This window comes from Mycobacterium dioxanotrophicus (genome assembly GCF_002157835.1).
In the GTDB taxonomy this organism is placed as follows: Bacteria; Actinomycetota; Actinomycetes; order Mycobacteriales; family Mycobacteriaceae; genus Mycobacterium; species Mycobacterium dioxanotrophicus.
Genome location: NZ_CP020809.1, coordinates 5,249,706 through 5,305,315, shown reverse-complemented (window position 1 = coordinate 5,305,315; position 55,610 = coordinate 5,249,706). Strand labels below are relative to the sequence as shown.

At 66.8% G+C, this 55,610-nt stretch carries 57 protein-coding genes (2 of these 57 cut by a window edge); 23 read left to right on the top strand and 34 right to left on the bottom strand.

The window, feature by feature from the left end; all coding sequences use genetic code 11:
* A protein-coding gene (locus tag BTO20_RS25845) for a helix-turn-helix transcriptional regulator (protein WP_087082674.1) crosses the window boundary here: on the bottom strand, positions 1–147 show its beginning. The gene continues 2,508 nt to the left of window position 1, outside the view; 147 of the gene's 2,655 nt are visible here — the first part of the coding sequence; the start codon lies at positions 145–147; the stop codon falls past the left edge of the window.
* Between the two features lie 73 nt (positions 148–220).
* Between BTO20_RS25845 and BTO20_RS25840 the strand changes: the two genes are divergently transcribed.
* Positions 221–1,573, top strand: a complete 1,353-nt coding sequence (locus tag BTO20_RS25840; RefSeq protein ID WP_087078873.1) for a 3' terminal RNA ribose 2'-O-methyltransferase Hen1 — start codon at positions 221–223, stop codon at positions 1,571–1,573.
* Positions 1,570–4,065, top strand: coding sequence for a polynucleotide kinase-phosphatase (locus BTO20_RS25835; RefSeq protein WP_087078872.1), 2,496 nt, complete (start codon positions 1,570–1,572; stop codon positions 4,063–4,065). Before BTO20_RS25840 ends, BTO20_RS25835 begins: the two co-directional genes overlap by 4 nt.
* Before the next feature lie 36 nt (positions 4,066–4,101).
* On the opposite strand, the gene BTO20_RS25830 is transcribed toward BTO20_RS25835, so the two are convergent.
* Genes BTO20_RS25830 through BTO20_RS25820 form a run of 3 tightly spaced genes read right to left on the bottom strand, consistent with a single transcriptional unit; the run spans position 4,102 to position 5,667 of the window.
* On the bottom strand, positions 4,102–4,608 hold the full coding sequence (locus BTO20_RS25830) for a flavin reductase family protein (protein WP_087082672.1): 507 nt from the start codon (positions 4,606–4,608) through the stop codon (positions 4,102–4,104).
* A gap of 5 nt (positions 4,609–4,613) precedes the next feature.
* Entirely contained in the window at positions 4,614–5,033 is a 420-nt protein-coding gene (locus BTO20_RS25825; protein ID WP_157680325.1) for an ester cyclase, read from the bottom strand.
* Positions 5,026–5,667, bottom strand: coding sequence for a 3,4-dihydroxy-2-butanone-4-phosphate synthase (locus tag BTO20_RS25820; protein ID WP_087082670.1), 642 nt, complete (start codon positions 5,665–5,667; stop codon positions 5,026–5,028). The genes BTO20_RS25825 and BTO20_RS25820 overlap by 8 nt, the downstream gene beginning before the upstream one ends.
* A 256-nt stretch (positions 5,668–5,923) precedes the next feature.
* Here BTO20_RS25820 and BTO20_RS25815 point away from each other — a divergent pair, with 256 nt between their 5' ends.
* A complete protein-coding gene (locus tag BTO20_RS25815; RefSeq protein ID WP_087078870.1) occupies positions 5,924–7,417 on the top strand; it encodes an aldehyde dehydrogenase family protein in 1,494 nt (497 codons plus the stop codon).
* Here the strand turns inward: BTO20_RS25815 and BTO20_RS25810 are convergent.
* Positions 7,390–8,436 carry an Lrp/AsnC family transcriptional regulator gene (locus tag BTO20_RS25810; RefSeq protein ID WP_232490849.1) on the bottom strand — a complete coding sequence of 349 codons (1,047 nt, stop codon included), beginning with the start codon at positions 8,434–8,436 and terminating at the stop codon, positions 7,390–7,392. The two genes, BTO20_RS25815 and BTO20_RS25810, sit on opposite strands and share 28 nt — an antisense overlap.
* 69 nt (positions 8,437–8,505) lie before the next feature.
* Between BTO20_RS25810 and BTO20_RS25805 the strand changes: the two genes are divergently transcribed.
* From BTO20_RS25805 to BTO20_RS25790, 5 genes are read left to right on the top strand one after another with little or no spacing between them, the layout of a single operon-like run.
* The gene (locus tag BTO20_RS25805; RefSeq protein ID WP_087078869.1) at positions 8,506–9,576 is read left to right on the top strand and encodes an LLM class flavin-dependent oxidoreductase; all 1,071 of its coding nucleotides are present in this window, start codon (positions 8,506–8,508) and stop codon (positions 9,574–9,576) included.
* Between the two features lie 32 nt (positions 9,577–9,608).
* Complete coding sequence (locus tag BTO20_RS39505; RefSeq protein ID WP_157680324.1) at positions 9,609–9,767, top strand: hypothetical protein; 159 nt, start codon at positions 9,609–9,611, stop codon at positions 9,765–9,767.
* A complete protein-coding gene (locus BTO20_RS25800) occupies positions 9,764–11,245 on the top strand; it encodes a cytosine permease (protein WP_087078868.1) in 1,482 nt (493 codons plus the stop codon). Before BTO20_RS39505 ends, BTO20_RS25800 begins: the two co-directional genes overlap by 4 nt.
* A gap of 40 nt (positions 11,246–11,285) precedes the next feature.
* On the top strand, positions 11,286–11,579 hold the full coding sequence (locus BTO20_RS25795; protein ID WP_087078867.1) for an EthD family reductase: 294 nt from the start codon (positions 11,286–11,288) through the stop codon (positions 11,577–11,579).
* Positions 11,572–13,221, top strand: a complete 1,650-nt coding sequence (locus BTO20_RS25790; protein WP_087078866.1) for an amidohydrolase — start codon at positions 11,572–11,574, stop codon at positions 13,219–13,221. Before BTO20_RS25795 ends, BTO20_RS25790 begins: the two co-directional genes overlap by 8 nt.
* An 18-nt stretch (positions 13,222–13,239) precedes the next feature.
* On the opposite strand, the gene BTO20_RS25785 is transcribed toward BTO20_RS25790, so the two are convergent.
* From BTO20_RS25785 to BTO20_RS25760, 6 genes are all read right to left on the bottom strand, one after another.
* Positions 13,240–14,256 carry a zinc-dependent alcohol dehydrogenase family protein gene (locus tag BTO20_RS25785; protein WP_087078865.1) on the bottom strand — a complete coding sequence of 339 codons (1,017 nt, stop codon included), beginning with the start codon at positions 14,254–14,256 and terminating at the stop codon, positions 13,240–13,242.
* A gap of 32 nt (positions 14,257–14,288) precedes the next feature.
* Complete coding sequence (locus BTO20_RS25780) at positions 14,289–14,666, bottom strand: YchJ family protein (protein WP_087078864.1); 378 nt, start codon at positions 14,664–14,666, stop codon at positions 14,289–14,291.
* 7 nt (positions 14,667–14,673) lie between these two features.
* Positions 14,674–15,606 (bottom strand): LysR family transcriptional regulator, encoded by a 933-nt coding sequence (locus BTO20_RS25775; RefSeq protein ID WP_087078863.1) that lies wholly within the window; start codon positions 15,604–15,606, stop codon positions 14,674–14,676.
* A gap of 80 nt (positions 15,607–15,686) precedes the next feature.
* On the bottom strand, positions 15,687–18,074 hold the full coding sequence (locus BTO20_RS25770; RefSeq protein ID WP_087078862.1) for a CaiB/BaiF CoA-transferase family protein: 2,388 nt from the start codon (positions 18,072–18,074) through the stop codon (positions 15,687–15,689).
* Between the two features lie 5 nt (positions 18,075–18,079).
* Positions 18,080–19,267 (bottom strand): acyl-CoA dehydrogenase family protein, encoded by a 1,188-nt coding sequence (locus BTO20_RS25765; RefSeq protein ID WP_087078861.1) that lies wholly within the window; start codon positions 19,265–19,267, stop codon positions 18,080–18,082.
* A gap of 1 nt (position 19,268) precedes the next feature.
* Entirely contained in the window at positions 19,269–20,360 is a 1,092-nt protein-coding gene (locus BTO20_RS25760) for an acyl-CoA dehydrogenase family protein (protein ID WP_087078860.1), read from the bottom strand.
* Positions 20,361–20,536: 176 nt separating this feature from the next.
* Here BTO20_RS25760 and BTO20_RS25755 point away from each other — a divergent pair, with 176 nt between their 5' ends.
* Complete coding sequence (locus tag BTO20_RS25755; protein ID WP_087078859.1) at positions 20,537–21,703, top strand: thiolase family protein; 1,167 nt, start codon at positions 20,537–20,539, stop codon at positions 21,701–21,703.
* A 12-nt stretch (positions 21,704–21,715) separates the two neighbouring features.
* Entirely contained in the window at positions 21,716–22,099 is a 384-nt protein-coding gene (locus BTO20_RS25750; RefSeq protein ID WP_087078858.1) for a Zn-ribbon domain-containing OB-fold protein, read from the top strand.
* Between the two features lie 3 nt (positions 22,100–22,102).
* On the opposite strand, the gene benC is transcribed toward BTO20_RS25750, so the two are convergent.
* From benC to benA, 3 genes are read right to left on the bottom strand one after another with little or no spacing between them, the layout of a single operon-like run.
* Complete coding sequence (gene benC, locus BTO20_RS25745; protein ID WP_087078857.1) at positions 22,103–24,655, bottom strand: benzoate 1,2-dioxygenase electron transfer component BenC; 2,553 nt, start codon at positions 24,653–24,655, stop codon at positions 22,103–22,105.
* Positions 24,656–24,662: 7 nt separating this feature from the next.
* Complete coding sequence (benB, locus tag BTO20_RS25740; protein ID WP_029373624.1) at positions 24,663–25,178, bottom strand: benzoate 1,2-dioxygenase small subunit; 516 nt, start codon at positions 25,176–25,178, stop codon at positions 24,663–24,665.
* A gap of 1 nt (position 25,179) precedes the next feature.
* Positions 25,180–26,547 carry a benzoate 1,2-dioxygenase large subunit gene (gene benA, locus BTO20_RS25735; protein WP_087078856.1) on the bottom strand — a complete coding sequence of 456 codons (1,368 nt, stop codon included), beginning with the start codon at positions 26,545–26,547 and terminating at the stop codon, positions 25,180–25,182.
* Between the two features lie 213 nt (positions 26,548–26,760).
* Here benA and BTO20_RS25730 point away from each other — a divergent pair, with 213 nt between their 5' ends.
* The 4 genes from BTO20_RS25730 to catC all read left to right on the top strand — a co-directional run bounded on the left by BTO20_RS25730 (position 26,761) and on the right by catC (position 29,961).
* Entirely contained in the window at positions 26,761–27,663 is a 903-nt protein-coding gene (locus BTO20_RS25730) for a LysR substrate-binding domain-containing protein (RefSeq protein ID WP_087082666.1), read from the top strand.
* Positions 27,660–28,763 (top strand): mandelate racemase/muconate lactonizing enzyme family protein, encoded by a 1,104-nt coding sequence (locus tag BTO20_RS25725; RefSeq protein WP_087078855.1) that lies wholly within the window; start codon positions 27,660–27,662, stop codon positions 28,761–28,763. Before BTO20_RS25730 ends, BTO20_RS25725 begins: the two co-directional genes overlap by 4 nt.
* 65 nt (positions 28,764–28,828) lie before the next feature.
* Positions 28,829–29,683, top strand: a complete 855-nt coding sequence (gene catA / locus BTO20_RS25720) for a catechol 1,2-dioxygenase (RefSeq protein WP_087078854.1) — start codon at positions 28,829–28,831, stop codon at positions 29,681–29,683.
* Positions 29,683–29,961 carry a muconolactone Delta-isomerase gene (catC, locus tag BTO20_RS25715; protein ID WP_029373619.1) on the top strand — a complete coding sequence of 93 codons (279 nt, stop codon included), beginning with the start codon at positions 29,683–29,685 and terminating at the stop codon, positions 29,959–29,961. The genes catA and catC overlap by 1 nt, the downstream gene beginning before the upstream one ends.
* Here the strand turns inward: catC and ybaK are convergent.
* Entirely contained in the window at positions 29,958–30,443 is a 486-nt protein-coding gene (ybaK, locus tag BTO20_RS25710) for a Cys-tRNA(Pro) deacylase (RefSeq protein ID WP_087078853.1), read from the bottom strand. The two genes, catC and ybaK, sit on opposite strands and share 4 nt — an antisense overlap.
* A 226-nt stretch (positions 30,444–30,669) precedes the next feature.
* Between ybaK and BTO20_RS25705 the strand changes: the two genes are divergently transcribed.
* The gene (locus BTO20_RS25705; protein ID WP_095533704.1) at positions 30,670–31,308 is read left to right on the top strand and encodes a sigma-70 family RNA polymerase sigma factor; all 639 of its coding nucleotides are present in this window, start codon (positions 30,670–30,672) and stop codon (positions 31,306–31,308) included.
* Positions 31,305–31,607, top strand: coding sequence for a mycothiol system anti-sigma-R factor (gene rsrA, locus BTO20_RS25700; RefSeq protein WP_087078851.1), 303 nt, complete (start codon positions 31,305–31,307; stop codon positions 31,605–31,607). The genes BTO20_RS25705 and rsrA overlap by 4 nt, the downstream gene beginning before the upstream one ends.
* A 70-nt stretch (positions 31,608–31,677) precedes the next feature.
* Here rsrA and BTO20_RS41395 read toward each other — a convergent pair whose 3' ends face one another.
* The gene (locus tag BTO20_RS41395) at positions 31,678–31,770 is read right to left on the bottom strand and encodes a 50S ribosomal protein bL37 (RefSeq protein ID WP_087078850.1); all 93 of its coding nucleotides are present in this window, start codon (positions 31,768–31,770) and stop codon (positions 31,678–31,680) included.
* 128 nt (positions 31,771–31,898) lie between these two features.
* Between BTO20_RS41395 and BTO20_RS25690 the strand changes: the two genes are divergently transcribed.
* Both BTO20_RS25690 and BTO20_RS25685 read left to right on the top strand, forming a co-directional pair.
* Positions 31,899–32,114 (top strand): biotin/lipoyl-binding carrier protein, encoded by a 216-nt coding sequence (locus tag BTO20_RS25690; protein WP_029373615.1) that lies wholly within the window; start codon positions 31,899–31,901, stop codon positions 32,112–32,114.
* A gap of 43 nt (positions 32,115–32,157) precedes the next feature.
* Entirely contained in the window at positions 32,158–33,654 is a 1,497-nt protein-coding gene (locus BTO20_RS25685) for a sensor histidine kinase (RefSeq protein WP_087078849.1), read from the top strand.
* A gap of 146 nt (positions 33,655–33,800) precedes the next feature.
* Here the strand turns inward: BTO20_RS25685 and whiB1 are convergent, their stop codons facing one another.
* The 10 genes from whiB1 to BTO20_RS25635 form a co-directional block, all read right to left on the bottom strand.
* A complete protein-coding gene (whiB1, locus tag BTO20_RS25680) occupies positions 33,801–34,055 on the bottom strand; it encodes a transcriptional regulator WhiB1 (protein ID WP_029373613.1) in 255 nt (84 codons plus the stop codon).
* Positions 34,056–34,312: 257 nt separating this feature from the next.
* Positions 34,313–35,275 carry a diacylglycerol/lipid kinase family protein gene (locus tag BTO20_RS25675; protein WP_087078848.1) on the bottom strand — a complete coding sequence of 321 codons (963 nt, stop codon included), beginning with the start codon at positions 35,273–35,275 and terminating at the stop codon, positions 34,313–34,315.
* A 23-nt stretch (positions 35,276–35,298) separates the two neighbouring features.
* Positions 35,299–35,805 carry a M15 family metallopeptidase gene (locus BTO20_RS25670; protein WP_087078847.1) on the bottom strand — a complete coding sequence of 169 codons (507 nt, stop codon included), beginning with the start codon at positions 35,803–35,805 and terminating at the stop codon, positions 35,299–35,301.
* A 19-nt stretch (positions 35,806–35,824) separates the two neighbouring features.
* The gene (gene pcaC, locus BTO20_RS25665; RefSeq protein ID WP_087078846.1) at positions 35,825–36,199 is read right to left on the bottom strand and encodes a 4-carboxymuconolactone decarboxylase; all 375 of its coding nucleotides are present in this window, start codon (positions 36,197–36,199) and stop codon (positions 35,825–35,827) included.
* Entirely contained in the window at positions 36,196–37,392 is a 1,197-nt protein-coding gene (locus BTO20_RS25660; protein WP_087078845.1) for a lyase family protein, read from the bottom strand. Before BTO20_RS25660 ends, pcaC begins: the two co-directional genes overlap by 4 nt.
* Entirely contained in the window at positions 37,389–37,937 is a 549-nt protein-coding gene (pcaG, locus tag BTO20_RS25655; protein WP_087078844.1) for a protocatechuate 3,4-dioxygenase subunit alpha, read from the bottom strand. The genes BTO20_RS25660 and pcaG overlap by 4 nt, the downstream gene beginning before the upstream one ends.
* On the bottom strand, positions 37,934–38,653 hold the full coding sequence (pcaH, locus tag BTO20_RS25650; RefSeq protein WP_087082664.1) for a protocatechuate 3,4-dioxygenase subunit beta: 720 nt from the start codon (positions 38,651–38,653) through the stop codon (positions 37,934–37,936). Before pcaH ends, pcaG begins: the two co-directional genes overlap by 4 nt.
* Before the next feature lie 80 nt (positions 38,654–38,733).
* Positions 38,734–40,071 carry an MFS transporter gene (locus tag BTO20_RS25645; RefSeq protein WP_087078843.1) on the bottom strand — a complete coding sequence of 446 codons (1,338 nt, stop codon included), beginning with the start codon at positions 40,069–40,071 and terminating at the stop codon, positions 38,734–38,736.
* A gap of 40 nt (positions 40,072–40,111) precedes the next feature.
* Positions 40,112–40,972: a shikimate dehydrogenase gene (locus BTO20_RS25640; RefSeq protein WP_087078842.1), complete on the bottom strand. Its 861-nt coding sequence runs from the start codon at positions 40,970–40,972 to the stop codon at positions 40,112–40,114.
* A gap of 107 nt (positions 40,973–41,079) precedes the next feature.
* Positions 41,080–41,724 (bottom strand): TetR/AcrR family transcriptional regulator, encoded by a 645-nt coding sequence (locus BTO20_RS25635; protein ID WP_087078841.1) that lies wholly within the window; start codon positions 41,722–41,724, stop codon positions 41,080–41,082.
* 81 nt (positions 41,725–41,805) lie between these two features.
* On the opposite strand from BTO20_RS25635, the gene BTO20_RS25630 reads away from it, so the two are divergent.
* The 3 genes from BTO20_RS25630 to BTO20_RS25620 are packed head-to-tail and all read left to right on the top strand — an operon-like array spanning position 41,806 to position 44,494.
* Positions 41,806–43,671 (top strand): bifunctional sugar phosphate isomerase/epimerase/4-hydroxyphenylpyruvate dioxygenase family protein, encoded by a 1,866-nt coding sequence (locus BTO20_RS25630; RefSeq protein WP_087078840.1) that lies wholly within the window; start codon positions 41,806–41,808, stop codon positions 43,669–43,671.
* Entirely contained in the window at positions 43,668–44,108 is a 441-nt protein-coding gene (aroQ, locus tag BTO20_RS25625) for a type II 3-dehydroquinate dehydratase (RefSeq protein ID WP_087078839.1), read from the top strand. Before BTO20_RS25630 ends, aroQ begins: the two co-directional genes overlap by 4 nt.
* Positions 44,105–44,494, top strand: coding sequence for a hypothetical protein (locus tag BTO20_RS25620; RefSeq protein WP_087078838.1), 390 nt, complete (start codon positions 44,105–44,107; stop codon positions 44,492–44,494). Before aroQ ends, BTO20_RS25620 begins: the two co-directional genes overlap by 4 nt.
* 5 nt (positions 44,495–44,499) lie before the next feature.
* Here the strand turns inward: BTO20_RS25620 and BTO20_RS25615 are convergent, their stop codons facing one another.
* The gene (locus tag BTO20_RS25615) at positions 44,500–45,330 is read right to left on the bottom strand and encodes a helix-turn-helix transcriptional regulator (RefSeq protein ID WP_087078837.1); all 831 of its coding nucleotides are present in this window, start codon (positions 45,328–45,330) and stop codon (positions 44,500–44,502) included.
* An 83-nt stretch (positions 45,331–45,413) separates the two neighbouring features.
* Here BTO20_RS25615 and ilvD point away from each other — a divergent pair, with 83 nt between their 5' ends.
* A complete protein-coding gene (gene ilvD, locus BTO20_RS25610; RefSeq protein WP_087082662.1) occupies positions 45,414–47,324 on the top strand; it encodes a dihydroxy-acid dehydratase in 1,911 nt (636 codons plus the stop codon).
* Here ilvD and BTO20_RS25605 read toward each other — a convergent pair.
* Genes BTO20_RS25605 through BTO20_RS25590 form a run of 4 tightly spaced genes read right to left on the bottom strand, consistent with a single transcriptional unit; the run spans position 47,308 to position 51,984 of the window.
* On the bottom strand, positions 47,308–48,804 hold the full coding sequence (locus BTO20_RS25605; RefSeq protein ID WP_087078836.1) for an aldehyde dehydrogenase family protein: 1,497 nt from the start codon (positions 48,802–48,804) through the stop codon (positions 47,308–47,310). The two genes, ilvD and BTO20_RS25605, sit on opposite strands and share 17 nt — an antisense overlap.
* Before the next feature lie 33 nt (positions 48,805–48,837).
* The gene (locus BTO20_RS25600; RefSeq protein WP_087078835.1) at positions 48,838–50,142 is read right to left on the bottom strand and encodes an alanine racemase; all 1,305 of its coding nucleotides are present in this window, start codon (positions 50,140–50,142) and stop codon (positions 48,838–48,840) included.
* Between the two features lie 3 nt (positions 50,143–50,145).
* Positions 50,146–50,493, bottom strand: a complete 348-nt coding sequence (locus BTO20_RS25595; protein WP_087078834.1) for a hypothetical protein — start codon at positions 50,491–50,493, stop codon at positions 50,146–50,148.
* A 12-nt stretch (positions 50,494–50,505) separates the two neighbouring features.
* The gene (locus tag BTO20_RS25590) at positions 50,506–51,984 is read right to left on the bottom strand and encodes an APC family permease (RefSeq protein ID WP_087078833.1); all 1,479 of its coding nucleotides are present in this window, start codon (positions 51,982–51,984) and stop codon (positions 50,506–50,508) included.
* A 233-nt stretch (positions 51,985–52,217) separates the two neighbouring features.
* Between BTO20_RS25590 and BTO20_RS25585 the strand changes: the two genes are divergently transcribed.
* Positions 52,218–52,913, top strand: a complete 696-nt coding sequence (locus tag BTO20_RS25585; RefSeq protein ID WP_087078832.1) for a FadR/GntR family transcriptional regulator — start codon at positions 52,218–52,220, stop codon at positions 52,911–52,913.
* Positions 52,914–52,957: 44 nt separating this feature from the next.
* On the opposite strand, the gene BTO20_RS25580 is transcribed toward BTO20_RS25585, so the two are convergent.
* The 3 genes from BTO20_RS25580 to BTO20_RS25570 form a co-directional block, all read right to left on the bottom strand.
* Positions 52,958–54,394 carry an amidase gene (locus BTO20_RS25580; protein WP_087078831.1) on the bottom strand — a complete coding sequence of 479 codons (1,437 nt, stop codon included), beginning with the start codon at positions 54,392–54,394 and terminating at the stop codon, positions 52,958–52,960.
* A gap of 117 nt (positions 54,395–54,511) precedes the next feature.
* Positions 54,512–54,997, bottom strand: a complete 486-nt coding sequence (locus BTO20_RS25575; RefSeq protein WP_087078830.1) for a GNAT family N-acetyltransferase — start codon at positions 54,995–54,997, stop codon at positions 54,512–54,514.
* Positions 54,994–55,610, bottom strand: the 3' portion of a protein-coding gene (locus BTO20_RS25570; RefSeq protein ID WP_198344065.1) for an isochorismate synthase. 487 nt of this gene lie beyond the right edge of the window; only the last 617 of its 1,104 coding nucleotides appear in the window; the start codon falls outside the window, past its right edge; the stop codon is at positions 54,994–54,996. Before BTO20_RS25570 ends, BTO20_RS25575 begins: the two co-directional genes overlap by 4 nt.

The following is a 55,610-nucleotide window of genomic DNA, read 5'->3' as shown; positions in this document are numbered from 1 at the left end:
TTCCCGAAGCAACGCCGTTTTGCCGATGCCCGGCGGCCCGAGCACCGCGACGACCGCGGCGCCGCGGGCGACGGTCGATGCGAGCCGGCCCGACAGGTCGGCGAGATCCCCGTCCCGGCCGACGAAGCCGGTGGACCCTGCAGGCATCGTCACATGGTAGGTCGGTGCTTGTCGGAAATTCGAGCGACAAGCGCCAGGACGCCGCGTTTACTGTCGAACCGTGTACCTGACCGTGTCGACCACCCACCGTCCCGCCACCGACCTGGGCTATCTGCTGCACAAGCATCCCGACCGGGCCCAGCGGTTCGAGGTTGCGGGCGGTGTCGCGCACGTGTTCTACCCGCAGGCCACCGACGAGCGGTGTACCGCAGCGCTGTTCTGCGATATCGACCCGATCAACCTGGTTCGGGGCAAGCACAACACCGCGTTCACCCTGGGCCAGTACGTCAACGACCGGCCGTACGCCGCAGGGTCATTGCTCGCGGTGGCAATGGGCACCGTGTTCAGGTCCGCGATGAAGGGGATCAGCGCCAAGCAGGACCTGGCCGATGCGGCCATCCCGCTGGAGATCGGCGTGCCCGCGCTGCCCGGCGGCGCGGCCCTGGTGCGCGATCTCTTCACCCCGCTCGGTTGGCAGGTCGAGGCACAAACCCCGCCGCTCGACGCCGCGTTTCCCGAGTGGGGCGACTCGCCGTACGCCGACGTGCGCCTGACCGGCACGCTGCGGCTCTCCGATGCGCTCAAACACCTCTACGTGCTGCTGCCGGTGCTCGACGATGCCAAGCACTACTGGGTCGGCGACGCCGAGGTCGACAAGCTGCTGCACGCGGGGGAGGGCTGGCTGGACACCCACCCGTTGCGCGAGGTCATCAGCCGCCGCTATCTGAAGCACCGGCGGGAATACGTCGATGCCGCGCTGGCCCGGCTCAGCGACGACGCCTCCGCCGAACCCGCCACCGCTCGGGTGCCATCGGAATCCCTTGCCGCGCAGCGCCGTCGCCGCGTCATCGAGCTGCTCACCGAGCTCGGTGCCGCCCGGGTCGTCGATCTGGGCTGCGGGCCGGGGGCGTTGCTGCGTGAGTTGGTCACCCACGCCCAGTTCATCGACATCCTCGGCGTCGACGTGGCCTCCGCCGCCCTCGACGCCGCGGCCCGGTCCTTCGAACGTGCCGGTGACCGGGTCAGGGACCGGGTCACCCTGCGGCAGTCCGCGCTGACCTACGCCGACCCGAGCCTGGCCGGATACGACGCGGCGGTGCTCATGGAAGTCATCGAGCACGTCGACGAAAACCGGTTGCCCGCACTGCACTACGCGGTGTTCGGGGTGGCGCGTCCGCGTGCGGTCGTCGTCACCACCCCCAACGCCGAGTACAGCGTGCGGTTCGACGCGTTGCCGGCCGGGCAGTTCCGGCACGCCGATCACCGGTTCGAGTGGAACCGCGCCGAATTCAGTCGCTGGGCCGCCGAGGTGGCCGACCGGTACGGCTACACCGTGCGGTTCGAACCGATCGGGCCGCAGGATCCGGACTTGGGACCGCCGACGCAGGCCGCGGTGTTCGAGGTGACGGCATGAGGCTCGCGATCCCCGACATGTCCCTGGTGGTGCTGGTCGGTGCGTCCGGATCCGGCAAATCGACGTTCGCCGCCAAGCACTTCCGGCCCACCCAGGTGCTCTCCAGCGACACCTTCCGCGGCCTGGTGTGTGATGACGAGAACGACCAGTCGGCGTCGCAGGCGGCCTTCGATGCGCTGCACTATGTGGCAGCCAAGAGGCTGCAGGCCGGTCGCGTGACGGTCGTCGACGCCACCAACACCCAACGCAATCTGCGCAAGGAGCTCATCGAACTCGCCCGCGCCCACCACGTGCTGCCGGTGGCGATCGTCCTCGACGTACCGGAGTCGGTCTGCATCGAGCGGACGCGGGCCCGCGCCGACCGCGGTTTCGGCGACGGGGTGGTACGCCGTCAGCGCGACGAACTGCGCCGCAGCCTGCGCAACCTCGAAAAGGAAGGCTTCCGGCGCGTGCACGTGCTGTCCTCGGTGGACGAGGTGGACGCCGCCGAGATCACCATCGAACCACTGCTCAACGACAAGCGCAGCGAGACAGGGCCGTTCGACATCATCGGCGACGTGCACGGCTGTCGTGCCGAGCTCGTTGAGCTGCTCACGACGCTGGGCTACGTCGTCGGATCCGGCGGCGCGAATCATCCCGACGGACGACGCGCGGTATTCGTCGGAGATCTCGTGGATCGCGGCCCCGACACCGCTGGCGTGCTGACCCTGGTGATGGACATGGTCGACGCCGGAAATGCGTTGGCAGTGTGCGGCAATCACGAACAGAAGCTGCTGCGCGCGTTGCGTGGACGCAAAGTGACGGTGAGCCACGGCCTGGCCGAGACCCTGGAGCAGCTCGCGGCGCAACCCGACGAGTTCCGCGAACGGGTGCGGGACTTCTGTGATCGCCTGGTGGCCCACTATGTGCTCGACGGCGGCAAGCTCGTGGTAGCCCACGCCGGGCTGCCGCAGCACTATCACGGCCGGGCGTCCGGAGCAGTGCGCAGCTTCGCGCTGTACGGCGACACCACCGGCGAGACCGACGAATACGGCCTGCCCGTGCGTTATCCGTGGGCCGACGACTACCGCGGCTCGGCCACCGTGGTGTACGGGCACACCCCGACGCCGGTCGCCGAATGGATCAACAACACCATCTGCCTGGACACCGGGTGTGTGTTCGGCGGCCGGCTCAGCGCGCTGCGCTATCCGGAACGCGAGGTGGTTTCGGTTGCAGCCCAACGCACCTGGTATGAGCCGGTGAAACCGCTGCAGCCCGCCATCACCGAAGCTGCCGCCCTCACCCTCGCCGACGTGACCGGGCGGCGCGTGATCGAGACGGGCCAGTTGGGGCGCATCACCGTGCATCCCGAACAGTCCGCCGCCGCGCTGGAGGTGATGAGCCGCTTCGCCGTTGACCCGCGCTGGTTGCTCTACCTGCCGCCCACGATGAGCCCACCCGACACCAGCACCCGCGACGGTCTGCTCGAGCATCCCGACGAGGCGCTGCGGGCGTACCGCAATGCCGGTGTCGAGCAGGTGATGTGCCAGGAGAAGCACATGGGTTCGCGCGCCGTGATTTTGGTGTGTCGGGATTCGGGCAGGGAGCGTTTCGGCGTCGACGGGCCCGGCGTCGTCCACACCCGCACCGGGCGGGCGTTCTTCGACCCCGGGCTTACCGAGCCGTTCCTGGACCGGGTCCGGACCGCGGCCACTGCGCTGTTCGATGAGCTCGACACCGATTGGCTGTTGTTCGACGTCGAGATCATGCCGTGGACCGCCAAGGCGGCCGGCCTGGTCACCGGGCAGTACGCGCCGGTCGGGGCGGCCGCTGGCGCGGTGCTGGCGACTGCCGGCCAGGCGCTGGCCGCCGCCGCCGACCGGGGCGTCGACGTGGCAGAACTGCTGGAGCGCACCAGGTCACGCGCTGCCAATACCGACGGCTACCGTGCGGCGTACCGCCGCTACTGCCGGCCCACCAGCGGCCTGACCGGAGTCACCGTCGCACCGTTCGCGCTGCTGGCTGCCGAGGGCCGGTCATTCGCGACGCGTCCGCACGACTGGCACCTGGCGATGGCCGACCGCCTCGCCGCGGCCGACCCGGACCTGTTCGTCACCACGCGGCGGCTGACCGTGCACACCGGGGACGACGCCTCGGTCGCGCAGGCGTCCCGGTGGTGGGAGGAACTCACCGCGTCCGGTGCGGAGGGCATGGTGGTCAAGCCGGCAGCGAACCTGGTGCGAGGACGAAAAGGCCTGGTGCAACCCGGGATCAAGGTGCGCGGCCGGGAGTACCTGCGTATCATTTACGGCCCCGACTACACCGAAGACCGGCATCTGACACGGCTGCGGGAACGCAACCTCAACCGCAAACGGTCGCTGGCACTGCGGGAATACGCCATCGGCATCGAGGCACTGGACCGTGTCGCGGCGCGAGAACCGTTGTGGCGCATCCACGAATGCGTGTTCGCGGTGCTGGCGCTGGAATCCGACCCGGTAGACCCCAGGTTGTGATCACGGTTGCAGCAGCACCTTGATGGCGCGGCGGCGTCAGGTCGCCATGGGCTGCAGCCGAGCGCCGTCGAAGAACGCTGAACCGAGATAGACCAGTGGTGCCGCGTCGCTACTGCGGGCGTTGAGAACGCGTCCGAAAAAGACGGTGTGGGTCGAAGTTCGGACGCGCATGGTGATCTCGGCTTCCAGATGTGCGCAGCTGTCGTCGATGATCGGGCAGCCATGTTCACCGAAATGCCAAGCCAGTCCGGTGAACTTGTCCGGCGACTTGGTGGCAAATCGCCCGGCAACGTCGAGTTGGTCTCGGCTGAGCAGGTTTACCGCGAAGTGGTCGGCACCGAACAGCGCATCGTGGGTCGTGGATGATTTGGCGACGCAGACCAGGACCATGGCGGGCGTCACGGTGACGCTGGTGAAGGCGTTCAGTGCCAAGCCGCGCGGTTCTCCGCCGTCGCCAGTTGTCACGATGGTGACTCCGGTGACGAACTTCCGGTGGAAGGCCTTGATCTCGTCAGTCGTCGGTCCGGCGCCGCGGCAGCTCATCATGCCTACCAGAGGTTGACGACGCCGAGATCTTGGAACAGGTCTGCGCCGCACCATGATTCCCACTCTTCGGCGACTTTGCCGTTGAAGATCCGAGAGAATGTCATCCCGGTGATGATGACCTTCTTGCGGGTGATGGGCAGATCGTAGAAGGCGCCCTGGTGGGTGCCGACGGCCTTCCAGCGGGTGGCGACCGTATCGCCCTCTTGGAGCATGTGCCGAACTTCGGTGTGCAGGTCGGGAAAAGCGTTCCGGGACAGCGTGATTGTCGCTTTCATATGCTCCTTGTCGGTGCGTTCGTCACGGCCGTGCCGGACATAGTCGTCGGTGAGCACATCGTCGAGGATGTCGACGTCGCCGGTGTTCCACACCTCTTCGAGCACGCGGCGGACCAATGCCTTGGCCTCGATGTGGTGATCAGCCACGGCGGACTCCCACCGCGTGCAGGTAACGCCGCGGTACGGGTGGCTCACACACCGGTAAGCCATGCGTGGCGGCGAAGGCTTCGGCGCCGGCGGCATCCAGCGTCTCGCCGTCGTTGCCGATCAATCGGCACACCACCGCAACCGGAGGGTGCCCGGCCGCCGCAACGAGGTCGACGGCGAGTTCCCACGGTCGTTGCTGTGACACGAAGCCGTTGTCGGAACACCGGATCGGCATGACGTGGCCTGGGCGGACCACGTCGGCGGGAGTGGATGTCGGGTCGGCGAGGACCTGAAGCGTGCGGGCGCGGTCCCGGGCGCTGATGCCGGTTGTGATGCCCGCGGCGGCGTCGACGGCCACGGTGAATCCGCAGCCACTGTTTTCCGACGGTGATACCCACTGGTCCGGGATCTGCAGTTGATCCAGACGTGAGGCGGTCATCGCGGCATGGATCAAGCCGGACGAGTGTCTGATGGCGAAATGCAGTTGGTCGCTGGTCGCTGTGGCTGCCGCGAAGGCCAGGACAGCTCCACCTCTAGCGGGGAGAATCGCCGGCTTTCCGCGCGTGAGGGCGACACACACCGGATGCCAACGGTCGGGCAGAGCCGTCGAAGGAGGTTTCCAGGCGGTGAGCATTGCGAGTCCTATCGAGTGTGTGTGCAGTTCCGGCGGTGCAGATCGGTGGCCGTTCGGGGAGCGCCACTGGTGGCGAGCCGGGGTGATGTTGTATCAAGATAGCGCTTTACGGTCATGTGCGGAACACTGATTGCGAAATCAGGTCTTGTTAGATGTCTATCGTGCGTATAACGTTCATCAGCGACTGAATGTTAGGTGGCTCACGTCGTTTCGTCGAAGTCGGCGGCGTCGCAGGCTGCAACCGGGAAGGAAGACGATGACAACGAGCACCACGGGATTCGCATCCCTGGTCAGCGCGGAGGCGCTTGCTTTCGCCACCGATGTGCACGGATGCTTCATCGACGGTCAGCGCATCGTCCCAGCAGGCGCCACGATCGATTCGATAGATCCCTCCACCGGGTCGGTCATTACGCAGATCGCCGACGCGGATCCGGTCACCGTCGACCGCGCGGTGACGTCCGCGGCCGCGGCATTCGCCGGTGACTGGGGTCGGCTGACGCCGGGGAAGCGGGAAGCCGCCTTACATCGGCTCGCGGATCTACTCGAGCAGCACTCCGCCGAACTCGCCGAATACGACGCGCTCGAGGGTGGCAAGCCCGTGAGCTACGTGGAAGCGGTCGACGTGCCGCTGGCGGTCGAGCAGTTTCGCTACTACGCGGGATGGCCGACAAAGCTCACCGGCGATGTGGTTCCGGTCGACACCCCAAGCGCTCACGTGTACAGCCGCAAGGTGCCGTTGGGTGTGGTCGGCGCGATCACACCATGGAATTTCCCGCTGTGTCAGGCGGCGATCAAGCTGGCGCCTGCGCTGGCTGCCGGTAACACTGTGGTGCTCAAACCGTCTGAACTGACGTCTCTTTCATCACTGCGGTTGGCCGAGCTCGCGATCGAGGCCGGCCTTCCGCCCGGCACCATCAACGTCGTCACCGGGCAGGGGTCGTCGACCGGCAACGCGCTGGTGACCCATCCGGGCATCGCGAAAATCTCATTCACGGGCTCCGAACGGGTGGGACGCGTCCTCGGCGCCGCGGCGGGTGGCTCCCTCAAGCACATCTCGCTCGAACTCGGGGGCAAGAACCCGAACATCATCTTTGCCGATGCCGATATCCCAGCGGCCGCGACCGCTGCGGCAACCACCGCCTACTTCTATTCGGGCCAAGTGTGTTTCAGTGGCTCCCGGTTGATGGTGGAACGGTCGGTGCTCGACGAGGTTCTGGAGATCGTGCAGCGCTACGCCCAAGCGCTGGTCATCGGACCGGGCCTGGACCGCGCCTCGACGTTGGGCCCGTTGGCGTCGGATCAGCACCGCGACAAGGTGGAGAAATACCTCGACTCGGTATCGGCGACGAAGGCGTCGATACCCTTCGGCGGCTCGCGTATCGCCGGCGACGGATACTTCCTGGAGCCCACCGCCGTTGTGGGTGCCGCCGACAGTGATGCGGTGATCACCGATGAGATATTCGGCCCGGTACTGAGCGTGCAGACCTTCGACTCGGTCGATGAGTTGATGATCCGGGTCAACAGTGCCAACTACGGACTCACCGCCGGAGTGTGGACCAACGATGTTCGCAAGGCGCACACGGTTGCCCAGAATCTGCAGTCCGGTCTGGTGTGGGTCAATACGTACGCCGACTACCACGCGGCGGCACCGTTCGGCGGCTTCAAGAACTCCGGCATCGGAAAAGACTGCGGCTTCGACGGCTTGGCGAAATACCTTGATACTCAGACCATCTGGATGTCGCTGGCATGACCGCAACCAGGCCCTGCGTTTCGCGGCCGAATCGGCTTGTAGTGCAGACCCAGGTAAAGCCACGACTGAGCCTCGATCACGCCTTCGATGGTGCGGATCTCTTCATCGAGAATCGACAGCAGCTGTTCGCCGGTGCGGGCCACCACCTCGGCGAGAACATCGCAGCGGCCCGCCGTGATCGCCACATACGACACCGACGTCAGGTGGGTGAGTGCCTCGGCGACGACCTGGGCGCGACCACTTCCGCCGACGCGCACCGCAACCCAGCTGGTGAATCGATGCCCCAGCCTCAGCGGGTTCGCGATGCACATCACGCGCACCGCGCCGGATTCGACCAATTTGGCGTAGCGGAATCGGATCTTGGCCTCCGAGACGCCCAGTGCGGTGGCGATGTCGCGCAGTGGAGCGCGCCCGTCGGCGGCCAGGTAGGACACGATCGCGCGGTCGGTGTCGTCGAGTGGCCGCGGCCGAACCCCCGAGGTGTCCTCACGCTGTGCGGAGAAGCGTGCCTGTTGGTAATGCAGTCGCAAATAGGGCAGCAGTTCCACCGACCGGACTCCGGGTACGGGTCGGATCTGGTTGGTGGCCACAGCATTGAGCTGCGCGATGTCGTCGCCTACCAATTCGACCTCCATCGCGAACGGCCCCGTGGTCACGCTCACGTAGTCCGCCTCGGGCAGGTTGGCGAGCTCGGCGGCGACTTCGCTCGCGGGCCGCTGCCCGTCCGTGGTCACCAGCGCGAGCGCCATGCCACCGAAGCCCAGCGAGGCCGGGTCCGTCACTGCCGCAATGGTGATGTACCGCTGTTCGACGAGCCGGGACACCCGGCGGCGCACCGTCTTTTCGGTGACGGCGAGCCGCCGGGCCACCTCGGCGAACGGAACCCGGCCATCGCGCTGGAGCTCATCGATGAGCGTCAGGTCCAAAGCGTCCAGATCGGTGCCGGCCTCATCGGCGCCACCCATGGAACCACCGTTGGCGTGACGTCCGGCCCACGACGAGGCCTCGGCTGCAGGCATGCCCGACACATTACTCGAAACCACTGACCGAATTTGCCCATCACGCCCACCAGTGAAAGGAAAAACTAAATGCGTGTAGGACTGCTACAAGAGGGCGATCTGACCGGCACCACCGCCGCTGACCGCTATCACCAGTTAATCGACGAGGTGGCACTGGCCGACCAATTGGGATTTTCGACCTGGGGTACTTCAGAACAGCACTTCAGCCCGCCGAGCTTTTCGATCGCGGCACCGGAGGTACTGTATTCTGCGATCGCCATGCGCACTGAACGCATCACATTGCGCACGATGGCGTCAGTGATGTTGAAGTGGAACCATCCAATTCTCGTTGCCGAACGATTGGCGACCCTCGACATCGTGTCCAAGGGGCGCGCCGAGGTGTGCACCGCTCGGTCCAACAACCTGACCACGCTGGCGGCCTTCGGTGTCGATCCCTCCGAGACCCGCGATCAGTGGGAAGACGGCATGGATGTACTGATGAAGGCCATGACGGCCGAGAAGCTCGAACACCACGGCCCGATCTGGCAGATCCCGGCGGTCGAGGTTGTCCCCAAGCCCTACACCAAGCCGCATCCCGCGGTTTCGGTGGCGGCTTCCAGCGTCCAGAGCCATGCCAATGCGGGTGCGCGCGGCATCGGGTCGATCACGTTCGACAACTACTTCGGGTTCGATTACTTGCAGGAATGTCTCGACGCTTACCGTGCCGCGTTCGATGAAACCGACCACTCGGCTGTGTTGGCGCCCAACGACTACCGCGGTCTGTATGTGGCGACTGCCTACTGCGCCAAAGACCGCGACCAGGCCCGGGCGATCGCACGCGACATCGCGATGGATTACTTCAAGTTCATCTTGAACCTCTACATCCCGCTGTCGAAGAACCCGGGATATACCTACCTGGACACCCTCGAACAGCTCATCGAACACCAGGAAGACCTCGACTGGCTGTGCGAATACACGCCGTCGGTCATGATTGGCACACCCGATGACTTCATCGAACGCATCAGGCGGCTGGAGATGATGGGAATCGACGAGGTGCTGCTGCGGATCGACGGCGTCGGCCACGAAAACATCAAGAAGTCGCTCGAATTGATCGGTCACGAGGTCATTCCCGCGGTCGATCCGACGGCAGCCAAGAAATAGCGACGCGGCTGACAACCGGAAACGAGAAGTCCATGTCTGAGCCCATCTCGGAGGAACTGCGGCAACGCTGCCAGCTAATTCTCGATCAAGAAGATCAAGGCGTCCCACTTGTCAAATCGGACTATGTATTGTTCGCCGTCGCCACGGTGATCATCCCGGTAATTCTGATCGCCATTGGAGTGCTGTTGTGACTATCGGTGACTACAAGCTGGCCGAGGAGAACGGCTGGCCGCTCATGCGCTCGGAACGCGGCTTCGGCAAGCTTGCGATCTTCCTGGCGGCATTTTCCGCGGCAATGGCCACCTGGTGTTTCACGATCGGGGGATTCGTCTCCAATTACCTCACCGCGACGCCTGGCACATTCGCACTGCTCGGTGGTTCGCTGCTGGGCATCCTTCTGGTCACTCTCGCGACCTTGCCGATGTGCTCGAAGTACGGCATCGACTCGGTGGTTGCCAGCCGGGCCCAGCTGGGCACCCGCGGGTCGTATGTGTCGCTGTTCCTGGTGTACGCCTCGACGATGGGCTGGAACGTCATCCTGTTCATCTATAAGGGCCGCGCCATCGCCGAACTGCTGGTCACGTTCGGGATCATGGACCGCAAATACTGGAACCTGTGCGTCGCCGTCGTGGGTGTACTGGCAGTGTTCGTGGTTCTCGACTTGATCCGCAAGGGGCCGGAATACGTGCGCAGCCGCGGGCCGATCATCGCGATCATCGTCGCGGTGATGAGCATGGTCGTACTCGGCCTGCTCGTCATGCGTGTCGGTGTCCACGGCGTCCTCGATGCCGTCGCCGTGGCCCCCTACGGCACCGCCGCAGGCAACTGGGCCAGCGCCCTGGAAGTTCTGATCGCCGTCAACCTGTCGTGGTGGCCCTACATCGGAACTATCGTGCGCACCAGTCCCAGTGCGCGGCAGTCGTTGTGGCCGGTCGTCGTCGGATTCGGCCTCGGTGTGGGGATCGGCTCACTCGTCGGCCTCTACACCGGCCTGGTGGTCAAAGACTCCGGTGGTGACCCGACCTCATTCCTGGTCGACCAGGGCGGTGTCATCATCGGAATGATCATGCTGGGTTTTCTGCTGATCGCCAACGTCGGTACCGCGATGATGGGCATCTACGCGTCAAGCCTCGCGGTGAGGCAACTTCCCAAGGCGGACAGGCTGTCGTGGAAGTGGACGATTTTCCTGGTGTCGCTGCCGGCGATGGTGGTGGTCGGTTTCTTCGCGGGCTCCGCGGAGTCGTTCTTCTCGATCTTCCTGGCATTCCTCGGTGTCGCGTTCGCGCCGCTGTGTGGCATCCAGATCGCTGACTGGTTTGTGCTGCGGCGCCAGCGGTTTGACGTGCTGTCTCTGTACCTGCCCGGCCGTTCATCGAAGTACTTCTACGTGGCGGGGCTCAACCCTGTCGGATTTGCCGCATTCGCCGCGGGTATCGGCACGTACATCTATCTGCTTGACCCGGTCACCTACGTGTACCGCACGCCGTTTCAGTACACGACAGCCTCGTTCCCCGCGGCGATCAGCGCCGGTGTGGTCTACATCCTGGGCACCCTGCTGTTTCTGGCGCCCCGCCGCTCGGGGGGCTACGGCAGCATGCGCTCGACGCGTGCGGTAGCCCCGCAGGCTGCGGACACGCCTGCACCTGCCACGTTGACCACCACGGAATGAATCCTGCGCAGTCACCCGCATTTCCTCGAAAGGCATTGCCATGCATGACGTTATCGTGCTCTACAATCGGCCGGCGGCCCCGGACGCGTTCGATGCGTACTACCGCGACACTCACATTCCACTCGTTCACAAGCTGCCCATGCTCCGCGAGTTCTCCTGGGGCAAGGTCACTGACCAGGATTCGCCGTTTTACGTCCTGGCCCGATTGAGCTATGCCTCCAGCGAGGACGCTGCGGCGTCCTTGACCTCGGTACCCGGTAAGGCGGCGGTCGACGATTTGGCCAATTTCGCCGACGCGGGCGTGACTGTTCTGAACGTCCCGCGGCATGTCTGAGGGCGCCGTGACGGCCATTCGCGCCGACAGGGTGATCACGTTGGGGCCCAAGGAGTTCGATGGGCCCGGTGTGGTGATGGTCAAGGACGGTCTCATCCACGACGTGGTGCCGGCCGCCGAGCTGGACAGGGCCGACTGGGACGAGGTGGTCGATCTCGGCGCCAAGGTGCTCATGCCTGGATTCGTCGACCCGCACGCCCACGCCGAGGTGGCCGCCAAGGCTGCCTACAGCATGGTCGACGTCCGTGCGCCGGGCTGCTCAACGGTGGCAGACGTGTTGGACACCTTGCGGGACAATCTGGACAAGACGCGCGACGGATGGCTGGTGGGGCAGGCGAATCTGTTCTTCGACCAGAAGCTGGCCGATCGTCGTTTCCCGACCCGACGCGAACTCGATTCAGTCAGCAGTGACATCGCGATCGCGATTCGCGCCGGCGGCCACTTGAGCATCTTGAACAGCCGCGCGCTACAGCTATCCGGCATCGATGCCGGATACGAGGCGGTGGACTACAGCATCACCGGAAAACCGGCGGTGCATCGCGACGTAAGTGGTGAGCCCACCGGTGTCGTCACCGAAATGGACAAGTTGTTGCCGTTCCCGGGCCTCGACCGCCAGCACGCCGAGCGGGCCGTGGAGACAGGTATCCGAGAGTTGTTCACCGTCAACGGTGTTACCACAATCGGCGAAATCTCCGACTCGCTGACACAGGGGCTGGAGCTATACGACGCCGGCATCTCGGCGGGGCGAATATCAGCCCGCATCCACATCTATCTGTGGACCCCGGGGACGGTGACGTTGGAACAGGCCTGTGATCACCGCCAGTGGGCCACCCTGGCAAGTGATCCCAGCCGTCTGCGGATCCAGGGAGTCAAGGCCTTCGCCGATGGTGGATATTCAGCGGCGCGCGCTGCGCTCTCGCGACCATATGCGCATGGCGACGGCCACAACTGCGGCGAAATCGCCCTGTCCACAGCGGAGATCGTCGAACTTGCGCAACGCACTCAGGACGCCGGGCTGCAGCTGGCCGTGCATGCAAACGGGGACCGGGCGCAGTTAGAGGTGTGCCAGGCGCTGGCCTCGGTGAAGCGGCGGGGTGACGGCCCGCGTATCCGCATCGAACATGCCGGCAACTTCGTACCCGACTACCCGGCGCTCACCTCGGCATGGAAGGCCGCTGGAATCGTGCCGGTGCCGCAACCGGTGTTCATCTACAACTTCGCCGAGTTCATCCCCGACTACGTCGGCGAGTACGCCCGTCAGCGGCAGTTCCCGCTGCGGCGATTGATCGACGACCGCTGGCCGGTGTCCGGGAGCTCCGATGTCTGGGTGGGTTCGGAGATCGGTCAGACCAACCCGTTCCTGTCGATTGCGAGTGCGGTGTCGCGGCGTACCTTTCACGGCCTGCAGCTCGATACGGCCCAGCAGGTCACTGTCTATGAGGCGCTGCAGATGCACACGCTCGGCGGCGCATACGCGCTCGGCGAGGAACACACGCGCGGCACACTCGAAGTCGGCAAATTCGCCGATCTCATCGCACTCGACCGAGACCCACGTCAGGTGCCCGCCGATGAGCTCTGCGAAGTCACCGTCACCGACGTATTCCTCGCCGGAGAACCCGTATTCAGCAGGAGCGAACAATGAGCATCGCGGCCGCAGCGATCACGGCTGCAGCAGCACCTTGATGGCGCGGCGTTCGTCCATGGCGCGGTAGGCCTCGGCGACGTCGTCGAGCGGCATCACGGTGTCGAACACCCGGCCCGGGTCGATGGTCCCGTTGAACACCAGCTCGATCAGGTGGGGCAGGAACCGGCGTACCGGTGCCAGGCCTCCGTTGACGCCGACCTGGCTGCGGAACAGCGTGGTGCCGTCGATGGTGACCCCGTGCGGCACCCCGACGAACCCGACGGTGGCGCCCGGGCGCGCCGAGGCGATCGCCTGGTCCATGGCGTCGCCGGTCCCGACGCATTCCAGCACGGCATCGGCCCCGATGCCGTCGGTCATGTCCTTGATCTTGGCCACGCCCTCCTCGCCGCGTTCCTCGACGATGTCGGTGGCGCCGAACGCGAGGGCCAGCTGTTGGCGCGGTGCGTGCCGGCTCATGGCGATCACCCGTTCCGCCCCGAGTTGCCGCGCCGCGATGACCCCGCACAACCCGACCGCACCGTCACCGACGACCGCCACGGTCATGCCCGGCGCCACCCGGGCGGCGTCGGCGGCGAACCAGCCGGTGCCCATCACGTCGGAGGACGCCAGCAGGCTGGGGATCAGGTCGGCCGACGGCTGTTCGGGGGTGGCGACCAGGCTGCCGTCGGCCCACGGCACCCGCACCGCTTCGGCCTGACAGCCGATCATCGGTTTCGCGTTCAGGCAGTAGGTCTGAAAACCGTTGCGGCAGTTGGGGCAGGTGCCATCAGAGGAGAAGAAGGAGCCGATCACGAAGTCGCCCGGTTTCACGGTGGTGACAGCGTCGCCGACCGCTTCGACGACCCCGCAGTACTCATGGCCGAACGGCCTGGGCTTCGGGGTCTCGTTGATGCCGCGATAGTTCCACAGGTCCGACCCGCACACGCAGGAAGCGGCGTTGCGCACGATCGCGTCCGTGGGTTCGACGATCGTCGGTTCCGGCAGTTGCTCCAGCCGGACGTCGCCCTTGCCGTACATGACCGCTCCGCGCATGATCGTTGTCTCCCTTACCTTGTCGGTGCCGATTACTTACCGTCGATGTAACGCCATGCGCCGCGGCGGTCCCGGTCGAACCGGCTGCGCTCATGCAGGATGTGGCGTTTGCCGTCGTGTTCGTACTGGGCGCGGAATTCCACCACGCCGGTCTCGTCGTCGGTGCCGCCCGCGTCGGTGTCGACGATCTGCAGCCGGCGCCACACGATGCCGTCGTCGAGGTCCAATCGCTTCGGCCTGGTCTCGGGATGCCAGGTGGCGATCAGATAGTCGGCGTCTCCGAGAGCGAACGCGCTGAAGCGCGACCGCATCAGTGCCAGCGCCGTGGCGGCGGTGCGTTCGCCGCGGTGCAGCGCGCCACAGCAATGCCCGTACTCCTCACCGGATCCACACGGGCACGCCTGTTGCATCGGCCGATTATCCCAACCCGTGGCGGACCGGTGCCACTGCTGCGGAAATCCGGTCCACCAGGGATTCCATCTGCGCGGGGTGCCGGAGCCGGTCGGGCACCCAGGCCAGCGCGATTTCTGCTGGCGGCCAAGTATTCTCGTCGATGGGGATGAGGTCGAACTCCGGCGGGGAGAATATCCTGCCGATCGCCGACGCCGGAGCGTAGCTGACGACGGCCACCAGGTGCCGGTTGAACACCTGGGTGGCCATCTCCAATTCCCCGCCGAGCTGACTCGTGGTGCGCACGATGCGGGTGACACCACGGGCGTTGAGCCGACGGGTCAGACCGGCCAGCACGACGGGATTCGGCCGGGCGAAGTCGATCACCACGTCGCGGTCGCGCAACGCCTCGATGCCGACCATCTCCTGACCGGCCAGCGGATCGTCGAAGCGTACGGCAATAGCACCTTGATAGGTGGCGACGATCTTGTGTCGCAGCCGCCGGTCGGACGAGGGGAGGTGGATCAGCCCCAGGTCGATGTGCCCGGAGACCAGCTTCGCGGTGACCTCCGCGGCCGAACCCGGCACGCTGAACTCGGTCGGTTCGGGCTGCCGGGCGACCGCGGTCTCCAACTGCGCGAGGAAATCCGACGGGGCATACGCGGTGGCTCCGACGCGAATGGGCGTGGTGCCCTTGGTGATTTGTTCGGCCGTCTCCTTGAGCTCGTCGACCTGACGGAGGATGTCGCGGGCCGGGCCCAGCAGTTGCGCGCCCAGCGTCGTCAGCCGCACCTCGTGGTAGGTGCGCTCGAACAGTTCGCCGCCGAGCTCCTTTTCCAGCAGCTTGATCTGCTTGCTCAGCGGCGGCGGCGTGATCATCAGCCGGTCCGCGGCGCGTTTGAAGTGCAGTTCCTCGGCGACCGCCACGAAGTAGCGCAGGCGGGTGAAGTCGATCTCCATCGCCGCTACGCCCGCCGATCCATTGGTGCTGTGATGTCCCGAATCCTACGAGACCGCCCTGCCGGGCCGGTCAACGTTGACTATCTCGACGTCGCTTCGCTCGCCCCACGGCGTATCTCCAGGACTCCGGCGGCGAGGAGGTCGTCGATCTCCGGGTCGGACAGGCCCAGCAATTCCGCGGCGATCTGGCGGGTCTGCTCACCCAGCAGCGGGGCCTGACCAAGCGGGGGATCGGCGACCCGCTCGGCATGGATCTGCGCGTTCTCCATGGTGAACGGTTCGGCGCCGTGCGGGTGGAGTTCCTCGCGAAACGCGCGGCGCTGTACGTAGTAGTCCCACTCCGGTACGTCGGCGGCGTGCAGCACAGCACCCGCCGGGACGCCGGCCGTCTGCAACCGCTCCATCACCTCTTTGGGGCACCGCGTCGTGGTCCAGGCACGCACCGCGTCGTCGATCCGCACGCGGTGCCGGTCGCGCCCGGCGCGGTCGGCCAACTGGGGGTCGGCGTGCAGGTCGGGACGCCCGACGGTCTGGCACAGCGCCGCCCAGTCGGCGTCGTCGCGCACCGTGACCGCCACCCACGCATCGGTCCCGGCGGCGGGGAACAAACCCCACGGCGCGTCGTGCTGCGGCCGGTCGCAACGCCGGTGTCCGCGCTGCTGCAGCACGTCGGCCGCGATGTCGGCGCCGAGATGGCTGAGCATCACCTCGGACTGGGCGACGCTCACCGACCCACCGGTGCCGGTGCGTTCGCGGCGCAGCAGCAGCGCCAGGGCGGCCAGCGTGCCGATGCGGGCGCATACGTGATCCGGGTAGACGGTGACGGTGTCGCAGAAGGTGTCGGGTTCGCCCGGGTACACCCACGCGGCGGTGAAACCGGCTGCGGCACGCACCAGCGGCCCGTAGCCGAGCCGTTTCGCCCACGGCCCCGTCGGGCCGAACGCCGAGCTGTCGACCACCACGATGCCCGGGTTGACGGTGCGCAGGGTCGCGTGGTCCATGCCGAGCGTCTCGGCGACGCCGGGTTTGAAGTTGGTCAGCACCACGTCGGACTGGGCGACCAGCCGGTGCGCCAGCGTGCGGCCGCGCCGGCTCCGCAGGTCGATGCCGATCGAGCGCTTGTTGCGGTGCCCCGCGGCGAAGCCCTGTGTCATGTAGGCGAGGTTGCCCCGCAGTCCGTCCGGGTACGCCGAGTTCTCGATCTTGACGACGTCGGCGCCGAGGTCGCCGAACAGCCGGCCGGTGTCACTGCCGACGACGATCACCCCGAGGTCGAGTACCCGCAGCCCTTCCAGCGGCAGCCCTTCGTCGCGCCGCGGCCGGCCGGTCAGCACCGGGGCGGATACGGGCCGTGCGGCACGGTCGGCTGCAGCGTTGAGTGCACTGGCCCGCACGCCGTCGATCTCGGTGACACCCACCGGGACCGGCGCCACCAGTCCGGGGGCGAGCTCGGCGTCGCGCAGGAAGCCGCGCTCGCGGACCTGCTCGGTGGCCAGGGCCTCGTCGAGGGTCAGCACCGCTGCGGTCGGCACACCGTGGCGCTGTCCGGCGGCCTCCAGCTCGGCTCGGGTCTTGTCGGCGCAGAACCGTTCGATGGCCGCGAGCAGCGTTGGCGAGGTGAATCGCTCGCGCAGGCTGTCGAACCGCGGATCGGCGAATTCGGTTGGGCTGCCCATCCATTCGAACATGCCACGCCATTGGCGTTTGGCCAGCAGGCAGATCCGGACGTGACCGTCCTTGCACGCGACGATGGGATAGCGTTGGCGTTCGGCGTTCCAGTCACGGCGTTGGGCACTGATCGGCACGCCGACCGACGCCGTCCCGGCGGTGCCGAACGGCGGGTCGAGGGCCGCCATGGCACCGTCGAGAATCGAGAAGTCGATGAGATCGCCCGCGCCCGTGCGTAACCGGTCGAGGTAGACGCTGAGGACCATCACCGCGGCCTGCGCGGCAGCGACCTGGTACGGCAGCCAGTCACCTGGCGGGACCAGCGGTTCGCGGCCCGGTATGCCCGAGCGCGACAGCTCACTGATCAGGGCATGCAGCACCGGGGTGGTCGCCTGCCAGCCGCTGAAGTCGGTGTCGCGGCCGAAGTCGCTGAGCGACAGGATGACGCATGCCGGGTGGTCGGCGTGAATCCGGTGTACGTCCAACGCCGTTTCTGCCGCCGAACCCGGTCGGGTGTCCTCGATGAGGATGTCGGCGTCGGCGAGCATCTTTGTCCATCGGTGCCGGCCGCCGGCTGTGGTGGGGTCGACAGCGAGGGACCTCATGCCGTGGCGGTCGATGGCCGACCCGAGCGCCACCGCGTCGACATGCGGTCCGATGGTGGCCTGCTCGGTCACCCCGCGCAGGTCGACCGGGGTCACCTCGGCGCCCAGATCGGCCAACAGCCGACCGATGGCGGTCATCGGCCCGGTCGCGAGATCGAGGATCCGGACGCCGGACAGCGGCGGGTCATACGTCATGCGACTCAGCTCCGTCGGGCCTGACGGAACGGGATGTCCCGGTCGACCTCGGGTTCTTTCGGCAGTCCCAGGACGCGTTCGCCGATGATGTTGCGCTGGATCTGGTCGGTGCCGCCACCGATCGAGGTGAAGTAGGCGTTGAGCGTCAGGAAGTTGATGTCGTCCGCCTCGGGGTTGTCGGCACCCGCCAAAAGCGCTTCGGCCCCGATGATCTCGGTCTTCAGCTTGGCCTCGGCGTGCAGGATGCGCGACATCGCGAGCTTGCCGAGCGACATGATCGAGCTCGATGTGCCCTGCGTCGCGGCGGCCTTGGCACGGGCGTTGTTGAGCGCGTTGAGTTCCCGCAACGACAGCACCGTGGCCAGCTCGTCGCGGATCACCGGGTCGTCGAGCCGGTGGTGTTCGCGGGCCAGTTCGATGAGGTTGTCGGCACGGGTGCGATTGCGCGACGCGCGGCCACCGTCACCCATGATGGAGCGTTCGTATGCCAGCGCGGTCTGCAGCACCCGCCAGCCGTTGCCCTCGCCGCCGATCAGGTGGGTGGCGGGCACCGACGCGTCGGTGATGAACACCTCGTTGAAATGGGATTCACCGGTGATCTGCACCAACGGCCGGACCTCGATGCCGGGTTGGCGCATGGGCATGATGAAGAAGCTCAGCCCTTTGTGTTTGGGCACATCCCAGTCGGTGCGGGCGATCAGCAGGCCGTACTCGGCGGTCTTGGCGCCCGACGTCCACACCTTCTGGCCGTTGACCACCCAGCGGTCGCCGTCGCGCACCGCGGTGGTGTGGACTGCGGCCAGATCCGAGCCCGCACCGGGCTCGCTGTAGAGCAGGCACATGCGGCTGCGTTCGGTCAGAAAGTCGTGCAGCAGCGTGCTTTTCAGCTCGTCGCTGCCGAACGCCAGCACGGTGTTGGCGGGGATGTTGTATTTGTCCTGCCGGGCCCCGGGAGCCTTGACGGCCCGGAACTCCTGCTCGATGACGGCGGCCAGGACGTTGGGGTAGCCACGGCCGAACCATTCAGTTGGGTAGGTGGGGGCCGCATAACCGGCGTCGAGCACCCGCTGCAGCCACGCGACGTGCTCTGGTGAACTCACCCAGGGGTCAGCCGTTTTCGGCAGGCCGCGCCAGTTTGCGGCCAGCCAGTCGCGGACCTCGGCGCGCAGCTGCTCGGGACTGGGAACCGTCATGTCAGGCGCCTTTCGAAGCGAGGTAGCGGTCGCGGTGCAGCCGTGGGCCACCGAGCAATGGGATGCCGGTGCGGGCTCGGCGCAGGTACAGGTGAGCCGGATGTTCCCAGGTGAATCCGATACCGCCGTGCATCTGGATGGCCTGCGCCGCAGTGTGCCGGTACGCCTCCGCGCAGGTGAAGCCTGCGAGTGCGATTGCGCCCGCGGCGTTTTCGCTGGCCGCGTCGTGCTGGGCGGCGGCGTGCTGGGCGGCGGAGGTGGCCGATTCCACGTCGAGCAGCAGATCGGCGGCCATGTGTTTGAGCGCTTGGAAACTGCCGATGGGACGGCCGAACTGGATGCGCGTCTTGAGGTATTCGACGGTGATGTCGAAGATGCGCCGGGCCCCGCCGACCTGCTCGCCGGCCAGGGCGATGGTCGCGAGATCGAGTGCGTGCTGCACGGCATGCCAGCCTGCGGTGCCGAGTCGTCGTGCGGGCGCCTGGTCAAAGGTATACGTCGAGAGCGGCACCGTCGGGTCGAAAACCGTTGCGGGGGTGCGGGTGAACCCATCGGCATCGGGCTCCACCTGGAAAATGCCCGGGCCGTCGGAAGTTTCGGCGACCACCAGGATGATGTCGGCGACCTGACCGAAGATGACGTAGTGGGCACTGCCGGTCAGGCTGCAGCCGTCGGCACGTACGGCGACGCCGTCGGCGGTCCAGGAACCCCGACTGCCGGTCACTGCCACGGTCCCGATTCGCGTGCCGTCGGCCAGGCCCGGCAGCAGGCGTCGCTTGTCCTCATCGGTGCCTGTCGCACCGATCAGCGCGGTGGCCAGCACCGCACTGGACACGAAGGGGGCGGGCAGCAGGGCGGCGCCGGTCTCCTCGGCGACCGCTTCGACGTCGAGCGCACCCAGCCCCACACCGCCGTAGGCTTGGTCGACGATCATGCCGGCGACGCCCTGATCGGCGAGCCGTCGCCACAGGTCGCGGTCGAAGCCGTCGTCCGTGACCATCACCCGGCGCACGTCCGCCTCGGTGCATCGACTCTGCAGCAGGTCGCGGACCGCAGCCCGCAACTCCGCGCGCTCGGCAACGCTGGTCGTCATACCGGACCCTCTCTTTCGGTGTCGTGCTCCATGCAACCGTGTCACCGCAGTGGTGTAAATCACGGATTGCGACACCGGCAGGTTTCCGTTCGCGACATGCCCCGGTGAGCGCGTCGGTCGTTTACAAGCGTCGATGTCACCGGCGAAAGTGGGTGGCAGCGAAGCAAGGAGCATCCATGACTGACATCACCGCTGCCATCGCGGGACTCGGCATCACCGAACAGGGCAAGGTGTACGGCCGCTCCGCGCGCCAGTTCGCCGCGCAGGCCGTCCGGCTGGCGGCGGCCGACGCAGGGCTGGAGCTGTCCGACATCGACCGTCTCATCGTCTCGGGTGGTATCAAGGCCGGGGTCGGCATCGACCTGCAGGGTGCGCTCGGCTTGGTGGACCTCAAACTACTCACCGCCATGCAGGGATTCGGGTCGACCGCAGGGCAGATGGTCCAGTACGCGTCGATGGCGGTGCAATCGGGCATGGCCGACACCATCGCGGTGGTGTGGGCCGACAATCCGCTCAAGGAATCCTCCAGCGCTTCGGCAGCATACGTCGCCGCCCGGTCGGTACCCCGCGGCTGGGGCGGCATCACCGCCTCCAACGGCATCACGTCGCCGACCACGATGTACGCGCTGGCCGCCCGCAGACACATGAAGAAGTACGGCACCACATCCGATCATTTGGGCCATATCGCGGTGGCGCAACGGGATTGGGCCCAACTCAATCCGGCCGCACATTTCTACGGCACCCCGCTGACACTGCCGGAGTACCACGCCAGCCGCTACATCGCCGAGCCGTTCCACCTGTACGACTGCTGCCTGGTGAGCAACGGCGGTGTGGCGATCATCGTCACGTCGCTGGACCGGGCCCGGGCGCTGCGGCAACCGCCCGTAAGGGTGCTGGGCTGGGCGCAAGCCCACCCGGGCCGCACCGGGGGCCGTAACGACGACTTCGGATTGGTCAGCGGCGCCGCACAATCCGGTCCCCGCGCGCTGGCGATGGCCGACACCACGCTCGACGAGATCGGCGTCGCGCAGATCTACGACTGCTACACGTTCACCGCGCTGGTCACGCTGGAGGACTACGGATTCTTCCCGAAGGGGGAGGGCGGCCCGGCGATGGCCGAGCCCGGGATGATCGGGCCCAACGGCAAACTCAAGTTCAACACCGGCGGTGGTGAACTCAGCGCGTTCTACATGTGGGGGATGACCCCGCTGCACGAGGCTGTGGTCCAGACCCGCGGCCACGGCGGGCAGCGGCAGGTCGCCGACCACGACCGGGTGCTGGTATCCGGCAACGGCGGCATCCTCGACTACCACTCCACGCTGGTCCTCGGCACCGACAACTAGAAGGGACTTCCCATGCCTGCCTTCGCCATTGCCCGTGACGACGCGACAGCCGCATTTCTCGACGCCACCAAGCGCGGTGAATTCCTGATCGTCAGGGACACCCGCACCGGTGAACTGCTCTCACCACAGTTCGACGTGACCGTCGAGCCGGGCCGCTACGAGTACGTGCCGGCCGCGGGCACCGGCACCGTCGTCAGCTGGGCAGTGGTGCATCAGCGCGGCGCGGGGCGCCTGCCGGTCGGCATCGTCGAGCTCGACGAGGGCCCGTGGTGGTGGACCTCGTTCCCCGAGGCGGACCCGGACGCAGACCTGTACGGCGCACGCGTCGCCGTGGCGTTCGACCTGCTGGGCGAAGGCGAAGCGGCAGAGGCGATTCCGTACTTCCGCGTCGTGTGAGACTCAGCCCAGATCACCGCCTGCCACGGGCAGTACCGTTCCGGTGATGTAGGACGCCTCGTCGGAGGCCAGAAAGCAGATCGCGGCGGCCTGCTCGTCGAGGGTTCCGTACCGGTGCATCAGTGACGAGCCGAGAGTCTGCTCGATGTGCGCGTCGAACCACGCCTGTTCGGTGTCGTTGACCGGAACGGGTGTGCCGCGGGAGATCCGGCGCGGCGGAGCCTGGGTGCCGCCCGGGGCGGTGGCGACGACGCGGATCCCGGCGTCGGCATACTCCATGGCCAGCGACGCGGTGATCGCGTTGATGCCGCCCTTGGCGGCCGAGTACGGGATGCGATGGATGCCCCGGGTGGCCGCGGAGGACACGTTGACGATGGTTCCCGTGCCGCGGGACACCATGCCCGGCAGCACCGCCCGGCAGGCGTACAGCGTGGTCATCAACGAGCGGTCGACCTCGGCACGGATCTCGGCGTCGCTGAACTCGGTGAACGGCTTGAAGTTGATGGCCCCACCGACGTTGTTGATCAGCACATCGATCCGCCCGAATGCCGAAATAGCCTGCTGGACAAGCGAATCAGCACCCTCCCAATGCTCGAGGTCGGCCGTCACCGCCACGGCGGTCAGCTCGTCGGCCAGTTCCTTGACCAGTTCCGAGCGGTCGGCCAGCACCAGCATGCCGCCCTCGGCGCTGATTCTGCGCGCAGTCTGTTCGCCGATGCCCTGCGCGGCGCCGGTGACCACCACCACCTTGCCGGCGAACCGTCCGGGTGTGATGAACTTCGGTTGCTTTGCCGTCCTGGATTTTTCGGCGTCGGCCATGGCGCGGCGCATGGTCTGCTTGGAGCGGTCGGCGTGCGCCACGATGAGGGCCCGGGCGGCGTCGCGGTCGCCCGCCTCGAATGCCGTGACGATGTCCACGTGATCCTGCGCGCACAGCGGGTGACACCACGTGGCGTTGCGCAGCACCTCGCCCATGCGACCCTTGACTCCAAGTGCCTGATAGGCGTGCAGCAGATGCTCGTTGCCGGTCAGGGTGAACAGGTAGTCGTGAAAGGCGGCGTTGGTCTCGGTGTACTGGGCGGCGTCGACGAAGTGGTCGCCGTCCACGTACGGCACGGTGGCGTCGGCAAGGAGGCGGTATCCCGCCAGTTGCCTGCTGGACAACCGGCCCAGGGTCAGTTCGAGAGCGCCGAGTTCCAGTGCCTGCCTGGCCTCGAACAGGGCGTCGGACTCATGTACCTCGGGATGCTCCTCGCCGATCTGGTACCCGTCGTCGGTGACGGGTTCTGTTGGGGTGGTGGGCGCTTCGACGGATGCGAAGATCTCTTGCCCGGCGATGCCTCGGGCGCCGCACGCGATGAGCTCGCCGGTATCGGGCAGGAGGTGTTGGCCGGGTGGGGCGCTCGACACGGCACGTCGGCCTGCCGCGATGTCGGCGGCAGGCAGGACCGTCTGGCCGGCGATCGCGCGGGCGTCGGGTGCGCTCAGCAGGATCTCGGTGGGGGACGCCGAGGGGATGTCGTGCGCAGGCACGGGTTTCTCACCGCGAGCGAGCGCAAACTTTTCGTAGAAGAATCCGCTCACATCGATCCCGAATCCGGTGATGTGTTCGCGCACCGAGTCGACCATTGCCGGTGGCCCGCACAGGTATACCGCGACATCGCCGTGGTAGAGCTGCTCCGGACGCATCAGCGTCATCACCCGGCCCTTGTTGACCGCGGTGCTGGCCGGGTCGGACACGCAGTGCTCCCATGAAAAGCCGGGTAACCCGTCCGCTATCGCGGTCAGCGCGGCGGTCTCGACCACATCGATGTCGGATTTGACGCCGTAGATCAGGTGGATCTTGCGGTGGCTGCCCGCCGCCGCGAGCGTCCGCAGCATCGACAGGATCGGCGCCAGGCCGGTGCCACCGGCCAGCATGAGCACCGGCCGGTCCGCCTCCCGCAGGAAGAACGATCCATGCGGCCCGGTGAATGTGATCTCGTCGCCGACGGCGGCACGTTGAACCAGGTAATCCGACATCAGCCCGCCCGGACTGAGTTTCACCAGGAACATCAAACGGTCATCGTGCGGGGCGTTGGCGAACGAATACGAGCGGGATTCACCGGTGCCAGGCACGTCAATGTTGACGTACTGGCCCGGTAGGAACGCCAACTCGGTGCGGTTCGGGATGTCGACCGAGAAGCGGATGGTGCTGTCGGACAACCGGTCCAGTGCCACCAGCGTGCCGGTGTAGCGCGCGGCCTGGGTCTTGGCGACATCTGAGGTGCTGGCGATCTGCAGCACCAGATCCGAGGTGGGTTTCATGCAGCAGGGCAGGACGTAACCGGCTGCCGCCTCGTCGTCGGAGAGGGCGTCGGTGAGGTAGCTGCCACCGTCGTAGCTGCCCGATTCGCACAGTGCCTTGCAGGTACCGCACGCCCCGTCGCGGCAGTCCAGCGGGATGTTGATGCGTTGCCGATAGGAGGCGTCGGCGACGGTCTGGTCGTCGCGACAGGTGATGAACCGCGTGACACCGTCCTCGAACGCCAGCGCGACCGAATGTGTTGAGGTCATGGCGATCCTAGAAGTGGTAGACATCCACCACGTGGTGGATGTAGTCGTTCTTGAGCACGACGGTCTTGCGCCGGATCAACGGCTGCGCACCCGAGAAGTCGATGGTGTAGAACGAGGTGCCGTAGTACGGGTCGACCGTCTTGTATCGGAAATACATGGTGTGCCAGTTGAATCGGACGTCGACCAGATCTCCGCGTCGCTCGATGACCTCGACGTTGCTGATGTTGTGGCTCGTGCGTGGTTCGGGCAGCGACGTCGCCGAGGACCGTTCGGTGCGGATGCGGAACACCCGGTCGGCCAGGCCGCCTTTGTTGGCGTAGTAGATCAGCGAGATGTCGCGTTGCGGGTCGGTCACGAGTTGGTCGTCATCCGTCCACGACGGCATCCAGTAGACGACGTCGTCGGCGTAGCAGTCCAGCCACTTCTCGAACTCGCGGTCGTCGAGGTAGCGCGCCTCGCGGTAGAGGAACTGTTCGATCGCGTTCTGAGTGATGAGTTTTGCGGCCTGTTCGGTGCTGGTCATGTCACTTCCCGCTGTCGTTCGCCACGGCCGCCCGCATGGTCTGCAGCCAGTACCCGTGCTGGACGGGGTACAGGCCCTCGTCCTCGTTCTTGACCCCGGCCGATACCACGCCGTGCATGCCCAGCGACTCGGCGAGCGGGTCGGGACCGGAAAGCCAGTGTTGCGCACCGCGACTCATGTCGTTCCACGGTGCGGCCGTCGCGCGGAACGTCAGCTGGCAGGACCGGAACTCCTCAAGGTCGTCGGGGGTGGCCATGCCGGAGGCGTTGAAGAAGTCCTCGTACTGCCGGATCCGTTGGGCTCGGGCGGTGTCGCTCTCGCCTTTGGGGGCGATGCAGTAGATGGTGACCTCGGTCTTGTCCGGCGCGATGGGGCGGAAATGCCGAATCTGGGTCGAAAACTGGTCCATCAGATAGAGATTCGGATACAGGCAGAGATTGCGTGAGCCTTTCACCATGAACTCGCCCTTGGCGTCGCCGTGCTGGGCCTTGAGCGCGTCGAGCTGATCCCACAGTGGGCGGTCCTGCGGGTTGGCCGCCCATGTCCACAGGCACAGGTGCCCGTGTGGGAATGACCAGTAGCCGCCACCGGACTTGCCCCACCCTCCGGCGTCGAGCACCTTGGCCTCGTTGGCGGATTCCCCGGTACCGCGCCGGCTGGTGGTGGCCGCGTAGTTCCAGTGCGTGGCGGTGACGTGATAGCCGTCGGCGCCGTTCTCCGCCTGCACTTTCCAGTTGCCGTCGTAGGTGTAGGTCGATGATCCGCGGAGCACCTCAAGGCCATCGGGGGACTGGTCGACGAGCATGTCGATCACCGTCCTCGCGTCGCCGAGGTGTTCGGTCAACGGCAACACATCGGGATTGAGGCTGCCGAACAGAAAGCCGCGATAGTTGTCGAATTTCGCGACCGCCGTCATGTTGTGCGAGCCGCCCTTGTCGAAAGTGTCCGGGTAGCCGGCCCCCTCGGGATCCTTGACCTTCAGCAGTGCGCCGTCGTTGCGGAACGTCCATCCGTGAAACGGGCACGTCAACGTCATCCGGTTGTCCGTCTTGCGCCGGCAGATCATCGCGCCGCGGTGTGCGCAGGCATTGATGAGGCAGTTGAGGTTTCCGTTTTTGTCGCGGGTGATGACCACGGGCTGGCGGCCGATGTAGGTGGTGAAGTAGTCGCCGGGGTTGGGCAGCTGGCTCTCGTGCGCCAGGTAGATCCAGTTGCCCTCGAAGATGTGCTTCATCTCCAGTTCGAAGATGTCCTCGTCGGTGAAGATCCGGCGGTTGGCGCGGAACATTCCGGCCTCGCGGTCGTCGATCACCGCGTCGGCCAACACGGTCTCGACGTGGTGCAGATGCTCGGTGGTCGATGCGCTCATGGGATGCCTCCAGCAGGTCGGATATTGGCACCTTCCCACCACGTGGCGCCCGTCACACCAGGCCTATTGCTAGTCCTGGCCCAGGGCTTGATTGATCAAAAAGATTGATTAATCGAGCGAATCTGTGTCCTTGTTATGTATGGATCCCGCTCCTAGCCTGGATTCAGTGTCGCCGGTCACACCGCGAGGGCGGCGGAAACCCAGGAGGTGGACATGGAGCTTCGGCACCTGCGCTACTTCGCAGCCGTCGCCGAGACGTGCCACTTCGGGCAGGCCGCCGACCAGCTGCACGTCGCGCAACCGGCGTTGTCCTACGCGATCCGGCAGCTGGAATCCGAACTCGACGTGACCCTGTTCAACCGCACCACCCGGCAGGTCGAGCTGACCGCGGCGGGGGAGTTCCTGCAGACCGAGGCCGCGCGCATCCTCGGCGGCGTCGACGACGCGGTGCGCGGCGTGCGGCGCATCGCGGCCGGCCGCAGCGGGCTGATCCGGCTCGGATTGACCGGGACAGCGGCGTTCTCGCATCTGCCGCGCATCGCCCGGGTCGTCAAGCGCGAGCTGCCTGATGTCGCACTGGAGATCCGGGCCGACATGCTCACCCCCGACCAGTGCGATGCGCTGCGGGCCGGAGCGCTCGACCTCGGCGTACTGCGTCCCCCCGCCGTCGGCGCGGACGTGCTGCTGCGCACCATCGAGGTCGAACCGCTCATCCTCGCGGTGTCGGTGGACCACCGGCTCGCGGTCGAGCCAGTGGTGTCCATGTCCGACCTACGCGACGAGCCGTTCGTCGTCTACGGCAGCCGGGACTCGGCCGTCAACGCGGCTGTGCTGCGCAGCTGCCGGGAGGCCGGCTACGCGCCGCATCAGGAGCACCGGGCGCCGGGTACCGCGGTTCTGCTCGCGCTGGTCGCGGCGGGGCTCGGCGTCGCGGTGGTGCCGCAGTCGGTGCGCGCGCTGCCGCTCGACGGACTGGTGTTCCGCGACCTGCTCGACGCCCAGCACGTGGAGCTGTCGCTGGCCTGGCGCACCGGCGAGGACAACCCGCTGCTGCAAGCCGTACTCGACCTGCTCACCACCGCTCTTCTCACCGATTCCGTTGGGAGACAACGATGAAGATCACCCAGATCGACGCCATACCGTTCGCCGTGCCGTATCGCAAACCGCTGAAGTTCGCCTCCGGAGAGGTGCATGCCGCCGAGCATGTGCTCGTGCGCGTGCACACCGACGACGGCATCGTCGGCATTGCCGAGGCACCGCCACGGCCCTTCACCTACGGCGAGACCCAGCGCGGCATCATCGCCGTGATCGACGGCATCTTCGCCCCGCAGCTCGTCGGCCTGGCCTTGACCGAGCGCGAAGTCGCCGCGGCCCGGATGGCCCGCACGGTCGGCAACCCGACCGCCAAGGCCGCCGTCGACATGGCGATGTGGGACGCGCTCGGGCGGACCCTCGGCCTTCCCGTCACCGAGCTGCTCGGCGGCTACACCGACCGGATGCGCGTGAGCCACATGCTCGGTTTCGACGAGCCGGCCCGCATGGTCGCCGAGGCCGAGCGGATGCGCGACCAGTACGGCATCAGCACTTTCAAGGTGAAGGTCGGCCGCAGGCCGGTCTCGCTGGACGTGGCCGTCGTGCGCGCGCTGCGCGAACGTTTCGCCGACACCGTCGAGCTGTACGTCGACGGCAACCGCGGCTGGTCGGCCGCCGAGTCGCTGCGTGCCATGAAGGCGATGGCCGATCTCGGGTTGCTGTTCGCCGAGGAGCTGTGCCCGGCCGACGACGTGCTCGGCAGGCGCTGGCTCGTCGGGCAGCTCGACGTGCCGTTCATCGCCGACGAATCCGTGCCGACCCCGGCCGACGTGACCCGTGAGGTGCTCGCCGGCTCGGCCACCGCGATCAGCATCAAGACCGCACGCACGGGCTTCACGGGCTCGGCCCGGGTGCTGCACCTCGCCGAGGGGCTCGGTGTGGAGGTGGTGATGGGCAACCAGATCGACGGTCAGATCGGCACCGCGTGTGCCGTGGCGTTCGGCGCAGCGTTCCCGCTGACCACCCGCTACGCCGGGGAGCTGTCCAACTTCCTCGACATGAGCGACGACCTGCTGACCGAGCCGTTGCAGATCAGCGACGGGTACCTGCACCGCCCGCCCGGAGTGGGCCTCGGCATCGACATCGACCCTGACAAGCTCGCCACCTACCGCACCGATCAGTGATCCGTCCAACCGCTCCGAGCCCGGCTACAACTCCACAAAACGCGACAAACAGAAGGGAATTGACCATGACCACCACCGAGAAGGCCTCCGCCGCCGCGTCCGGAGCATCGGCCACCGAGCGGTTCCACACCGACAAGTCACCGTTCGAGGCAGTGCGTGACGTCCCGGCGGAGCGCGTCGACATGCTGGCCCGAGAAGTCCTCGACGCCGTGCACGCGACCATCCGCCGCCACCGGGTCAGCTACGACGAATACAACGCATTGAAGGCGTGGCTCATCGGCGTCGGCCAGGACGGGGAGTGGCCACTGTTCCTCGACGTCTGGGTCGAACACGTCATCGAGGACGTCGCGACGTCGCACCGGCACGGCAACAAGGGCAGCATCGAGGGCCCGTACTACGTTCCCGACGCACCGGAACTGGGTGCCGACGCGACGTTGCCGATGCGCGACGGCGAGGCGGGCACGCCGCTGGTGTGGGAGGGCCAGATCACCTCGACCGACGGAAAACCGTTGGCGGGCAAGGTCGAACTGTGGCATGCCGACTCCGACGGGTTTTACTCGCAGTTCGCTCCGGGCATCCCGCAGTGGAATCTGCGCGGCAGCATCTCCACCGGTGCCGACGGTCGCTTCCGGATCACCACCATCCGGCCCGCGCCCTACCAGATCCCCACCGACGGCTCATGCGGCAAGCTCATCGCCGCGGCAGGCTGGCATGCCTGGCGGCCGGCCCATCTGCACGTCAAGGTCTCCGCGCCCGGGCACGAAATGCTGACCGCACAGCTGTATTTTCCGGGCGACCCGCACAACGGCGACGACATCGCCGACGCAGTCAAGCCCGAGCTCATGCTGGCCCCGGTCGCCCAGCCCGACGGCAGCGAGAACGTGCAGTACGGCTTCGTGCTCGACCCGGTGCGTGCCTGATGCTGTTCCACGTCCGCATGGACGTCCGCATTCCCCACGACATGGATCCCGACGTGGTCGCGCACACCGTCGCGCGGGAAAAGGCCTACTCGCAGCAGCTGCAGCGGTCGGGCAAGTGGCCGCACATCTGGCGGATCGTCGGTGAGTACTCGAACTTCTCGATCTTCGACGTCGAGTCCAACGACGAGCTACACACGCTGATCTCCGGGCTACCGCTGTTCCCGTATATGGACATCCACGTGACGCCGCTGGCGCATCACCCGTCCGACATCAACTAGGCGGTGATCTCGGCCGTCACCGCGTCGGTGGCGCGGATCAGATCCGCCGGGGCCAGCGCCACATCCCAGCCGCGCTTGCCTGCGCTGCACAGCACCCGCTCGAAATTCAACGCCGAGGCGTCCACGACGGTCGGCAGCGGCTTGCGCTGACCCAACGGAGAAATCCCGCCGAGCACATATCCCGACGAACGCTGCGCTGCGGCCGGGTCGGCCATCTCGGCCTTCGACACCCCCAGAGCTGCGGCCGCCGCCTTCAGCGACAGCTTGGCCGGCACCGGGACCACGGCCACCGCGAGGCCTGTGGGCAGGGCGATGACGAGGGTTTTGAACACCTGCTCGGCGATGATGCCTGCCGCCGCGAGTTCGGCGACGGCTTCGGCGCCGAACGATTCATTGCGCGGGTCGTGGTGGTATTGCACCACCTCATGGTCGATACCCGCTGCGACGAGAGCCGCGATGGCCGGGGTCGCTGCGCGTGCCACCGGGCCAGGTTAGCCCGAAAATGCCCCAAAACCGCCCGGGAACACAGCGCGCCCTGTGTGCTGTTGTTGCATGCAGCTTCGGTGGCCAGGGTGCTCACCGGAGCTACCTGTCGGTAGCACGCTCTAGGATCGGAAGGGGATTTTGGTGCCAACCGTGTGCCTTGAACGTCCGAATGACATCGGGCAGTTCGGCGGCGCCGCGACAGAAGGGACGGTGTTCCGCACCATGACTGACGTCGACGAGCGGGCTATGTCCGAGCCGCAGGAAACCGACGCGGAGCTCACCGCACGGTTCGAGCGGGATGCCATCCCGCTGCTGGACCAGCTGTACGGTGGTGCGCTGCGCATGACGCGCAACCCGGCCGACGCCGAGGACCTGCTGCAGGAAACCATGGTCAAGGCCTATGCCGGCTTCCGGTCGTTCCGCGAGGGCACAAACCTCAAGGCGTGGCTGTATCGCATCCTGACCAACACCTACATCAACAGCTACCGCAAGAAACAGCGGCAGCCGTCGGAGTATCCGACGGACGAGATCACCGACTGGCAGCTGGCGTCCAACGCCGAGCATTCCTCGACCGGCCTGCGCTCAGCGGAGGTCGAAGCACTGGAGGCGCTGCCCGACACGGAGATCAAGGCTGCGTTGCAGGCACTGCCCGAGGAGTTCAGGATGGCGGTGTACTACGCCGACGTCGAGGGATTCCCCTACAAGGAGATCGCCGAGATTATGGATACGCCGATCGGGACCGTGATGTCCCGGCTACATCGCGGACGCAAGCAACTGCGCGATCTGCTGGCCGACGTGGCCCGCGATCGGGGCTTCATCCGAGGTGAGCAGGTTGGCGCACCGGAGGGAGTGTCGTCATGAGCGACTTTGACGAAAACGAGCGCTGGACGCCTCCGGTCGGTCCCATCGACCCCGAACATCCCGAGTGTGCGGCGGTGATCGCCGAGGTATGGACGCTGCTCGACGGGGAATGCACGGCCGAAAGCCGAGACAAGCTCAAGCACCACCTCGAAGAATGCCCGGCCTGCCTGCGCCACTACGGCGTCGAGGAGCGGGTGAAGCGGCTGATCGCCAGCCGGTGCAGCGGTGAGAAAGCGCCGGACAGCCTGCGAGAGCGGCTGCGCATCGAGATCAGCCGCACCACGATCATCCGGGGCTGACTGACGCAAGGCCCACTAAATGCATGAAGGCCGGGCGGATGGCCCGGCCTTCAGATCGCGTTCGACGCGGTCAGCGCACTGACTTCGAACCGGCATTGGGACGCTTGCCGTGGTTCGCCTGTGAATGCTTACGATCGCGCTTCTTGCGGCCACGCTTGGCCATGATGTTCCTCCAGATGTTCGAGAGCTTGCTCCCCAGTGTCTCACGGCCCGGCTACAGCACCGTCCACCCGGTCTTGTGGTTCGATATAGCCCGGATGTAGACAGCAGCCAGAGTGAGTGGGGTGAAGAATGGCCGAGGACGTTCGCGCTGAGATCGTGGCCAGTGTGCTCGAGGTCGTGGTCCACGAGGGCGACCAGATCGGTGAGGGTGACACTCTGGTGCTGCTCGAGTCGATGAAGATGGAAATCCCCGTCCTCGCCGAGGTCGCGGGCACCGTGACGAAGGTGAACGTGGCCGAGGGCGACGTGATCCAAGCCGGCGATCTGATCGCGGTGATCGACTGACGCTCCAGGATGTGGATGCTCGTCGCCTGCGTGAAGTTGGCTGATGTCCACTCTCGGTGACTTGCTGGCCGAGCACACCATCCTGCCCGGAAGCGCGGTCGACCACCTGCACGCGGTGGTGGGTGAGTGGCAGCTGTTGGCGGACCTCTCATTCGCCGACTATCTGATGTGGGTGCGTCGCGACGACGGCGTGCTGGTGTGTGTCGCGCAGGTGCGGCCCAACACGGCGCCGACGGTACTGCTCGCCGACTCGGTCGGCACTCTCGCTGCTGCCGATGATCTTCCGGTGGTCACCACCGCCTTCGAGTCCGGTGCGATCGCGGCGGGCACTGACGCGCAGCAGCACCTTCAGGATGTGCCGGGGCTGAACGTCGAGGCGGTCCCGGTACGGCACCGCGACCAGGTGGTCGCCGTGCTGACCCATCAGACCGCGCTGGCCGCCCGCCGGCTCGCGAGCCCGTTGGAGGGCGCGTATCTGAACTGCGCGGGGGACTTGCTGCACATGCTGGCCGAGGGCACCTTTCCCAACGTGGGTGACCTGGCGATGTCACGGTCCAGCCCCCGGGCGGGCGACGGATTCATCCGGCTCGACGAAGTCGGTGACGTGGTCTACGCCAGCCCGAACGCCATCTCGGCCTATCACCGGATGGGTCTGGCCTCCGAACTCGACGGGCACAACCTCGTCGCCACCACCCGTCCGCTGATCTCCGATCCGTTCGAGGCCCAGGAACTGGCCAACCATGTGCGGGATTCGCTTGCCGGCGGCTCCAGCATGCGCATGGAGGTCGACGCGGGCGGCGCGGCGGTGCTGTTGCGCACGCTGCCGTTGGTGGTGCACGGGGCGGCCGTGGGAGCCGCTGTGCTGATCCGCGACGTCACCGAGGTGAAGCGCCGCGACCGCGCACTGCTGAGCAAGGACGCCACCATCCGGGAGATCCACCACCGGGTGAAGAACAACTTGCAGACCGTCGCGGCGCTGCTGAGATTGCAGGCGCGGCGCACCAACAACGTCGAGGCGCGGGAGGCGCTGATCGAATCCGTGCGCCGGGTGACGTCGATCGCGCTGGTGCACGACGCATTGTCGATGTCGGTCGACGAGGAGGTCAACCTCGACGAGGTGGTGGACCGGATCCTGCCGATCATGAACGACGTCGCATCGGTGGACACCCCGATCCGGATCAACCGGGTGGGAGATCTGGGCGTGCTGGACGCCGACCGGGCCACCGCGCTGGTCATGGTGATCACCGAACTGGTCCAGAACGCCATCGAGCACGCCTTCGACGTCAAGGCGCCGCACGGCTGTGTGACCATCCGCTCGGAGCGATCGGCCCGCTGGCTCGACGTGGTGGTGCACGACGACGGCCGCGGCCTGCCCGCGGGGTTCAGCCTGGAGAAGTCCGATCGGCTCGGGCTGCAGATCGTGCGGACGCTGGTCTCGGCGGAGCTCGACGGGTCACTGGGCATGCACGACGCGGCCGATGGCGGCACCGACGTGGTGCTGCGGGTGCCGATCGGTCGACGCGTGCGCGGCACTCAGTAAGCCGGTCGGCTCAGCCGAATGCACAGTTTCGATTCGATTCGCAATGTGATTGTCGTAACGCAATTTGCTATCGAATTCGTCAAAAAAGAGTTACGGCCCCGACGAATATCGTCGAGGCCGTAGCAACCTGTTGGGACAGGTGAGGATTACACGCTGGTGCGCGCCTTGGTGCGGGCGTTGCGACGCTTCAGGGCACGACGCTCGTCCTCGCTCATGCCACCCCAGACGCCGGCGTCCTGGCCGGATTCCAATGCCCAGCTGAGGCACTCGGTGGTCACCGGGCAACGGTTGCACACGAGCTTCGCGTCAGCGATCTGCGCGAGCGCCGGTCCGCTGTTTCCGACCGGGAAGAACAGCTCGGGATCCTCGTCGCGACAGACAGCCTTGTGGCGCCAATCCATTGGTCTAACTCCTTGTCAGATATGTATGTGTGCGCAGCGAAGCGCACGAGCTTTTTCTTCGGCTGTTAACGCGTGCATACGAAATGTTTCTGCACTGTTGCATCCGATGCTTTCACAGGCTGAACAGATGTCAATACTCGCGAGTTAACAAGTGCGCAATGTCACTTGCCCGACCTGTTACCAGAACCCTTACTCGGTTGTACTAGGCTCAACTCACCTGCGCCCTAAAACGACGGTAGCGGGTCGGTTATCGCAGGTCAAGGGGTTTTCGCTGCTGGCGCGACAACGCCGAGGGCCTCTGGGACAGCTGTGAACGTCATAGTTTCGCGCAGTCCGGCGAAATCACCGTCGATCTGGCACGCCACCGGCGTGTCGCTCGTCACTGTCACGCTCGTCACGTCGTCGTCACGGATCAGGTGCTTGCCGGCGATGCGTGGGTTGCGCGAGACCATCTGCCGCACAAGCTTCAGGTTGGCCCAGACATTCATGCTGGTCGTCGCGAACACACCCAGCCCGGTCTCGAACGTGGTGTCGGGGTTGGTCCACACCGGGCGGCTGTTGGCGTAGGTCCACGGGCTCGAGTTGGACACGAACACGAAATGCACCCCGGCGACGGGCTCGGCGCCGGGCAGGTGCAGCGTCAGCGTCGGCTCCCTGCGGGCACTGGCCAGCACTTCGCGTACCGCTACCCGGATGTAGCGCGACGCGGTGACCTTGCGGCCCTTGGCGCGCTGAGCCTCCACGGCGGCGACCACGGCCCCGTCGACTCCCATCCCGGCGGTGAAGACCGCCCAGCGTTCACCGCAGTCCATCAGCCCGATCCGGCGCCACTTGCCGCCCCGCCGGTAATCGCTGAGCAGGTCGACGAGCTGATTGGTGGCTTCGATCGGATCCGGGCTGATGCCCAGTGCGCGGGCGAAGACGTTGGCCGAGCCGCCCGGAACCACCGCGACCGCGGGCGCGACGTCGGCGTCGGGCCGGCCGCCGGAATGCCCCAGAATGCCGTTGACCACCTCGTTCACCGTGCCGTCGCCGCCGTGGACGATGAGCACGTCGACGCCGTCACGGGTGGCATCGCGCGCGATCTCGATGGCGTGGCCGCGGTGGTCGGTGTGGACGACGGTCAGTTTCACCCGGCTTTCCAGGGCGTGGGCCAGAAGGTCACGCCCGGCAGGAGTGGTCGACGTCGCGTTCGGGTTGACGATCAGCACGGCGCGCACGGGGCATGAGCCTATAGGTGTTGTCAGCCCGCCGCGTTGGGTAGCAACGGGGGACAGGTGCCGAACGGGTCGGCGGCGAGCTCGAAATGCCACAGCTCATTGGCATAGATCCGGCACAGGCCGAACCGCGCGCCGTTGGCGATGAGCCACTGATCCGCGCCTGGGCCGCCGACGTCGACCGCCTGGCCCGTGACGTGCTTGGACTGCTCAGGTGTCTGCACGTATTGGCGCGCGGCCGCCATGCTTCCGTAGGTCTGTACCGCCTGATCCAGCAACTGTTGTTGGAATTCGGGCGACCGCCATCCCGAGTTGATCGTCATGGTCACGCCGTCGGCCGCGGCGGCCGTGGTGGCGTGCTGGATGGCGGCCAGCAGCGGGGGATCGAGGCGCCCGATGGCGGGGTCCTGGGTGTCGAAGGCGGTCAGCACCTGGCCATCGGCCAGCGCGCCCTCGCTGTCGGCAGCCGCGGTCGGCGCCAGCGCCAACGTGGCGGCGGCAGCTACGACCCCGACGGTCATGGCGATGCGCATGCGGCTCACCCTACGTCGGTCAGATCTCTCCGTCCTCGGCCAGCACCCGGCTCGCGATCCGGAATGCGGTGTTGGCGTCGGGGACGCTGCAGTAGATCGCGGTTTGCAGCAGCAGCTCTTTGATCTCCTCGACAGTGACGCCGTTGCGGCGCGCGGCGCGGACATGCATGGCCAGTTCGTCGTGGTGGGCGCGGGCGACCATGGCGGTCAGCGTGATCAGCGAGCGGCTGCGCCGGTCCAAGCCGGGCCGGGTCCAGATCTCGCCCCAGGCGTAGCGGGTGATCAGATCCTGGAAGTCGGCGGTGAACTCGGTGGTGGCTGCGGTGGCGCAGTCGACGTGCGCGTCGCCGAGCACCGCGCGGCGCACCGCCATACCGTCGTCGTAGGTGCTCATGACGTCTCCTTCAGATACTGGTGTGCCCGCCGCACCGCGGCGTCGACGAGCGCCTCGGTGGCACCCAGATAGTCCGGCGCGGGCGGCTTCCCGACCAAGGTGCTCATGGTCTGCTGTTCGTCGTAAATACCTTGTGCTGCAGCTTGATTGGCGGTAGCGCGCGCAGAGTCGAACTGCAGACCGGTCAGCAGCTCGGTGGCCTGTGACGCGGCCACCACGGTGCGCCGGGCCAAGGTGGCCAGCGTGGCCCATTCGGCATGCCAGCCGCCGTCGGCGCGTTCGTCGACGCTGGCCGCCGACGCGGCATGCAGGGTGGCGGCCAACGGTGGCGCGGCCAGCGCGGCACGGCGCAACAGCACCGTCAGCACCGGATTGTTCTTGTGCGGCATGGTCGATGACCCACCCCCGGTGCCCTCGGCCAGCTCGCCGGTGCGCACCCCGGCAGCGACGTCGTTGGCGATGTGACCCCAGGCGTCGCAGCACCCAACGAAAGCATCACCGGTCCGGGTAATCGGTGAGCGGGTGGTGTGCCACGGTGTCGCCGGCGCCAATCCCAGTGCCGCCGCCCACTGTTCGGTCAACGCGATCGCGGCCTGTGGTGAACCGGTGAGCTCGGTCGTCGCGGCCAGGGTGCCCGCCGCGCCGCCGGCCGACACCGCCTGCGGCGGCAGCGCATCGAGCGTGTCGGCCGCATCGAGGACGGCGGTGAGCCAGATCGCGAACTTGCCGCCCGCGGTGCCGGGCAAGGCAGGCTGGGTCAGGGTATGAGTGAGCATCGGTGCGGCACCGCGAGTTTCGATCAACGCCACCAGGCGGTGCACCTGGGCGATCACATCACCGCGCACCTTGGCCACGGCATCGCGCAGGCACAGCATCAGGGCGGTGTCGAGCACATCCTGGCTGGTCAGTCCGCGATGCAGCCACCGAGCCGCGTCGCCGCCGGCCCGGGATCGCAGCATTGCCACCAGGCCGGTGACGGGGTTGCCGTCGCGTTCGGCGCCTGCGGCGATCTCGTCCAGGTCCGCCCGCTCGACCAGAGCGCCGAGATCTGCGGCCGCGGTCGACGGTGCCACCCCGGCCGCGACAAGGGTTGCCAGCCACGCATTCTCGGCGGCCAGCAGGGCCTCGAAGAACGCCGCCTCGCTCATCGCGGACCCGGCTCGGTGATCGCCGGGCCAGAACAGGCCGCTCACTGCCCCGGGAAGCGCAGGAACACGGTCTCTTCCGCGCCCTGTAGCCGGATGTCGAAGCGCAGGCCCTGCGCGTCGCGCTGCGCGATCAACGTCTGCCTGCGATCATCGGGCAGGCTGTCCAGCAAGGTGTCCGGGCCGGGGTCCGGCACATAGGCCCGGGTGAACAGGCGGTTGAGCAACCCGCGGCCGAACACCGTGACCGCGATGAACGGTGCTCGGCCCGGCTCGGTGGCGCCCGGTTCGACCGTGGTGAAGCTGAAATGGCCTTCGTCGTCGGTGGACACCCGGCCGAATCCGGTGAACGTCCAGCCGTCGCGGTGCAACGAACCGGCGGTGTGGGCGATCGCGCCCTCGGCATCGGCCTGCCAGATCTCCAGCATCACATCGGGCACCGGTCTGCCGGCACCGTCGGTGACCGTGCCGTGCAACCGGATCGCGCTCGGGAAGCCCGGGGGGACAAGCTCATTGCCGCGTTCGAACGGCAGCGCGTAACCGTAGAACGGGCCGATGGTCTGGCCCGGGGTGGCCGTCAGCAGTGTGCTCACTGGTGGTCCTCCTCGAAATGCGTGCGCTGTGAGCCGGTCAGCACGATGTCCCAGCGGTAGCCGGTGCACCACTCGTGCGTGGTGATGTCGTGGTCGTAGGTGGCGATGAGCCGGTCGCGGGCCTTGGCGTCGGTGATCGACTGATAGATCGGGTCGAGTGCGAACAGCGGGTCGCCGGGGAAGTACATCTGGGTGATCATCCGCTGCGTGAAATCCGTTCCGAACAGCGAGAAGTGGATGTGCGCGGGCCTCCAGGCGTTGTGGTGGTTCTTCCACGGGTACGGGCCGGGTTTGACAGTGGTGAACCGATAGCTGCCGTCGTCATCGGTCAGGCAGCGGCCGACGCCGCTGAAGTTGGGGTCCAGCGGCGCGCGGTGCTGGTCGCGCTGGTGGATGTAGCGGCCCGCCGCGTTGGCCTGCCAGATCTCCACCAACTGGCGGCGCACCGGCCGGCCCTCGCCGTCGACGACGCGTCCGGTCACCACGATGCGTTCGCCGATCGGATCACCACTGTGCGCGATCGTGAGGTCGGATTCCAGCCGGTGCACGTCACGCTCACCGAACACCGGAGCGTGCAGCTCCAGCGTCTCGGGGTCGGCGTGGTGCAGATCCTTGGTGGGGTGACGCAACAGGCTGCTGCGGTACGGGGCGTAGTCCAGCCGCGGCTGGGTTTCCTCGATACCGGTCTGGAGGTAACCGGTTTCGATGGCGGCCATCTCGGCGTTGATCTCGGCCTGGCTCGCCGAGGCGCTGTCGGGGTTGGTGTCGATGATCTTCACGGCGGGTTCTCTCAATCTCACTGCGCGGCAGTCTTGTTGGTGGACTCGCGGACTCCCAGCAGCTCTGTGGGCACCCCTCGGGTCTCCCGGGCGGTCATGGCGGCGCCGGCGGCGATCAGGCAGATCACCGCGGTGAAGACGCTGATCACCATCCAGCCACCGTCTCGGACGCCGCCCAATGCGGTGACGATCGACGGCGCGAAACCCGCCACCAGGAACCCCAATTGGGTGCCGATCGCGACGCCGGAGAAGCGGACCTGAGTGGAGAACATCTCGCCGTAGAAGGACGGCCAGACGGCGTTGGCCGCGGCGTAGCCGAAGGAGAAGGTCGCCACCGCCAGAGCGAACGTCAGCACCTGGTTGCCGCCGCTCATCGAGAGCATGTAGAAGGGCATCATCACCGCGGAAGACAGGGCGCCGTAGATGAACACCGGTTTGCGTCCGATCCGGTCGGCCAGCTTGCCGAAGAGGGGCTGGGTGCCCAGCGCGACCACGTTGGCCGCCACCACAAGCCACAGCGTGATGTCGGCGGGCAGGCCCACCTCCTTGCCGTAGGCGATGGCCAGGTTGCCGAACACGGTCGATACCGCGGCGATGAACGCGCAGAAGATGACGCGCAGCACGTCGGCCCAGTGGTTGCGCAGCAACGGGATCAGCGGCATCCGGGCGATGGTGCCCGCGGCCTTCGCCTCGGTGAACTGTGGTGTTTCGTGCAGCCGGCGGCGGATGAAGTAGGCGACCACGACCACCATGGCGCTGAGCCAGAACGGCACCCGCCAGCCCCAGCTGTACTTGGCCTCGTCGGGCAGGGAGACGAACGGGATGAGGATCAGCGAGGCCAGGATGAGTCCGCCCTGGGTTCCGGTGAGAGTCCACGACGTGTAATAGGCGCGCTGGTCGTCGGGGGAGTGCTCGAGCGTCAGTGAGCTGGCTCCGGCTTGCTCGCCGGCTGCCGAAAACCCTTGCATCAGACGGCAGATCACCAGCAGCGCCGGCGCGGCCCAGCCGATGGTGTCGAAGGTCGGCAGGCAGCCGATCAGGAAGGTCGACAGGCCCATCAGCACGAGGGTGAACATCAGGACCCGCTGGCGGCCGACCCGGTCACCGAAGTGACCCAGCACGAATGCGCCGATCGGGCGGGCGATGTAGGCGAACCCGAAGGTGGCAAACGACATCACCAGTGCCGCCTCGTCGCCGGACGGGAAGAACACGTGCGGGAAGATCAACGCTGCCGCCGAGCCGAACAGGAAGAAGTCGTAGTACTCGACGGCGCTGCCCATGAAGCTGGCCAGCGCGGCGCGCCGTGGGGTACGCCCGGTCGAGGCGTCCGGAGGGTGCGGGGCGGTAGTGGTCATGGTGTGCTCCTCAAGTCGAATTGTGCTGGGCCGAGACGGTTTACGAGACAAGATCGCGGAAATGGGCGGACATCCGGGCGGCGTCCGGGGTGATGCCGGTGATCAGCGCGAACGCATCGACGGCCTGGTAGACGGCCATGTGGCCGCCGTCGAGCGTCGGGCAGCCGGCCGCGCGCGCGGCCTTGAGCAGGGCGGTGTCCAGCGGGCGGTACACGATGTCGGCGACCCACATCCCGGGATGCAGCAGCGCGGTGTCGAAGGCCACGCCGGGGTGTTCGGCCATGCCGGTCGGGGTGGCGTGGACGAGGCCGTCGGTGCCGGGCAGCAGGACCGAGAGCTTGTCGAACTCCGAGGCCTCGATGTGCGCGTCCGGGTGGCGGTCGGTGAGTTCGTGGGCGAGCGCCGAGGCCCGGTCGACGTCGAGATCGACGAGGGTCAAGTGGTTGGTGCCCAGGCGCAACAGTGCGTCGGCCACCGCGGTGCCCGCACCGCCGGCACCCAGGAGGACCACCGATCCGGTGCCGGCCCCGGGCAACCCTTCGGCGAAACCGTGTGCGAAGCCCGTGGTGTCGGTGTTGTATCCGACCGCTCGGCCGTCGCGGAACACGACGGTGTTCACCGCACCGAGGGTGCGGGCGGTGTCATCGATGTCGTCGAGGTGCCCGACGACGAGTTGCTTGCAGGGGTTGGTGATGTTGAGGCCGTTGTAGCCGAGCCGGCGGGTCCAGGTGAGCATCTCGCCGACCTGCGCGGGGGACAGCCCGAGCGCGTTGAGATCCAAGGTGCGGTAGACGTATTCGAGCCCCTGGGCCCGGCCCTCCGCCATGTGCAGCGCGGGCGTCAGCGAGGGGCCGACGCCGGCGCCGATGAGCCCCGCCAAGTAGGGCTGCCGCTGTGTCATGCTCCCTCGTTCCTTAATGTACTAACTGGTTCGTACGGAAAGTAGAGCACTGTGACGCCGGTCGCGTCAAGGGTGCGGTGTGAGGTGGCTCTCGGATGCGGAGCGGATCAGGCCTGGCTGGTGAGCCAGCCGACCACCACATCGCCGAGCATGCGGCGCAGGTGGGCGCGCCGCGACGTCTCGGTCAGGTCGGTGCCGAACAGGTAGCCGAATGTGTAGCGGTTGGCCACCTGGAATACGCAGTAGGAGCTGATCACCAGGTGCACGTCGAGAGCGTCGACGTCATCGCGGAACGCGCCGGTGGCGCGGCCGTCGCGCAGGATCTCGTCGAGCAGGGAGGTGGCGGGTGCGGAGAGTTCGGGCAGCTCACGGAGTTGCCGAATGAACTCACCGCGGTGGATGTTCTCGATCGACACCAGGCGGATGAAGGCGTCGTGGGCGATGTGGTGGTCGAACGTCACCTCGGCCAGCCTGCGGATCGCCACCACCGGATTGTCGTGATCGACCCGCAGCTTCTGTTCGGCGTCGCGGATCCCGCGGTAGGCGTTCTCCAGAACGGCCAGGTAGAGCTGCTCTTTGCCGCCGAAGTAGTAGTAGATCATCCGCTTGGTGGTGCGGGTGCGCTCGGCGATCTCGTCGACGCGGGCGCCCGAGTAGCCGGACTCGGCGAACACCTCGGTGGCCACCTCGAGCAGCTCCGCGCGCGTGCGTTCGGCATCGCGTTGCAGCTCGGCTTTGGGCTTGGCGGCCATGACCGGTGAGCTTACTGGGCAGCCCGACTCTTCCCGACGCACTCTTCCCCTCTAATGAACTAATTGGTACATTACGTCGTCATGAGGATGTCGATCGCCACCGTCTCGCTGTCCGGCTCACTGGTCGAGAAGCTGCATGCCTGCGCCGCCGCGGGCTTCGACGGCGTCGAGATCTTCGAACCCGATCTGATCGCCAGTGACCACTCGCCCGAGGAGATCAGCCACCTGGCCCGGCGGCTGGGGTTGAGCCTGGATCTCTACCAACCCCTGCGTGACCTCGAAGGTGTCGACGAAGCGACGTTCACCGACAACCTGCGCCGTGCCGCCGCGACGTTCGCCACCGCGCAGCGGCTCGGCATCGACACCGTCCTGGTCTGCAGCAACGTCGCGACCGCCACCGTCGACTCCGACGAGGTCTCCGCCGATCAGCTGCGTCGCATCGGCGATGTCGCGGCCGGGTACGGCATCCGCATCGCGTTCGAGGCGCTGGCCTGGGGGCGGTTCGTCGACGACTACCGGCGCGCATGGCGCATCGTGCAACTCGCCGACCATCCGAATGTCGGTGTGTGCCTGGACAGTTTCCATGTGCTCTCCCGCGGCCACGACCCGTCGGCCATCGAGGACATCGACGGGCGCAAGATCTTCTACCTGCAGTTGGCCGACGCCCCCGCGCTCACCATGGACGTCTTGTCGTGGAGTCGGCATCACCGGCTGTTCCCCGGCGAGGGCGCCTTCGACCTTTCGGCCTTCGTCCGGCACACCCTGGCTGCCGGGTACACCGGGCCGCTGTCGCTGGAGGTCTTCAACGACACCTTCAGGCAGACCGACCCGGGCCACACCGCCGTACATGCCCTGCGGTCGCTGCTGTGGCTCGCCGATCACGTCGCGCACGCGAGGAGCACAAATGGTCTGGCGCACGCGAGGAGCACAAATGGTCTGGCGCACGCGAGGAGCACAAATCGGCCTGCGCACGGGCTGACCGAGGCCAAGCCGCCCACGGGTTTCGACTTCGTCGAGATCAAGGCCGAGGACACCAGCGAGGTCGAGGTGATGCTGGGCCAGCTCGGTTTCACCCCGCGCGGCCGGCACCGCAGCAAGCCGGTATCGCTGTGGTCCGCGGGGCAGGCGCGCGTCGTGCTCAACGAGCAGCAGGCCCGCGATCAGGTGCCGCATGTCGCCGCGGTCGGGCTGCAGGTGCCCGACGCCGGCGCGACCACCTCCCGCGCTGCCGAACTGATGGCGCCCGTCGCGTACCGGCGTACGTACGCCACCGAACAACCGCTGGGCGCCGCGGTGGCCCCCGACGGCACCGCGTTCTTCTGGACCTCCTCCGGCACTGCGGAGCCGGCCTGGGCGGCCGAGTTCGATGGCGGCATCGACCAGGTGACGACGCCCATTCGGGCGATCGACCACATCAATCTCTCTCAGCCGTGGCAGACCGCCGAAGACGCCGTGCTGTTTCTCAAGAGCGTGTTCGGCCTGTCCGCCGACGCCCCTGCCGAGGTTCCCGGTCCGAGCGGGCTGGTCCGCAGTCAGGTCATGCGCAACGCCGACAGCTCGGTGCGGCTGCCGCTCAATGTCGCCCCGCACATCCTCGACGGGGCGGACCTACCTCAGCACGTCGCATTCGCCTGCACCGATGTCGTCGCGCTGGCCCGCGCCGCAGCCGCAGGAGGATTGCCCTTCCTGCGGGTCCCGGACAACTACTACGACTATCTGTCCGGGCGGTTCGGCCTCGACGACGCTGTGGTCGCCGAACTGCGCGAGCTGAACCTGCTCTACGACCGGGCCGCTACGGGCAGCTTCGTCCACTTCTACACCCGGACCGTCGGCACGGTGTTCTTCGAGTTCGTGCAGCGGATCGACGGTTATGACGGGTACGGCACCGACAACGCGCCGGTGCGCCTTGCCGCCCAACGCGGTGGCGTCGGTACCGTACTGACGTGACCGCTCGCCGACTGCTGCTGCTCAACGGCCCCAACCTCAACCTGCTGGGCACCCGCCAGCCCGAGGTGTACGGCGCCACCACCCTGCCCGAGATCGAGGCATCGGTGACCGCGCTGGCCGCCGAACTCGGCTTCGAGGTACGCGCCGTGCAGAGCAACCACGAAGGCGTGCTGATCGACGCCATCCACGAAGCCCGGGGCGACTGCGCGGGCATCATCATCAACCCGGGCGCCTACAGCCACACCTCGGTGGCCATCCCCGACGCTCTCACCTCGGTCGAATTGCCGGTCGCCGAAGTACATTTGAGCAACATCCACCGCCGCGAACCGTTCCGGCACCACTCCTACGTGTCGGCAGTCGCCGAGATGGTGATCGCCGGGGCGGGCCCCGCCGGATACGAGTACGCCGTCCGTTACCTGGCCGGCAAACTGCCATGACGCAACCGCCTCTGCAGCCTCCCATCGTCCGCTATGCCGGCTACCTCGTCGCGGCAGAAGGGGTGCTCGGACTGATCGCCGCGGTGGTCCTGGTCGTGCGCGGGCTGGCGGGCGCCGATCAGCACATCGTCAGCGGGTACGGCACCGCGCTCTGGTTCGTCCTGGTCGGTGGCGGCGTGCTGGCGGGCGGTTGGGCTTTGATCACCGGTCGCCGCTGGGGCCGTGGCATCGGCGTGTTCGCCAACCTGCTGCTGCTCGGCGTGGCCTGGTACGTGTTCACGTCGCACCAGGTCGGGTACGGCATCGCCGTCGGGGTGCTGGCACTCGTCACGTTGGGCATGCTGCTCAGCCCGTCGGCCGTGCACTGGTCTTCGGGCCGGCGGTAGGCCGCCTACGTCACCGACCCCTCGCCGACGAGTCGGTCGAGCTGGGCCGCCGCGGTGTCGGTGGCCGGGGTGTAGACGACGATGTTGAGGTCGGGCTGGTCGGCCGGCGTGAGTCGGTGGTACTCCAACTCGATCTCACCGGTCAGTGCGTGATCAAAACGCCGGATCCGGGTCTGAAAGCCCTCGATGGTGTGGTCGTCCCAAATGCGGTCGAATTCGGGGCTTTTCGCGCGCAGCCGGTCGAGTAGGCGGACGACGGCGGCTTCGTCGAGCCGTGCGCCGTTCTGCATGCGGAACTCGGAGACGAAGCGCCGGCTCTCCACCTCCCAGTCGGGCATCAGCAATTTGATCGACGGGTCGGTGAACACCAGCGACAACAGATTCCGATCGTCGTCCGACACTGTGCGCACCCGCGGGTACAGCGCCGCGTAGGCGCGATTCCACGCGGTGATCTCCCAGTCCGGGTCGAGCGCGAAGGCAGGGGAGCGGCCGAACGCCTCGAGCAACCGGTGCACATGGTCGGGTGGCTCACCCGGCGGTGCCGTACCTCCCGGCGAAAACCCGGCCAGTGACAGCAGATACGTCTGATCGGCGGGTGAGAGCGCGAGTGTTTCCCCGATGGCGTCGAGCACCTGACGTGACGGGTTGATGTCACGGCCCTGCTCCAGCCAGGTGTACCAGGTGACGCTGATCGACGACAGGAACGCCACTTCCTCACGGCGTAAGCCGTTGTCGCGGCCGCGGATCGGTGGCAGACCGTGCCGGGAGCGGGCCACCGATTCCCGGCGCATGCGCAGGAACCCACCGAGTTCTGCGCGGGCGGCCTGGTTGGGCATCGTTCAATGTTAAGACTGGTAGTGGCAGTACTAGAGCCAGGACCGTCTTCGCCTGTCGCCCATGGTCCACAACCATGGGCACCATGCCCGAATTGAGATCCAGGACCATCACCCACGGCCGCAATATGGCGGGAGCGCGCGCCTTGCTCCGCGCCGCAGGCGTGTCCGCCGCCGACTTCGGAAAGCCGATCGTGGCCATCGCCAACAGCTTCACCGAGTTCGTGCCCGGCCACACCCATCTGCAACCCGTCGGGCGCATCGTGTCCGAGGCGGTCGGTGCGGCCGGCGGGATAGCCCGCGAGTTCAACACGATCGCCGTCGACGACGGTATCGCGATGGGCCACGGCGGCATGCTCTACTCGCTGCCGTCCCGCGACCTCATCGCCGACTCGATCGAGTACATGGTCAACGCACATCGCGCCGACGCGCTCGTGTGTATCTCCAACTGCGACAAGATCACCCCCGGCATGTTGATGGCGGCGCTGCGGCTCAACATTCCCACCGTGTTCGTCTCGGGCGGTCCGATGGAGGGCGGCACAGCCACACTGGTCGACGGAACGGTGCGCGGTGGTCTGCACCTGATTTCGGCGATGGCCGACGCGGTGGCTCCCGAGATCTCCGACGCCGACATGGAGCGTGTCGAGTCCGCGGCGTGCCCGACCTGCGGATCGTGTTCGGGCATGTTCACCGCGAACTCGATGAACTGCCTCACCGAGGCGATCGGTCTGGCGCTGCCGGGGAACGGGACGACGCTGGCGACCCACACGGCCCGCCGCCGGCTGTACGAAGACGCGGGCACCACGGTGGTCGACCTGGCGAGGCGCTACTACGACGAGGACGACGAGCGGGTGCTACCGCGCAACATCGCCTCGGCCGCAGCATTTTCCAATGCCATGGTGGTAGACATCGCCATGGGTGGTTCGACCAACACGATCCTGCACCTGCTGGCAGCGGCGCGCGAGGCCGAGGTCGACTTCAGCCTTGCCGACATCGAGACCCTCTCGACGCAGATTCCGTGTATCTGCAAGGTCGCACCCAACGGCAGGTATCTGATGGAGGATGTGCACCGCGCGGGCGGCATCCCCGCGGTGATGGGTGAGCTGCGGCGTGCCGGCCTACTCGACACCGAAGTGCATGCGATACACGCAAACTCACTCGCCGCGTGGCTCGATGAGTGGGATCCGAGGTCTGCGACGGTCTCGGCCGAGGCCGTCGACCTGTTCTACGCCGCGCCCGGCGGGGTGCGTTCGAGTTCGGCGTTCTCCCAGTCCCGCCGTTGGGAGAGCCTCGACCTGGATGCGGCGTCAGGCTGTATCCGCGATGTCGCCCATGCGTATTCCGCGGACGGCGGCCTGGCGATCCTGCGGGGAAACCTCGCCGAGGACGGATGCGTGGTCAAGACCGCCGGTGTCGACGAGTCGATCCTGCGCTTCAGCGGGCCCGCGGTGGTGGTCGAATCCCAGGAAGAGGCGCAGGACGTCATCCTCACCGGCCGGGTGCGGCCCGGAGACGTCCTCGTGGTGCGATACGAGGGACCGCGCGGTGGCCCGGGGATGCAGGAAATGCTCTATCCGACCTCGTATCTCAAGGGGGTCGGGCTTGCCAAGGTGTGTGCGCTGATCACCGACGGACGGTTCTCCGGCGGGTCGTCGGGCCTGTCGATCGGGCACGTCTCGCCGGAGGCCGCTGCCGGTGGCGTCATCGCGCTGGTGCAGGACGGGGACCGCATCGACATCGACATCCCGGCCCGCCGCATCGAATTACTCGTCGACGCCGCTGAACTCGATGCCCGCCGACGTCGTCTGGAACACGGCGGTGGTTATTGGCCCCAGCGCCGGGACCGCGAGGTGTCACCGGCACTGCGGGCCTACGCCGCGATGGCCCTCTCGGCGGACCAGGGTGCGGTGCGCGACGTGTCGTTGATCGAGGCTGCGAGTCGGGCCGGGGCTCCGGCCCGACTCGCAGCGACGGGAGTGCCTACAACGCAATGTTGACGGCTTTGGTCTGGGTGTAGAGGTCGATGGCCGATGCAGCCAGTTCCCGGCCCCACCCTGATTGCTTGTATCCGCCGAACGGCATCGCGGTGTCGAAGCCGTTGTATTGGTTGATCCACACCGAGCCGGCCTGCAGTTGCCGGGCCAGCCGATGAGCCCGCGAGAGGTCCCGCGTCCAGATGCCTGCAGCCAATCCGTAGATCGAGTCATTGGCCGCGGAGGCGATGTCGTCGTCGGCCCGGAACGGCATGGCGGCCACCACCGGGCCGAAGATCTCTTCGGCCACCACACTGAATTCCGGTCGTACGTCGACAAATACGGTCGGCTCGACAAAGAAACCCGCGTCGCCCCATCGCTTTCCACCGCACAGGGCGCGTGCTCCGTCCGCCAGGCCTGCGGCCAGATAGCCCGTGACCTTCTCGAACTGGCTCTGGGAGATCAGCGGTCCGAGTTGCGTGGCGGGATCGAGGCCGTGACCGATCGTGACGCGCGAGGCGGCGTCGGCCACCGCTGCGGTGAACTCGTCGAATATCTGGTGCTCGACGAACAATCGTGTTCCGGCGACACAACACTGGCCGTGGTTGAACAGCCAGGCGTTGAGCGAACCGGTCACCGCTGCGTCGAGATCGGCGTCGGCGAACACGATGTTGGGACTCTTGCCACCCAGCTCCAGTGACACCTTCTTGAGGTTGCCCTCGGCGGCGGCCAACACTCGTTTGCCGACCTCGGTGGAACCCGTGAACGCGATCTTGTCCACGCCGTCGTGTGCGGCCAGCGCAGCGCCTGCGTCACCGAACCCCGTCACCACGTTCACCACGCCGGGCGGGAAGCCGGCTTCGACGAAGAGCTCACCCAGCAGGAGGGCCGAAAGTGGGGTTTGTTCAGCGGGTTTGAGCGCGACGGTGTTGCCTGCGGCCAGTGCCGGTGCCAGCTTCCACGCGGCCATCAGGATCGGGAAATTCCAGGGCACGATGAGTCCGCAGACACCAACGGGCTCACGCAGTGTGTAGGCGTGGAACTGGCCGCCCGGAACGTTGGGCATGGAGACGTCGACCGTCGTGCCCTCGATCTTGGTGCACCAGCCGGCGTAGTAGCGGAAGACATCGGCGGCCCAGGCCACGTCGACTGCGGTGGCCACCGTGGCGGATTTTCCGTTGTCGAGCGCCTCCAGCTGGCCGATCTGTTCGGCGCGTTCGGAGAGCAGATCACCGACCCGCCACAGGAGACGCTCGCGTTCATTGGGTTTCAGGTTGCGCCACGCCCCGGCGTCGAAGGCGCGGCGGGCAGATCGCACGGTCCGGTCGACGTCCTGCGCGTCTGCACGGGCGACGTCGGCGAGCCACCGCCCGGTACCGGGATCGTCGGTCGAGAAGGTCTGGCCGGAGCCGGAGTCGACCCAGTCGCCGTCGATCAACAGGCGTTTCGGGCCGTCGAGGAAGCGGGCGACCGCGGGCAGAACGGCATGGCCTGCAACGGTCATGGGATCGGTTGTCATGGATGGCATGGGCTTGTCTCAGTTCTCGTCGCGGTAGTACCGGCCCACCGCGTCCAGTCGGTCGAGGGTGTGCTGCAGCGGTACCACATTGAAGGCCTCGTCGAGCTGGTTGCATGCGGCGTCGAAAACGCCCTCGACGCGCGGCTTCCCGCGGGAGATGCCGCTGACCGCCGCGGTGTACCCGCGCTCGAGGAACGCCTGGGGGTGGTGCACCACCAGCACGGTGTCACCGATCGCCGGCATCGGCTCACCGGGGCCGAAGACACCGTGGGCATCGACCATCTGGTTGTAGAGGTAAGGAATTCGGCATCCTCGGGCGGAGTCGAGATCGGTACCGGCCGCGGCCGACATGGGTTGCGGGTCATACAGATCCGAGACGAAGCTGAAGACCCCGCCTGCCGTGTAGACATTGTCGCCCCAGTAGTGGCTGACCTCGGTGACCACGACCTGTGCGGGCCGTTCGGCCATGTCCTGCTTGGCGTGGAAGCCGCCGGAGCCGGCCAGCGACACGCCGGGCTCCACCTCGGTGACCCCGTAACCCGCGAGTACCGGGAATGTCCCGACATTGGCGTTGCCACCGACGTTGAGATGCAGATCGCGCAGGCCGAACTCACGTTCCAGCAACTCCTTGGCCCGCAGCATGGTGAAGAACGCCTCGGTCGGCTTCACCACCGATGGGTCCCCGGTCTCTCCGTAGCTGATGGCCGAAAATTGGGTCAATCCGGCGACTTCGACGTTCGGCAGGTCCAGCAGCGGACGGATCCCCGCAACACAGGTGTCCTCGGTCCAACCGCCGACAAGACCGCTGAACGCCCCGTCGTCGACACCGACAATCGGTGTTCCGGTCGGCGCCTGGTTGGTCACGCGTACGTAGAGTCGCTGCGTGATCCCGAGTTGCGACGCGGCGGCGGACACCCGCTGTGCGGCCTCGTAGGTGTAGACCGTGATGAACTCGGGGCGCATGGCGACCACAGCGGGAACCTGGGCAGCCGGGATGTTCTGGATGTGACCGACGTTGCCGAGGGGGAAGCCGTAGCGATGAATCCGGTGCGCCTGAAGCGTTTCCACGGCACAGGTGGACGGGATGCCGCACTCCAGCATCACCTTGGTCATGAACGGGTTCAGGCCGTTCTGCTTGGTCATGGCGTACACCCGCAGCCCGTGCTTGTCGGCGGCCGCGGCGGTACGGCGGGCATTGTCGGCGATCACGTCCAGGTCGATCATCTGTGTGGCCGACGGAACTTCACCGCGTTGGTGCAGTTCGATGGCCGCGGCGAGCATGGCCGGGTTGAGTTCGAAGGCGCGGTCGAGAAGTGTGCTCATATCTCAGCTTTCGGTGTAGTAGGCGGCCAGTTCCGGAAGTGTCATCGCCGGGGGATTGTCGAGATCGAGTCCTGTGCAGCTGCGCAGACGGTCCTTGAACCACCGGTCGAACGGCCGTGACGATGCGCTCATCCTCTGCAGTGCCACCGCGAAATCGACGGATTCCAGGTAGGCCACCAGGATGTCGTCATCGCCGGATCCGGCGATGAACCATGCCTCCTTGCCTACCTCGAGTTCACGTTGTGATTCGGCGTAGGCCTCGGCCCGAGGTCCGGACAATTCGGCCAGGAATGCCTTGGTTTCCGGTGTCTGTCCGGCGAGGATCGGAAGGTGCAGGAGGGTGGGGGACATGAGGGATTCCTTTCAGTTGGTGGTGGTCGGGGTGGAGACGATGGTTTTGGTGTCGCCGTCTGGTACGGGGTCTCGATGGCCGAAGTCGGCGTAGACGCTCGGCTGTGCGCGGCGCATGTAGTACGCGCCAAGCAGCCCCATCCCGAAGGCCACAGGTAACAGCATCCAGAGATGGTTCATCAGGTTCGACGTCGCACCCGTCAGTGCCGGGAAGTGCCAGACGGACAAGCCGATGCCTGCGGCGAGGAGTACGGCCGCGGCGGTGGGCGCGATCGTGGTGCGCCACAGTTCGCGGTCGGCCCGGCGTGCGAAGAACCCGACCACCGCGCAGCTCGCAAGTCCTTGCAGGCACAGCATTCCCAACGCGCCGAGGCCGAGGAACCCCGCGGCGATGTCCTCCACGTCGAGCCGGGTGAGCGCCATGATGACAAGGACTGCCCCGGCGAATCCCAATTGGGTCCGGCTCGCGACGTGTGGTGAACCGTGCCGCCGATGCACACGGGCGAGAGCGCGTGGCAGTGCACCATCGCGGGCCAGCGCGAACATGTAGCGGGCCGTGGCGTTGTGGAAGGCGAGGAGCGCGGCGAAAAGGCTGGTGCACACCAACAGATGCATGATGTGGTCGGATATCCCGCCGACGTACAAGGTGTTGGCCTTGAAGACGAAGTCGGAATCCTCTTGTGCCGCTTGGACTGCGCCGTCGGCGCCGAAGGCCGCTATCAGCGACCAGGTGGTGAGCACGTAGAACCCCGTGATGAGGGCCAACGCGATGTAGGTGGCCCGCGGAATGGTGCGGCGTGGTTCGCGTGCCTCCTCGCCGTAGATCGCGGTGGCTTCGAAGCCGGTGAACGACGAGAAGGCGTAGACGATGCTCACCCCGATCGTGGCGGTGAAAACCGAGCTCGGCGTGAACGATTCCACCGGGAATGCTGCTGGGCCGTTCTTGACCAGGACCATCACGTCGAGCAATCCGAGGATGACGAACTCGGCTGCCAGCAGAACACCGAGAACTTTCGCGCTGAACTCGATCCGGAAGTACGAGAGCGTCACGAGCACCAGATAGGCGAGCAACGACCAAACCTGCCACGGCAGTTCGATACCCAGGTCGGCTGACGCGGCGCCCTGGGTCGAGATGCCGACGAATGCGATCAGCGCGACGACATAGGCGTTGTAACAGATCAGCGCCATCATGGCCGCTCCCATGCCGAAGGCACGGCCGAGCCCTCGCGTGATGTACACGTAGAAGGCGCCGGCGCTGACCACATGGCGGCTCATCGCGACGTATCCCACCGCGAACAGGGCGAGGGTGATGCCCGCGATGACGTAGATACCCGGGGTCCCGATGCCGTTGCCGTGTCCGATGGATGCGCCGGCCCCGACGAACATCGCCCCGAGCGGGGACGCTGCGGCCACGACCATGAAAACGATTGCCCCTGTGCCGATCTGACCTGATCGCAGCGTTGGGGGCGGATTGCCGTCCGAGGAAGCCATGCTGGCCAACTTTCTTGGGTGGGGAAAGGGTCTGCGGCCCAGGCGCTGTCGCGGTCGCGGGCCGGAGAGGAAGCCGCTTCGACGGCTGACAGCAGCGTATAAGTCATCAGATAACCTGACAAGAGGGTGCGTGTGATTCAGTCGACTTCTTGGGGAACGGTGATGGTTGGCTCACGTGAATGGTTCGGTCCGGTTGCGGTCGGACACATCAGACAAGCTGATAGCGTTTCGCCATGGCAGAACTTCGGAGGTTCTCGCTCGTAGAGCAGGCGGCCGACCAGATCGCGGCGCGTATCACGGCGGGTGAATGGGAAATCGGAGCCAAGCTGCCCGCCGAGTCGGCTCTGGCCGCCGAACTCGGCGTGGGCAGATCCACTGTGCGCGAAGCCGTCAAGCAGCTGCGCGGTCTGGGGCTGGTCGAGGCCCGTCAGGGCTCAGGGGTGTTCGTCATCGCACTCGAGCGATCCGAGGAGTGGGAGGCGGTCCTGCGCCGGGCCGACATCGACGATGTCCTCGAAGTTCGGGAGGCCATCGAGGTGAAGGCGGCTGAGTTGGCAGCCGGCCGTAGGGATTCCAGGGATCTGACCCGGCTCAGGACGACGCTGAAGAGTCGGGCCGAGGCCGAGGGCGGTCGATCGGATGACACGCTGGTGGATGCGGACATCGAGTTTCATCGCGCGATCGTGCGCGCGGCGCACAATCCGGTGCTCTCGGAGCTGTTCGAATCCTTCGCGCCGAGGATCCGGTCGGCGATGCTCGACATGCTGCGAATGTCTCCGGACGACCGGCATCGCCACGACCAGGACGCGCATTCGGGCATCATGGAGGCGATCCGTCAGCGCGACCCGGTCAGGGCTGCGGCTGTCATGCTCGAGCAGCTTGAATCCGACCGCCGGGGTAACGAACAAGCTGCCGTCGCGGCCGACTGATACCGGTGTGGCCGCCGCCTGGGCAGCGGCCACACCAAATCTGGCTAGCCTTGGGCGGCAAGCACATCCGGTCGGTGCTGCGACCAGGGCCGTATGCGCTCGAAAGCGGCCGCCGCTTGGAGTACCGCGGCGTCGGCCCTCAGCCCGCCGACGATCTGCAGCCCGACGGGCATGCCCGCGGCCGTGAATCCCGCGGGCACCGAGATCGCCGGATTGGTCGTCATGTTGAAGGGATAGGTGAGCAGCCAGCCCATGACCTGATGCGGCAGTGGGGCATCCGACAAGCTGTCGGGGCAGAACCGGTCGGCGGCGAACGTCGGTTGGGTGGTGACAGGCGTGACAAGGTAGTCGAAGTCACGCATGAACGCCGTCATCTGATCGACCATGCGACCACGTGCGGCGTCGGCTCGCTGGATGTCGCGTGCGCCCAGTCGTGCGCCCGCCCTCATCACTTCGACGAGTTGTTCGTCGACCCGGCCGGCCTCTGCATCCCAGTCCGCCGCGTCGAGCATCGACGAGTAGACCGGGGCCCAGACGCCTTCCCACATGGTCTGTTCAGGGTTGTCCCAGCCCGGATCGGCTTCTTCGACAACGCAACCCAATTCGGTGAAGGCCGAGACCGCGCGGCGGCAGATGTCGTTGATCTCGGGGTCGACGCTGGCGTATCCCAGATCCGGCGACCAGGCGATGCGCGCACCGGCGATGTCCTGGTTCAGCGCCGCGACGTAGTCGACGCCGTCCGACGGCAGCGAAAGCGGATCGGCCGGGTCGAATCCCGCCATCGTGTTGAGCATCAGCGCGGTGTCGGCCACCGTGCGGGTGATCGGACCGTGGTAGGCGAAGGTGTGGAACCGACCGGCAAGCCGGGTCTGCGGGATCCGGCCCAGGGCCGGTTTGAACCCGACAACCCCGTTGAGTGCGGCCGGAATGCGTACCGACCCACCGCCGTCCGTGCCCTGCGCCAGCTGCCCGATCCCCGCTGCGACGGCTGCGCCCGCGCCGCTGCTGGATCCCCCTGCGGTCATGCCGTGCCGCCAGGGGTTGTGGGTCGTGCCGTAGAGATGGTTGGAGGAGTTGGCCTTGTACCCGCCCTCAGCTGGATTGGTCTTGCCGAGGAACAGGCCACCCGCCGACTTCAATCGTGCGGTCACCGGTTCGTCGTGCTGGGCCACGGCATCCTTGAATGCGACGATCCCGGAGGTCGCCGGGGTACCCGCCACGGCGCACACCTCTTTGAGGCTGAACGGGATGCCGTGCAGCGGCGATACGGCTTGCCCGCCCGCGAGCTGCTCGGTGAGCGCCTTGGCGTCGGCCATCACCTGGTCGGGGTTGTGGTAGACGAACGCGTTGAGCGTGGGGTTGACGTCGGACATCCGGCGCAGCACGGCCTCGGCCACATCGAGCGGGGTGACCTCACGCGCGGCAATTCTGCTGGACAACTCGACCGCAGGCATCCAGCACAGATCTTCGTAATCGGACATGGCCCTCACTTTCCACGGGTTGCTTGAAGCAGGCCTGCCTGATGGAGCCTACAACTTATCAGACAACCTGATAAGTCCTACGCGTGTGAAAAGCCAGGGCGAGGAGCTAGGGGCGTGTCAGGCCTGCTCGCCGGCCAACGCGGTGAGTTCGGGTCCTGACACGCGGTAGGTGGTCCATTCGGTCTGCGGTTTGCCGCCGACGGCGTCGTACAGTGCGATGGCGTTGACGTTCCAGTTCAGCACGGCCCAGGTGAGCCGGGAGTAGCCGTTCTCCACGCACTCGGCTGCCAAGGTGGCCAACAACTTTCGGGCCAGCCCGCGACGCCGGAACGCGGGCCGTACGTAGAGGTCTTCCAAATAGATCCCGGCGACCCCGTCCCAGGTGGAGAAGTTGAGGAACCACACCGCGGTGGCGGCCACCTCGCCGTCGATCTCGACGATGTGCCCGTAGGCAACCGGCTTCTCGGCGAAAAGCGCGGTGTGCAACTGGGTTTCGGTGACGGTGCACTCGTCGAGCGCCTTCTCGAACTCGGCGAGTTCGCGGACCATCGCGGCGATCTCGATCTCGTCGCCGGGGCGTACCCGTCGGATCACTTCGGTCATGCTGCCCCCAGTCCTTTCAGGATGGTCCGGAATTTCGTTGTGGTCTCGTCGACTTCGTCGTCCGGGTCGGATTCGGCGACGATGCCGCCGCCGGCGTGGGCCAGCGCCTCCCGGCGGTCCGCGGACAGCACGGCACACCGGATCGACACCACCCAGCGACCGTCGCCATCGGCGTCGCACCAACCCACCGCCCCCGCGTAGAACCCGCGGTCGCCCTCCAACTCGCCGATCAGCGTGGCGGCTGTGTCGGTGGGAACCCCGCCCACGGCGGGGGTGGGGTGCAGGGCGAGCGCGAGATCGATTGCGGTGATGTCTTTTCCGCGCAACCGCCCGCGCATCGGGGTGCTCAGGTGCCACAGGGCGTCCGTGCCGTGCAATTCGGGTTCGGCGGCGATCTGCAGGTCCACGCACAGCGGATCGAGGGCCTTGCGCATGACGTCGACGACCAGTTGGTGCTCGTGGCGGTTCTTCGCCGACGCTGCCAGCGCGTCGGCGTTGGCGCGGTCGGTGGCCGGATCGGCCGACCGTGGCGCCGAACCGGCGAACGGCTGGCAGATCACCGTGTCGCCCCGGCGGGCGACCAGCAGTTCGGGGCTGGCTCCCACCAAAACGG

Bases quoted from the DNA above. Each gene is read 5' to 3' on its own strand.
- BTO20_RS25820 (WP_087082670.1), bottom strand. From the start codon at position 5,667: ATGCTCACCGCCTGGAAACCTCCTTCGACGGCTCTGCCCGACCGTTGG.
- BTO20_RS25775 (WP_087078863.1), bottom strand. From the start codon at position 15,606: ATGGAGATCGACTTCACCCGCCTGCGCTACTTCGTGGCGGTCGCCGAG.
- BTO20_RS25730 (WP_087082666.1), top strand. From the start codon at position 26,761: ATGGAGCTTCGGCACCTGCGCTACTTCGCAGCCGTCGCCGAGACGTGC.
- BTO20_RS25645 (WP_087078843.1), bottom strand. From the start codon at position 40,071: ATGACCACTACCGCCCCGCACCCTCCGGACGCCTCGACCGGGCGTACC.
- pcaC (WP_087078846.1), bottom strand. From the start codon at position 36,199: ATGAGCACCTACGACGACGGTATGGCGGTGCGCCGCGCGGTGCTCGGC.
- BTO20_RS25755 (WP_087078859.1), top strand. From the start codon at position 20,537: ATGACTGACATCACCGCTGCCATCGCGGGACTCGGCATCACCGAACAG.
- benC (WP_087078857.1), bottom strand. From the start codon at position 24,655: ATGACCTCAACACATTCGGTCGCGCTGGCGTTCGAGGACGGTGTCACG.
- BTO20_RS25575 (WP_087078830.1), bottom strand. From the start codon at position 54,997: ATGACCGAAGTGATCCGACGGGTACGCCCCGGCGACGAGATCGAGATC.
- BTO20_RS25635 (WP_087078841.1), bottom strand. From the start codon at position 41,724: ATGGCCGCCAAGCCCAAAGCCGAGCTGCAACGCGATGCCGAACGCACG.
- BTO20_RS25805 (WP_087078869.1), top strand. From the start codon at position 8,506: ATGCGTGTAGGACTGCTACAAGAGGGCGATCTGACCGGCACCACCGCC.
- BTO20_RS25620 (WP_087078838.1), top strand. From the start codon at position 44,105: ATGACGCAACCGCCTCTGCAGCCTCCCATCGTCCGCTATGCCGGCTAC.
- BTO20_RS41395 (WP_087078850.1), bottom strand. From the start codon at position 31,770: ATGGCCAAGCGTGGCCGCAAGAAGCGCGATCGTAAGCATTCACAGGCG.
- BTO20_RS25670 (WP_087078847.1), bottom strand. From the start codon at position 35,805: ATGCGCATCGCCATGACCGTCGGGGTCGTAGCTGCCGCCGCCACGTTG.
- BTO20_RS25780 (WP_087078864.1), bottom strand. From the start codon at position 14,666: ATGCAACAGGCGTGCCCGTGTGGATCCGGTGAGGAGTACGGGCATTGC.
- benA (WP_087078856.1), bottom strand. From the start codon at position 26,547: ATGAGCGCATCGACCACCGAGCATCTGCACCACGTCGAGACCGTGTTG.
- pcaH (WP_087082664.1), bottom strand. From the start codon at position 38,653: ATGGCCGCCATCGAAACCGGTTACCTCCAGACCGGTATCGAGGAAACC.
- catC (WP_029373619.1), top strand. From the start codon at position 29,683: ATGCTGTTCCACGTCCGCATGGACGTCCGCATTCCCCACGACATGGAT.
- BTO20_RS25830 (WP_087082672.1), bottom strand. From the start codon at position 4,608: ATGAGCTGCCGCGGCGCCGGACCGACGACTGACGAGATCAAGGCCTTC.
- BTO20_RS25690 (WP_029373615.1), top strand. From the start codon at position 31,899: ATGGCCGAGGACGTTCGCGCTGAGATCGTGGCCAGTGTGCTCGAGGTC.
- BTO20_RS25815 (WP_087078870.1), top strand. From the start codon at position 5,924: ATGACAACGAGCACCACGGGATTCGCATCCCTGGTCAGCGCGGAGGCG.
- BTO20_RS25770 (WP_087078862.1), bottom strand. From the start codon at position 18,074: ATGACGTATGACCCGCCGCTGTCCGGCGTCCGGATCCTCGATCTCGCG.
- BTO20_RS25600 (WP_087078835.1), bottom strand. From the start codon at position 50,142: ATGAGCACACTTCTCGACCGCGCCTTCGAACTCAACCCGGCCATGCTC.
- BTO20_RS25595 (WP_087078834.1), bottom strand. From the start codon at position 50,493: ATGTCCCCCACCCTCCTGCACCTTCCGATCCTCGCCGGACAGACACCG.
- BTO20_RS25785 (WP_087078865.1), bottom strand. From the start codon at position 14,256: ATGCGCGGAGCGGTCATGTACGGCAAGGGCGACGTCCGGCTGGAGCAA.
- BTO20_RS25580 (WP_087078831.1), bottom strand. From the start codon at position 54,394: ATGTCCGATTACGAAGATCTGTGCTGGATGCCTGCGGTCGAGTTGTCC.
- catA (WP_087078854.1), top strand. From the start codon at position 28,829: ATGACCACCACCGAGAAGGCCTCCGCCGCCGCGTCCGGAGCATCGGCC.
- BTO20_RS39505 (WP_157680324.1), top strand. From the start codon at position 9,609: ATGTCTGAGCCCATCTCGGAGGAACTGCGGCAACGCTGCCAGCTAATT.
- BTO20_RS25630 (WP_087078840.1), top strand. From the start codon at position 41,806: ATGAGGATGTCGATCGCCACCGTCTCGCTGTCCGGCTCACTGGTCGAG.
- ilvD (WP_087082662.1), top strand. From the start codon at position 45,414: ATGCCCGAATTGAGATCCAGGACCATCACCCACGGCCGCAATATGGCG.
- BTO20_RS25835 (WP_087078872.1), top strand. From the start codon at position 1,570: ATGAGGCTCGCGATCCCCGACATGTCCCTGGTGGTGCTGGTCGGTGCG.
- BTO20_RS25795 (WP_087078867.1), top strand. From the start codon at position 11,286: ATGCATGACGTTATCGTGCTCTACAATCGGCCGGCGGCCCCGGACGCG.
- BTO20_RS25605 (WP_087078836.1), bottom strand. From the start codon at position 48,804: ATGACCGTTGCAGGCCATGCCGTTCTGCCCGCGGTCGCCCGCTTCCTC.
- BTO20_RS25760 (WP_087078860.1), bottom strand. From the start codon at position 20,360: ATGACGACCAGCGTTGCCGAGCGCGCGGAGTTGCGGGCTGCGGTCCGC.
- benB (WP_029373624.1), bottom strand. From the start codon at position 25,178: ATGACCAGCACCGAACAGGCCGCAAAACTCATCACTCAGAACGCGATC.
- BTO20_RS25725 (WP_087078855.1), top strand. From the start codon at position 27,660: ATGAAGATCACCCAGATCGACGCCATACCGTTCGCCGTGCCGTATCGC.
- BTO20_RS25590 (WP_087078833.1), bottom strand. From the start codon at position 51,984: ATGGCTTCCTCGGACGGCAATCCGCCCCCAACGCTGCGATCAGGTCAG.
- rsrA (WP_087078851.1), top strand. From the start codon at position 31,305: ATGAGCGACTTTGACGAAAACGAGCGCTGGACGCCTCCGGTCGGTCCC.
- BTO20_RS25765 (WP_087078861.1), bottom strand. From the start codon at position 19,267: ATGACGGTTCCCAGTCCCGAGCAGCTGCGCGCCGAGGTCCGCGACTGG.
- BTO20_RS25685 (WP_087078849.1), top strand. From the start codon at position 32,158: ATGTCCACTCTCGGTGACTTGCTGGCCGAGCACACCATCCTGCCCGGA.
- BTO20_RS25790 (WP_087078866.1), top strand. From the start codon at position 11,572: ATGTCTGAGGGCGCCGTGACGGCCATTCGCGCCGACAGGGTGATCACG.
- BTO20_RS25750 (WP_087078858.1), top strand. From the start codon at position 21,716: ATGCCTGCCTTCGCCATTGCCCGTGACGACGCGACAGCCGCATTTCTC.
- BTO20_RS25705 (WP_095533704.1), top strand. From the start codon at position 30,670: ATGACTGACGTCGACGAGCGGGCTATGTCCGAGCCGCAGGAAACCGAC.
- whiB1 (WP_029373613.1), bottom strand. From the start codon at position 34,055: ATGGATTGGCGCCACAAGGCTGTCTGTCGCGACGAGGATCCCGAGCTG.
- BTO20_RS25585 (WP_087078832.1), top strand. From the start codon at position 52,218: ATGGCAGAACTTCGGAGGTTCTCGCTCGTAGAGCAGGCGGCCGACCAG.
- BTO20_RS25640 (WP_087078842.1), bottom strand. From the start codon at position 40,972: ATGACACAGCGGCAGCCCTACTTGGCGGGGCTCATCGGCGCCGGCGTC.
- BTO20_RS25615 (WP_087078837.1), bottom strand. From the start codon at position 45,330: ATGCCCAACCAGGCCGCCCGCGCAGAACTCGGTGGGTTCCTGCGCATG.
- BTO20_RS25810 (WP_232490849.1), bottom strand. From the start codon at position 8,436: ATGCCTGCAGCCGAGGCCTCGTCGTGGGCCGGACGTCACGCCAACGGT.